This window comes from bacterium, assembly GCA_021372615.1.
Taxonomy (GTDB): domain Bacteria; phylum Armatimonadota; class Zipacnadia; order Zipacnadales; family UBA11051; genus JAJFUB01.
Genome location: JAJFUB010000092.1, coordinates 56003 through 113673, shown reverse-complemented (window position 1 = coordinate 113673; position 57671 = coordinate 56003). Strand labels below are relative to the sequence as shown.

Genomic DNA, 57671 nt, shown 5'->3' with positions numbered 1-57671 from the left:
TTCCCGTGGGACCAGATCAGCAAGGCCGGGCTCGATCTGGGCGACAAGCGCGTCGAGAGAGCGCTGTACGACGGCCAGATCAACCTGGCGCGTCTGGGCTTCATCTACTGCGACCTCATCAACGCTGTCAGCAAGGGTTACGCCAGGGAGATCCGGACCCCCGAGTTCGGGGCCGGGGTGGATGATCTGGCCCGGGCGCGGGTCGAGGACCTCAAGGGCATCGTCAACGGGATTGACTACGACGTATGGAACCCGGCGGGCGACGCCTCGCTGCCGGCGAACTTCTCGGCCGCGGACCTCGCCGGCAAGGCCGTGTGCAAGGCCGCGGCGCAGCAGGAGTTCGGCTTGCCCGTGAATCCCGACGTGCCGTTGATCACGATGGTGACGCGCCTGGACGCCCAGAAGGGCCTCGACCTGCTGGAGAACGTCGCTTCCGGGCTGGAGGGTGTCCAGTTGGCGATCCTGGGCACCGGTGATCCGCACTATGAGCAGTTCTTCAGCGATCTGGCTGCCCGGAACAGCAATGTGGGCGTCAAGCTGATGTTCTCGGCCCAGCTCGCCAAGCTGCTGTACGCCGGGGGTGACATGTTCCTGATGCCCTCGCGGTACGAGCCGTGCGGCCTCGGGCAGATGATCGCGCTGGCGTACGGCAACCTCCCGATTGTCAGGGTGACCGGGGGCCTGGCCGACACCATCAAGGAGAAGGGCCGTGCGCCGAACGGCTTCCGGTTCGAGGAGTACGATGCCGCGCAGATGATGGCAGCTATCGGGCGGGCCCTGGAGGCGTATCGCGATCGGGAGCGCTGGAGCGGGCTGGTGCAGAACGCCTTCGCCTCGGACTTCTCGTGGGATGCTTCGGCGAAGCAGTACCTGTCGCTGTACAAGCAAGCCGCCGCGCGTGCGACAGCGCGGTAGATGTCGGTTGCGCAGTCGCACTCACCAACATAAGGAACCGCATCCACCCTTGATCCAACTACACCACCACGCGGTAGGCGGAGACGCCCCCATCCTGATCGTCGCCGAGTGCGGCATCAACCACAACGGCTCCCTGGACATGGCGCTGCGGATGATCGAGGCGGCGTCGGCGGCCGGGGCCGGGGCGATGAAGTTCCAGCTCTTCCGCGCCGAGGGGATGTACACGCCGCGTGCCGGCATGTACCCCACGGCCACGGGCGATCTCGTGCCCATCTACGAGCTGATGCGGGAGGTGGAGCTGCCGCTGGACTGGCTGCCGCACCTGTCGCGGGCCTGCCGCGACCACGGCGTGGACTTCATCATGACCATCTGCGACGAGTGGTGTGTCGCACAGATGGATGAGGTGGACTTCGACGTCTACAAGATCGCCTCGTACGAGATCGAGCACGTGCCGATGCTGGCCGAGATCGCGCGGCGCGGCAAGCCGATCTTCCTGTCCACCGGCGCGGCCACGATGGCCGAGGTGGAGGAAGCCATGGCCGTGTTGTCTCCCGACGGGACGCGGCCCATCGGCCTGTTCCAGTGCACCGCGAAGTACCCCGCGCCCGAAGAGAGCCTCAATCTGGCGGTCATGCGGACTTTCGCGCAGACCTTCCCCAACGCGATCCCGGGCTTCTCGGACCATTCACGCGACCCGCTCAAGGCCCCCGTGCAGGCGGTCGTCCACGGGGCGCGGGTGATAGAGAAGCACTTCACACTCGACCGTAACCTCCCCGGCGCCGACCACAGCTTCGCCGTGGAGCCGGAGGACATGCGCAACCTGGTCGCCGCCGTACGCGAGGCCGAGGCCCGCCTGGAACGCGGTTCTCCAGAGCCGGAAGTCGCCGTGGATCCCCTCCTCGCCGGTGACGGCGTCAAGCGCGTGGAGCCGGTCGAGGGCGGCCTGCGCGGTTTCGCGACCCGTGGTGTCTTCAGCATCGCGGACATCGAGCCGGGCGAGCGCTTCAGCCCCCGGAACCTGCGGGTCCTGCGCCCGGGCGAGCTGCCGCAGGGGCTGCATCCGCGACACTACGCCGAGCTGGTCGCCGGGGGCGTCGCCGCCCGGGACCTTCCCGCCTGGACCGGCCTGCAGTGGGACGACGTACAGGGCTGACCACCCGCAGGGAACGGGCACTCTGCGGACGAGGGACCCCTCGGAGTACATCACCGGAGGCTTCCATGGATAGGGTACGCATCGCCGTCATCGGCTGCGGCGGCATCAGCGCCGCCCACATCAACGGCATCCTGGCCGAGCCGCGCGCGGAACTGGTCTACTGCGTGGACGTGGACGAGGCCCTGGCGCAGGCCAAGGCGGAGAAGGCCGGCTGCAAGTATGCGACCGACTGGCTGAGCGTTCTCGACGACGTGGACGCGGTGGACATCTGCACCCCGCCGCACCTGCACGCCGAGATGACCATCACCGCGGCGCGCGCTGGCAAGCACGTGCTATGCGAGAAGATCATGGCTATCAGCCTCGACCAGGCCGAGGCGATGGTCGCCGCGGTGGACGAAGCCGGCATCGTGTTCATGGTTGGCTTTGTGCTGCGCTACCGGCGCGAGTTCATGATCCTCAACGAGCTATGCCGCAGCGGCAAGCTCGGGCAGATACACCAGGCCTATGCCCAGACCTCGATGCAGCTCGGCGTGCCGCCCAAGGAATGGCGCCGCAGCGTGCAGACCCACCCCTTCGGCTGTTTCATGTCCCACGGCTGCCACTACGTGGACCAACTCATCTGGCATGTCGGGGAGATCGTCGAGACCGCCTCGGTGGGCAATGCCTTCACCTTCGGCGACTGGATCCCCGGGGGCGATGACACCACCTGCGCGGTCTTCAAGCACGAGAACGGCGCCGTCAGCGCCTACGTCGAGAGCTGGGCCACGCCATACCCGATGACCCCGCTGAAGATAGACATCTATGGCAAGGCGGGCTCGGCGCGTGTGGAGTACCTGCGCGACGGCCACCGCATCGTCGACCTGCACAACGCCGACGGCTGGCAGCGCGTCTGGGAGTTCGACCCGAGCAACCAGGAGATGATGGATGTCTTCGGCGGCGCCAAGGACATGCACGGGCAGATCAGCCATTTCGTCGAGTGTATCATCGAGGGCAAACAGCCCATGACCCACGGGCGCGAGGGGATCAAGGCGATGCAGGTGATCTCTGCTTCCATGGAAGCAGAGCGCACGGGCCGGATCGTGAGCGTGCCGGACTTCATGGCCGCGCGCGAGTAGCGGGACGTTCCGCCGTCGTGGGAGCGGTCACCGACCGCGACCGGTCGCAGTGACATGCCTACCGGAAAGACAGGAAGCCATGATAGACCGCATCCACAAGGCCTTTGCCGCCGCCAAAGCTGAGCAGCGCGGGGCCCTCATGCCCTATGTCACGGCCGGCGACCCCGACCTGACAGCCTCACGGGCCATTCTGGAGGCCATCGAGCGCGCCGGCGCCGACCTGGTCGAGTTCGGCATTCCGTACTCCGACCCGCTGGCCGACGGGCCTGTCATCCAGGCCGCGGCCCAGCGTGCGCTCAAGTCGGGCGCGACACTGGCGGGGGTGCTGGAGCTGGTCCGTGGCTTCCGCGCCGACGGCCACGAACTGCCGCTGGTCATCATGACCTGCTACAACCCGATCCTGCAGTACGGGCCGGAGCGCTTTGCGGCGGACCTGGCAGCGGCCGGGGGCGATGGCGTGCTGATCACCGACCTGCCGCCCGCGGAGAGCGAGGAGTGGGTGCGCCTCGCGGGGGAGAACAGGCTGGGGACGGTCTTCCTGGTCGCGCCGACGACCCCACCGGAGCGGGTATATCTGGCTACGGAGCGCGCCACGGCCTTCGTGTATGCCGTGGCACGGGCGGGCGTGACGGGGACACGCGATGAGCTGCCGGCCGATCTGGCGCAGCTCATCGCCAACATCCGCGCGCAGACCGACCTGCCGGTGGCGGTGGGCTTCGGGATCAGCAAGCCCGAGCACGTGCGGCAGGTGTGGGAGCTCGCGGACGGCGCCATCGTGGGCAGCGCACTGGTGAAAGTCATCGCCGAGCATGTGGGGCAGGCGGGGCTGACGGCGGCCGTGGAGGAGTTCGTGCTGGGGCTGCGGGGTCCCTAGGTCTTGCGAAAACCGCACAAAAAGAGCACAATACGCGCAAGTGAGCAACTACAACTCAGCGCGAGGTGCCCCTCCCATGCGACGCGGTTTCACGCTCATTGAGTTGCTGGTCGTGATCGCGATCATCGCGATCCTTGCCGCGATTCTCTTCCCCGTCTTCGCCAAGGCCAGAGAGAAGGCCAGGGCGGCAAGCTGCCAGAGCAACCTCAAGCAGATGGGCGTTGCTCTGATCATGTACAACAATGACTACGACGAGACGAACTTGAAGCGCCGGGTCAGCAGCACGGCTCCCACCAGCATGTTCTGGTACAACGTCATCCAGCCCTACGTGAAGAACACCCAGCTCAACCTGTGCCCGAGCTACCCGTGGAATGGCGGCTGGTGCACGAGCTGCGACCCGTGTCGCCCGAACAGCACGCGCTCGTACGACATGGCTTGCGAGGGGAGCCTGCGCTCCATGGCAAACGGGCCCCGCGAGTCCGAGATACAGGCGGCGGCGACCACCATGTGGGTGTTCGACTGCTACTGCGAGTACTCGGCCAACCCCATTGCCACCAGGTATTCTGTGGGTTGGTTTCTCACCAACCAGACGGGTGTCGCGGCATGGCGTCACAATCAGGGCATGAACGTCTGTTTTGTGGACGGTCATGTGAAGTGGGTGAAGTGGATCAAGGCCAGCGACTTGAGCATTGATCCGACTGACGACATCATGTAGACGCCGTCCCCCCAAAGGAGCGGCAGGGCCCGCCAACCTGGCGGGCCCTGGCTATCCTGCGCTTTGGCTCTCGACTACAGCGACAGTGGCCGTGAAGCGTTGTTGTGGCGCACCGCCTCCAGTTCCTCCTCCGTCAGCCCCGCCTCCACCAGCTTCAGGTGCGCCGCGCCCATGTAGAAGTAGGGCGCGTGGCTGCCCAGCACGACGTGCTCTAGCCCCACCGTCTCGATGAGTAGCCGCACCGCTTCCACCCCCTCCAGTCGCGAGATGTCCAGCCACACGCGCCCCTGGCGGATGGTCCCCGCCAGCGCCTGCGCGTGGGGCATTCCGCAGCCGCAAAGCAAGAACGCCTGCTGCGGGAACGCCTGCAGGAGCGGCTTCATCGTCATCGCCACCGGAGGCACGAGGCACGTCCAGTGGTGCAGCCGTTCATCCACGAACTTGTGGTAGATGGCGACCGGCACCGGCTGCGTGGGGCCGGACGTCCCGGACGGCCCCAGCGCCGTCAGTAGCTCCGGGACACACGCGTCATCGAGCGCATACCCGTGGTAGTTCGGATACAGCCGCACCCCTGCCATTCCCGCGGCCAGCGCCTCCTGCAGGTCACTCTCCCACGCCGGGAAGGCGGGGTTGATCGTGGCCCACGGGCGCAGGCGGTCCTCGTGGCCGGCTAGGCCCGCCAGGAGGTCGCGATTGGCCTGCCCGCAGTCGCGGTAGAAGACGCCCTCGAAGGCGCCGACCCAGGCCTGGTCCACGCCGTGGCGGTCCATGAGCCGCAGCAGTCCCTCAGCGTCGGCGTGCTCGAGTTTGCGGAAGGGCCAGTGGCCCAGGTGGCAGTTGGTGTCAATGGTCATGATGGCATCAGTCCCAACAGGTTCCCCCCGAGAATGAGGCGCTTGTCGGCCTCCGGGATGTCGGCGCCGACGACCTTGCCCAGTTGTGAGGCGAAGCTGCGCCCGGTGGCATCGGAGCCGAACACGAGCCGCTCGGCCCCCAAGAGCCTCACCGCAAGCTCGGTGAAGCCCGCCTCGGGGTCGTTGCCGCAAGTGTCGGGAATGATGTTGGGCTGGCCCTGCACCAGGCGCAGGCCGCGCTCCCAGTCGCCGCCGGCGTGAGCCATGATGAAGTTGACGCGCGGGTGGCGCCGCGCGAGGGCCAGCAGGTGCCTCGGCTCGGACTCGGTCGGCATGTTGCCGGTGGCCTTGAACCAGGTGTGCTGCAGCACCGGCAGGCCGAGCTCGGCCGCCAACTCGCAGATCGGGTCATTGCCGGCGTGGTCGCAGAGCTGGCAGACCCACAGCTTGATCCCCCGGAAGCCCCGCTCGCGGTACTCGCGGATCAGCTCCAGCGACAGGTCGGGGTAGTTGGGGCTGGCGTAGACGAAGCCGATGAAGCGGTCGGGGGCCAGGGCCACGGTGCTGGCGGCCCACTCGTTCTGCCGGCGCAGCTCGTCGGCGTCGGGCTGGACGACCAGGCAGTCTCCCAGGCAGATGCAGGCCTGGTGTATGCCGAGGCGATCCATGCAGCGCAGCGTACGCGCCACGGCCTCGGTCTGGGTCTCGCCAGGCCGGCACATCAGGTGGACATGACAGTCAATGACCAAGGGCGGTCACCTCGGTGTGCATGATGGGGCGCCACTTCGTCACCGGGGAGGGTTAGGCCTGCCTTGGGCAGGCCAGGCGCAGCAGCATGGCGAACACGGCCGCGACAGGAGGCGCCCATGCAAGCCGTGAAGCTCGCCGGAACGTCGGTTCAGGCCCTGCGCATCCGCCAGGGCCGCGTTCACTTCGCCGCCCCGAAGCATGATTCGCCGCAGTCCATGTGGTGGCAGTTCGCGCTGGACGACACAGCCGGTCCGCACGTGGATTGCGTGTGGGAACACACGGAGGAGGTGCTGGGCGGGGGCAGTCTGGGGGCTGCCGTGCCTGTCTACCGGCAGGACGGGCCCTGGCGGCGCGTGCCGGTACGCGGGTGTCACTTCGATGCTGAGCGCCACGAGTTGCACTTCCGCGTGCCTACCGCCGGCGGTCGCGTCGAGGTCGCGTACTGCTATCCGTACGGCCCCGACCGCGTCGCCGACCTGCTCGCGCGGCTGGCGCAGACGCGCGAGGGGCGCGTGCGGACCATCGGCCAGTCCGAGCAGGGCCGTCCCTTCCCACTGCTGGAGGTGGGGCACGGCCCGCGTCACGTCTGGCTCACGGCGCGGCATCATGCGGGGGAGGTGTCGGGCGCGTATGTGCTCGAGGGGCTGCTGCGCCGGGCTGTGCGCTGGCCGGAGTTGTTGGACCGCCTCACGATCCATGCGGCCCCGGCCATGGACGTGGACGGCGTGGCCGGGGGCATGTATGGCAAGGACCGGACGCCACGGGACTACAACCGTGACTACGTGGCCCAGCCCTGTCGCCCCGAGGTGGCGGCGCTAATGCGGGCCGCCGAGGCGGTCGGGGAGGCGCACATCTTTGTGGACCTGCACGCCCCGGCCCCGGGCGATCGCAGTTTCTTCATCCCCGTCGAGGAACCCCTGGCGGGGCTGGATCACTGGCAGGCCGCGTGGGAGTTGGCCCGCCTGGTGGAAGCGCTGGCGCCGGCCGGCTGTCCCTGTCGCGTGGCCGACATCAGCCGGCACTCGCTCCGCTGGTATGGCGACCTGATGCGCCAGGTCTCGACGAACTACTTCTACCACCGCTTCGGCGGCCTCTCGATGACCCTGGAGACGACCTATCATCGCTCGTGGAACGGCCGTCTGGTGACACCAGGCGCCTGGCAGGGCCTCGGGCGGGCGCTGCTGGAGGCCATCGCCGTCCGGGAGGGCCTGCTGCCCGCCCCGGAGGTGTCAGGCATTGAGCTGCCCGAGTCCACAGTCCCGCGCCTGGCGAAGTGGTGGTGCCTGTTTGTGCCGGAGGGTATCGAGCTGCAGGAGCAGGCGCGCTCGCTGGCCCTGACCGGGGCGGGGGAGAGCACGGCCGCCGCGGTGATGGCCCGCCCGTTGCGCCAGGAGGGGCCCCAAACGACGTTCGCGTACCGCCTGGAGGGGACCCTCAGGGAACTCGCGGTGGTCGCCAAGGGCTTCGACAGCGCGTCGGGGCTGGCTGCGGGGACCCACGACCGCGTTGTCGTGCCGCTGACGCCGTCGCGCACGTGGCAGACGGCCTCGGTACCGCACAGCCAGGCGGCGTACCGGCTGATCTTCCGGGCGGAGGGGCTGGCGGGGAAACTGGAGTTGCGTACCTGACGACCCCGGCTTGACACCCCTCGCCATCTCCGGTATCCTCCTAGTTCGGAGGGGAACTGCACTCACCTGTGAGTGCAGTTTGCTGTGCCGGTTAGGCACTTTGCGGAGGCAGTTCTGATGATCGAGCCCCATGGCGGCAAGCTGGTCAACCGAGTTCTGGAGGGCGAGGCGCTGGCAGATGCGCAGGCTCGCGCGGCCTCGCTGCCGAAGTTGGTTGTGAGCTACGACACCGCGCGCGATGCCCAGAACATCGCCCGTGGCGTCTTTTCCCCCTGTGAAGGGTTCATTGGCAAGGACGATCTAGACAGCATCCTCGACGGCTTCCGTCTGAGCAACGGCGTGCCGTGGACGATTCCCATCATGCTTGACGTCTCGGCCGCCGACCGCGTCCCCGTGGGCGATGTGGCGCTCGTTCAGGACGGGCACGACGAGCCCCTGGCGATCTACCACGTGACCGAAGTGTACCCGTGGGACAAGGAGAAGACGGCGCAGGTCGTGTTCGGCACCACCGAGACCGAGCACCCGGGCGTGCGCGGGCTGTTCGAGCGCGGCGACTACCTCGTCGGCGGGACGCTCGACCTGCTCGACAACGACCGGGGGCCCTATGCGGCATGGAACCTCTTTCCTGCCGAGACTCGTCAGGTCTTTGGTGACAAGGGGTGGCGGACGACCGTGGCCTTCCAGACCCGGAACGTGCCCCACGTCGGCCATGAGGACCTGCAGAAGACGGTGCTGGGGCTGTGCGACGGGCTGCTGATCCAGCCGCTCATCGGCAAGAAGAAGCCGGGCGACTTCAGGGATGAGGTCATCCTCGAAGCGTACAAGGCGCTCATTCACGAGTACTTCTCGCCCGACCACGTCTTCCTGAACATCCTGCCGACCGAGATGCGCTACGGTGGCCCCAAGGAAGCCATCCTGCATGCCATCATGCGCAAGAACTACGGCTGCACGCACATCGTCATCGGGCGTGACCACGCCGGCGTGTCGCGCAAGGACAAGACCCCGTACTACGGCGAGGAAGAGGCCATCGAGTTTTTCGCGAGCTTCGACGACCTGGGCATCCAGCCGATCATGATCCGCGGGGACTTCTGGTGGTGCAAGAAGTGCGGTCGGGTCGCGAGCAACCGCAACTGTCCGCACGGCGAGGATCTGCAGATACAGTTCTCGGGCACCATCATCCGCAAGGGCATTCTCGACGGCGCTCCGGTGCCCGAGGAAGTCATGCGGCCGGAAGTGCTGGAGGTCATCCGGCGGTTCGAGCAGCCCTTCGTGGAGTAGCCTGCAGCGGGATCCGGGCTCGCGGTTCCGGGGTCCGTGAACGGCAGCGGCGTGACGGCCGATCCAGTTGGGGGAGCGCGATGCTGGACTTCAGGGAATTGGACGTCTGGAGGGTGGGGATGGAACCCGCCGAGGCTGGTCTCCCGGTGTCACCAACTGCTGAATGGGTTGATAAGAGCTCTGAGTAATGACTAACGAAGCTGCCCCACACGGACCCCGGACCCCGGACCCCGGTTCCCGCCGTGTCATGGTCATCGGCTGGGACTGCGCCTCACCGGAGCATGTGCTCCGCCAGTGGCGCGACCAGTTGCCCAACATCAGCCGCCTGATGGCGACCGGCCTGTCCGGGCCACTGCGCAGCACCGACCCGCCCATCACGGTGCCTGCGTGGACCGCGATGATGTCCTCGCGTAACCCCGGCGTGCTGGGCTTCTACGGCTTCCGCAACCGCAGGACAGGCACCTATGACGGCAAGTGGATCGCCACGGCCGGGGCCGTCAAGGTCCCGCGCGCCTGGGAGATCGCCTCGGCGGCCGGCAAGCGCGTGTGTGTCCTCGGTGTGCCGCAGACGTACCCCATCAAGCCCGTCAACGGTGTCTGCGTCTCCTGCTTCCTGACCCCGAGCACCGACAGCGCCTTCGTCTACCCACCCGAGCTGAAGGAGCAGGTACAGCGGGTGGCGGACGGCTACATGATTGACATAGACAACTTCCGCACCGAAGACAAGCAGTGGCTGCTGAATGAGATCTACCGCATGACCGACAAGCAGTTCGCGGTGGCCCGGCACTTCCTGCAGCAGGAGCGGTGGGACTTCTTCATGCAGGTGACGATGGGCCCCGACCGCCTCGGCCACGGGTTCTGGAAGTACTGCGACCCCGCCCATCCGAAGTACGAGGCCGGCAACTGCTTCGAGACCGCCATGCTCGATTACTACAAGCACCTGGATGCCCAGTTGGGCGAGTTAGTGGCCCTCGGCGGGGATGACGTGACCGTGCTGGTGGTGTCCGACCATGGCGGGAAGGCCATGCGGGGCTCGCTCAATCTCAACGAGTGGCTGATGAACGAGGGCTACCTGGTGCTCAAGGAGCCGGTGAACGGGGTCACTCGCTTCACCGAAGACTTGGTGGACTGGTCGCGGACGAAGGCCTGGGGCTGGGGCGGGTACTATGCGCGCGTGTTCATGAACGTGCAGGGGCGCGAGCCCCAGGGGACCATCGCGCCGGAGGACTACGAGCGCGAGCGCGAGGTCCTGGCCCGCAGGCTGGAGGCCATCCCCGACGACCAGGGGCGGACCATGGCGACCCGGGCGCTACGCCCCGAAGAGCTGTACCCGTGCGGCGACATGGCGGACGCGCCGGACCTGTTCGTCTACTTCGACGATCTGCACTGGCGCTCGAGCCAGGACATCGGCCACGGGACGCTGTGGAGCTTCGACACCGAGATCGGGCCGGATGACTCGGTCCATGACTACTATGGCATGTTCGTGATGAGCCCGGCGCCGGGGCGCGAGGGCCAGGAAGCCGCTGATCTGGACCTCCTGGATGTCGGCCCGACGGTGCTCAAGCTCATGGGCCTGCCAGTGCCGCCGAAGATGGAAGGGACGGCGATCCTGTAGCGGCGGGAACGGAGAGGCGGAAACGGTACAGCGGCAACGGTGAGGCGGCAACATCGCCGCTGGCGCCGTGAGTACTGCCGTCGTTGCCGCCGTTCGGTTCCCGCCCCACCGTTCCCGCCGTTCTGCTCCCGTCGTTCCACCGAAGAAGGAGACACACCATGGAGAAGACAGGCGCCGTTATCTGGTTCACCGGTCTGGCCGGGTCGGGCAAGTCCACCATCGCCAGCGTAGTCGCGGCGATGCTGGCCGAGCGTGGCCTGCCCGTAGAGAACCTGGACGCCGATGAGGTGCGCCAGAACCTGTCGCCGAACCTCGGCTTCAGCCTGGAAGCGCGCGACGAGAACACCAAGCGTCTGGCGTGGATGGGCAAGATGCTGTCCAAGCACGGCGTGAATGTCGTCATTGCCGCGGTGGCGACGCTGCGCCGGTTCCGCGACCGCGCGCGGGAGATGTGCCCGCACTTCGTCGAGGTGTACGTCAGGTGCCCGTTGGAGGTCTGCCAGGAGCGCGACGCCAAGGGCCTGTATGCCCGCCGGGCGCGCGGGGAGATCAACGACGTGGACGGCATTGACATCCCCTACGAGGAAGCGCTGAACCCCGAAGTGGTCATTGACACCAGCACCACCGACGTGGAAGCCTGCGCGCAGGCCGTGGTGGCGAAGCTGGCGGAGTTGGGGTACATCTAGGCGCCGGGGCAGGAATGGGGGGCGAGGTTGTCCAAAAGACGGGGACAGGCCCGGCGGTCGGCAATGCCGAACGCGGTGGCAGTCCCCGTTTTGCCTGTGAGGTACGGCATGGAAACGTTTGTGCAGATCGGCGCCGGGAACATCGGGCGCTCGTTCATCGGCCAGCTCTTCTCCCGGGCCGGCTTTGAGGTCATCTTCCTCGATGTGGTCGAGGACGTCATCGCCGCCCTGAACCGGGAGCGGCGCTACCGCGTCGAGATCAAGGACCGTGTGCCCGAGACCATCTGGGTCGAGCACGTGCGGGGTGTCAACAGCAGGGACGTGGCCGCGGCAGCGCGGGCGCTGGCGGATTGCCGCTGCTGCGGCACGGCCGTGGGGCCCAAGGCCCTGCCCTTCGTCATCCCGACCCTGGCTGAGGGGCTGCGGCTCCGCCACGCCGAGGGGAAGCCCCCGCTGGATGTCATCATCTGTGAGAACATGCGCGAGGCTGCGGCCGCGGTGCGCGCGGGGCTCGTGCAGCATCTTCCGCCCGGCTTCCCGCTGGACGACGTGGTGGGCCTGGTCGAGACCAGCATCGGCAAGATGGTGCCGATCATGAGCGCCGAGGATCGCGCCGCCGACCCGCTGCTCGTGTTCGCCGAGGCCTACAACACGCTCATCTGCGATGCGGCCGCCTTCAAGAACCCCGTGCCCGACGTGCGCGGTCTGGACCCCAAGCAGAACATGAAGGCCTATGTGGACCGCAAGTCCTTCATCCATAACTTCGGCCATGCCCTGTGCGCGTATCTGGGCTATCTCCAGGACCCGAGCCTGACGACCACCTGGCAGGCGGTCGAGCATCCGGTGGTGGGGCCAGCGGTGCGGGCAGGGATGTGGGAGTCCGGCCGCGCGCTCATGGAGGTGTACCCGGAGGAGTTCAACGAGCAGAACCAGGGCGCGCACATCGAGGACCTGATCTCACGCTTTGCCAATAGGGCGCTGGGCGACACGCTGCACCGCGTCGGGCGGGACCTGCAGCGGAAGCTGTCGCGCGAGGATCGCGTGATCGGGCCGCTGCTGATGGACCTGCGTGAGGGCGTCGAGCCGGAATACACGGCATTGTGCGCCGCGGCCGGGATGCACTTCCGGGCCCCGGACGAGCAGGGCGAGCTGTTCCCGGCGGACCGGGAGTTCCTCGACACGATGGCCCCGCGCGGTGTGGAATGGGTGCTGAGCCACGTGTGTGGACTGGACGCAGCGGAGCCGCTGGACGCGCAGGCGAGGGCGCTCATCACCGCGGCGGAAAAGCGCATCCGACAGGCGCAGGCTGACGGGAGGGCCGTGCTTGACTAACGTCACCATCCGGACCATCTGCGAGCCGCCGGTGCCGAACCAGTTGGTGTGCGACACGACACTGCGGGAGTTGCCGGACGGCTCGTGGGCCATGGTCATGCTGGGCGGGGGGCCTACCGAACCGCACCCCGACAACCGCGTCTTCCTGACCCGCAGCCTCGACCGGGGCGAGACCTGGGCGGAGTTCGAGCGGCTCGACTTCGGCCTGGGTGAGGCAGCCCAGACTGTCTCGCACCTGATGGTCGTGGACGGACGCTGCACGCTGTTCGTGCAGAGCCACAACGGCGGCTTCGGGCAGTGGCGGTCGTGGATGATCCGCAGTGACGACCTGTGCCACACATGGGCGGAGCCGGAGCCGATGCCCGGCTTCCTGGCTGAACGCACCTTCATCCGGCCGCATATCGCGGTAGGCGAGGGGCGTATCCTGCTGCCCTGGCAGCACTACCTGCGGTGGGACGTGCAGTCCACGGACCTGCGGGATGGTCGTTTCTTCCACGTCGTGCGCGATTCGCGCAATGGCGTGCTCGTCAGCGACGACGGCGGGAGAACTTGGGCTCTCCACGGCGGCGTCCGCCTCAGCGACGATCCCGAGTACCACGCCTGGGCTGAGCCGACCATCGTCGGGCTGAGCGACGGCCGCATCGCGATGCTGATCCGCGCCGACGGGAAGGGCTGCCTGTACCGGGCCGACTCAGTGGACGGCGGGGTCACATGGCCGGAGTTTGCGGCTCCGACGGACATCCCGAACCCCGGCTCGAAGGCGACGCTCCTGGCCTTCCCGGACCACCGGATCGCGCTGCTGCACAATCCCAGCGTGCAGGGCCGACGCCCGCTGGCACTGTGGATCAGCGATGACGACATGGCGAGCTGGGGCCATCAGCAGGTGCTGGTGCCCGAGTCGCTGGATGGGCCGGTACCGGGGCCGGGGCTGTCGTATCCCGACGGCTTCGTCAGCGGCGATGGCCGCAGGTTGCACTTCGTGTTCGACGACAACCGCCACCGGGCGGTCTATGTCGGTGTAGACGTGCCATAGGAGCACCTGTCACTCATCGCGCACAAGGGAGATGTGAGGCAATGTCTGATACGCTGAAGATCGGGCTCATCGGCTGTGGCGGTCTCGGGCGGGCTCAGGCCAAGATCGCGGCCTCGGAGCCGGGCGTGGAGTTGGCCGCCGTGTCTGATGTGAACCTGCAGAGCGCCCAGGAAGTGGCCGCCGAGCATCACGTCCCCGTGGCCGTGGATGACCACCGGAAGCTGCTGGAGCTGGGCCTGGACGGCGTGCTCGTCGTGACACCCACCTTCACCCACAAGGACATCTGTCTCGACGCCGCGCGCGCCGGGGTGAACATCTTCTGCGAAAAGCCCATGGCGACGTCCGTCGCGGACTGCCAGGAGATGATCGAGGCGGCGCAGGCGACCAAGGTGCAGCTCATGATCGGCTTTGTGATGCGCTTCTACCCGGCCTATGTCGAGATGAAGCGTCGCATAGACGCCGGGGACATCGGGGATGTCCGCCTGACCTGGACCGTGCGCATGGGCGGGCGCCCGCCGGCCGGGATCGGCGAATGGCGCCGTGAAGCCAGCAAGGTGGGCGGGCTGTATTCCGCCGCGATCCACCAGATGGACCTGCTGCTGTGGATGGGCGGTCCGGTGGAGATGGTGGAGGGGCTGTGCAACTGGGGCACCTTCTCCGACACCGATACCGAAGACAGCATCATTATCTCGTGGCGTCACACGAATGGCGCCATCGGCTCGCTGCACAGCAGCCAGTTGTACCCGGTCGGCGGCAGCGCCTACGGCGTAGGCGGCACTCGGGGCGCCCTGAAGATCGAGGGCAACACGCTCTTCTTCGCCGACCACACGGGCCACAGCGAGACCGTCGAGGTGCCCGTCGGCGAGCCCGCCCTGACGCTGGAGTTGCGGCACTTCTTCGACTGCGTGCGCAGCGGGGAGCCCAATCGCATCCCCGGTGAAGCCGGTCGCGACGCGCAGGCGGTCTTCGAGGCGGCGTACCGGTCGTCGGACCGGAACGCCCCGGTGGTCCTGCCGCTGTAGGTGCGGAGCGGTCCCGCGCCGGACAGGTCGGCGTCATGCTCTGTATCACGGTATGGAATGAAGGTGCTTGCCGGTGGGGAATGTCTGGCGGTTCTGTGTGATGGCAGTCGTGACAGTGGCGGTCGGGGCCGCCCCCTCGGCGGGGGTGGCCGGGGAGGCGCGCGGGGTGTGGATGAGCGCGTCGCAGACGGCGAAGACCGGTGAGACGGCCGAACAGACCGCTGAGCGGCTGGCGAACTGTGGGTTCACCATGGTGCTGCCGCGCTACGAGGCGAATAGCGAGGCCCTGCGCAACCTGATCGCCGCCTGCCATCGGCACCACCTGCAGGTCCATGTGTGGCTGTTCCGCCCGCCGGTCGAGACGAAGGAGGCCTGGCGCTGTCTCTCCTACGCCGAGGCGAAGCAGGAGATGGTGCCGGGCCAGGCGTGCCTGTGTGAGGAGGAGTACCTGGCCGCCTGCGAGGAGAAGGTCCGGCAGATCGTCCGCGAGTATGACGTGGACGGCATCCACTTTGACGAGGTGGGCTTCTCGCGGCCCTGGCAGAGCCTGTGCGACCGGTGCCGGCGCCAGTTCGTGGCCGACACCGGCCTCGCCGCGGCCGACTGGCCCAATGACGTCTTCCGCCTCAGCAAGATCACGCGCGACAACATGCTGAACACCGCCGCCTGGGGAGGGCCGAACGTGCAGGGCTTCATCCAGTGGCGCTGCAAGCGGCTGGCGCTGTATCTGCGCCGCTTGTGTGACGCCGCGCGCTCGGTGCGGCCCATGCCGGTGTCGTATGCCGTGATGCCCGAGCTGAGCGCGGATGAGGCCTTCTACGGCGAGGACCTGGCGGAGTTGGGCAAGGTGTTTGACTTCATGGTGCCGATGAGCTACTACACCGAGTACGCTGGCATGAGCAAGGGGCGGCCGGAGTGGACCGGCGAGACCTGCCGGGCGCTGGCCGAATGGATCCACCGCGGCAACCCGAAGTGCCAGGTGTATGGGGGCATCTCGGCCTACGGAGCTGACGGCGGTTGGCGCGAGCCGATCCGCGACCTGTACCAGAAGCTGGTGGCTGCAGGCACCATCACCGCCGACGAGCAGCGCGAGCACATGAAGTACCTTTCGTGCCGGCAGGGCCTCGAGAGCGTGGAGTGGCTGCACACGGCGGGGAAGATCACCCCGGAGGAGTACGAGCGGGTGAAGGGCATCGTGGAAGCTCGCACGCCGACCTCCGAGGAGATGGTGCGGGCCGTCCAGTCGGTGCGCCAGGCCGGGCTACCGGGGTTCGTGTTCTTCCGCTATGAGTGCATGTTCGAGGACCGCGGGCAGGGCGTGATTGGCCAGGATCTGTGGCCGCGCCTGCAGGCGACCTTCGCCGAGGCCCCGGCGGCTCCGTAGACGGGTACGTGGGGGGCTAGAAGGACGTTAGGCCGAGGCTTCCGGTGTTGACAATGTTGCTCCGGGCCTCGACGGTGCCGTCGCTCCACGCCCGGTAGACCACCCAGTTGGTGCCATCAGCCGTGCAGGTTGCCGCGACCCCTACGCATGTCCGGCCGGGCTGCGCCTGGGCCGGCGCCGCGCCGTACACGCCGAGCATCACCACGAGATTGGCGGCCAGCAGCACCACCGCCGCGATCAGAAGCCCCTGCGCTGACATCTTCATGTCTCACGACCTCCCCGAGAGTTCGGCCATCTGCGGTAGTATATGTCCTGAAATACTATTGTCAATAGTATGTTCGCTCTGCTCCATACCCCAGCTCTAGCAGGTCGCCGTTGGAGCGCGGCTCTCCAGAGCCGCAGCCGTTGCGGCCCACGATGCGGCTCTGGAGAGCCGTGCTCCGACGGCAATCGTGCCCTCCGCATTGCCACCACCTGCGCCGCCCTGCTATAATGGTGTGCCCATTTGGCAAGGCGGTTGTTGTCTTCATGTCTGACGATCTAATCCGCATCTACGGCGCACGGGAGCACAACCTGTGCGACCTGAGCCTCGAGTTGCCCCGCGACAAGCTCGTGGTGTTCTGTGGCGTCAGCGGCTCGGGGAAGTCGTCGCTGGCCTTCGACACGATCTACGCCGAGGGGCAGCGCCGCTACGTCGAGTCGCTGTCGGCCCATGCCCGGCAGTTCCTCGGCACGATGACGCGCCCCGCCGTGGACCACATCGAGGGCCTGTCCCCGGCCATCGCGATTGACCAGAAGAGCGCCAGCGGCAACCCCCGCTCGACGGTTGCGACCATCACCGAGATCTATGACTACCTGCGCGTGCTGTTCGCCCGGGCGGGGGAGCCGCACTGCTACCGGTGCGGCCGGCCCATCACGGCCTCGACGCCGCAGATGATCGTGGACCAGATTGCGGCGCTGGGCGAGGGGACCCGCGTACTCATCATGGCCCCGGCGCAGCGCGAGCCGGGGGAGACGTGGGTGCAGGCGCTGCGCGAGATTCGCCGGGGGGGCTTCGCCCGCATCCTCCTGGACGGCGAGATCATCCCGCTGGACCAGCCCATAGACCTGGGGGACGACGACCACCGGCTGGATGTCATCGTGGACCGGCTGACGATCCACGAGCGCAGCCTGGCCCGCCTGGCCGACTCGGTCGAGACCGCTCTGGCCTTCAGCAATGGCACCGTGTTGGCGTCCATTGTAGACGGCGAAGAGCTGCGCTTCTCCACTAGTTACGCCTGCCACGAGTGCGGGACCCCCGTGGGCGACCTCACGCCTCAGCTCTTCTCCTTCAACAGCCCGCAGGGCATGTGCCCCGGCTGTGACGGCCTGGGCTTCATCCGCGACATTGACCCGAACCTGTTCGTGGCCGACCCGACCCGCTCGGTCCTCGGTGGGGCCCTGCAGCCATTCGGGGACGTCAAGAGCGGCCATCTGCTGCAGACGCTTACCGACCTGGCACGGCACTACGACTTCGACCTGAACGCCCCCTGGCGGGAGCTGCCGCGGCAGGTGCGCGAGGTCATCCTGTACGGGTCCGAGGGCGAGGACATCACCTTCACGTACGAGACCGTCAAGGGGCGCAAGATCACGTACAAGAAGCCCTTCCACGGCTTGGTGACCTCCAGCAAGCGGCGGTATGAGAACAGCGAGTCCAATGGCGAGCGGCAGTACCTGGAGCGCTACGTGGCCGAGCTGCCGTGCCCGGAGTGCCACGGCGCACGACTGCGGCCCGAGGCGCTGGCCGTGACCTTCGCCGGACGCAACATCGCCGAACTGGCGCATCTCGACGTCATCGAGGCGCTCCGGTTCTTCGACGACGTCACGCTTTCGCCACGCCAGGGCATTATCGCCCGGGAAGTGCTCAAGGAGATCACGGCGCGGCTGCAGTTCATGCGCGATGTGGGTGTCGGCTACCTGGGGCTCGACCGGGCGGCGCCGACCCTGTCGGGCGGAGAGGCCCAGCGCATCCGCCTCGCGACACAGATCGGCTCGGGCCTGGCGGGGGTCATGTATATCCTGGACGAGCCCAGCATCGGGCTGCATCCGCGCGACCAGGAGAAGCTGCTGCAGACGCTCTTCCGCCTGCGGGACCTGGGCAACACGCTCATTGTCGTGGAGCATGACGAGACGACGATCCGGCGCGCGGACCATGTCGTCGAGTTCGGCCCCGGCGCCGGTGTACGTGGGGGGCATGTGACCTATGCCGGCGATGTCGCCGGGATGCTGACGGCCCCGGACTGCCTGACCGGCAAGTACCTCAGCGGCACGCGCCGCATTCCTGTGCCGCAGTACCGGCGCAAGCCCAACGGGAATTACCTGCGCCTCAAGGGCGCGCACGAGCACAATCTGCAGCACCTCGATGTCGTGATCCCGCTGGGGCTGCTCGTGTGCGTAACCGGGGTGTCGGGTAGCGGCAAGAGCACGCTGGTCCACGATGTCATCTACCGCGCGCTGCGGCGCCGCCTGCACCGGAGCCAGGATCCGCCGGCCAAGTGTGAGGGGATCAGCGGGCTGGAGCACCTGGACAAGATCATCAACATTGACCAGGGGCCCATTGGTCGGACACCGCGCTCGAACCCGGCCACCTATGCGCATGTCTTCGGTCCCCTGCGCGACCTGTTCGCCGCCACGCCCGAGGCCCAGGTGCGGGGCTACAAGTCCGGGCGCTTCAGCTTCAACGTGCGCGGCGGGCGCTGCGAGCTGTGCCAGGGCGACGGCACCACCCGGGTCGAGATGCACTTCCTGCCCCCGGTCTACGTGCCGTGCGAGCAGTGCGGCGGCAGCCGCTACAACCGCGAGACGCTCCAAGTGCGCTACAAGGGCAAGAACATCGCCGAAGTGCTCGACATGACCGTGGCCGAGGCCCTCGAGCACTTCGAGAGCGTGCCGCAGATCGCCCGCATCCTGCGGATGCTCAACGACGTGGGCCTGGACTACGTGCGGCTCGGCCAGTCGGGCACGACGCTGTCAGGTGGAGAAGCCCAGCGCCTCAAGCTCGCCCGCGAGTTGGCCAAGATCGGCACGGGCAACACGCTCTATGTGCTCGATGAGCCTACGACCGGGCTGCACTTCGCCGATGTGGAGCGGCTGCTGCAGGTGCTGGAGCGCCTGGTGGACGCCGGCAACACCGTCGTGGTCATCGAGCACAACCTCGATGTCATCAAGGCGGCCGACCACGTGATTGACCTGGGGCCCGAAGGTGGGGCAGAGGGGGGCCTGATCATCGCCCAGGGCTCTCCGGAGCAGGTGGCGAAGATCGAGGCGTCGCATACGGGGAGATACCTGCGGGACGTGCTTGGGTAACCGGCGTGCAACTGTGGGAGCGGTCACCGACCGCGACCGGAGTGCGCGCAAGTCGCGGTCGGTGACCGCTCCCACAGCCGACACACATCATGACCGATCTCACCGTTACTGCCATCATTCCCAGCTACGGTCGCCCGGACAGCCTCGCGCGGTGCCTGGACGGTTTGCTCCACGGTGAGCGCCTGCCGGATGAGGTCGTCGTGGTCGTCCGTGAGACCGATGCAGCCACGCGTGAGGCCGCAGAGGCCTATCCGACAGTCCGGATCGCGACGGTGACTGAGCCGGGACAGATCGCGGCCATGAACGCCGGGCTGGCGGTGGCGACGGGGGAGATCGTCTGCTTCCCGGACGATGACTGCGTGCCACGGACGGATTGGCTGCGGCGACTGATGGCGCACTATGACGACCCGCAGGTGGGCGGCGTGGGCGGGCGGGATGTCGTGGGCGGGCCGGAGGGCCCGGAGCCGCCGCTCGTGGGTCGCGTGGGCGTCGTCACCTGGTATGGGCGGATCATCGGCAGCCACCACTGCCGCACCACGCCCGAGCCACGCCCCGTGGACCACCTCAAGGGGGTCAACATGTCCTTTCGCCGGGTGCTCCTCCCTGCGTTCGACGGGCGCATTCGTGGACCGCACCTGAACGATACCGACATCTCGCTCGGGGTGCGCCGCCGGGGCTACCGGCTGATCTTCGACCCCGATGCGAAGGTGGACCACTATCCGGCAGTCCGTCCGGATACGCCCGGCGGCCGGGACCTGCTGGACCCGCAGCTTGCCTACCTCGATGCCCATGACAGGATGTACGTGCTGCTGAAGCACACGTCGGCGCTGCGCAAGCCGCTGGTGGTGGCGTATCAGTTACTGCTGGGCACGAGGGTGCAGCCGGGGGTGCTCACGGCGTTGGCGGTGGGGCGCTGGCGGGTCGTGGGGGCGTGTGTGGCGGGAGGGCTGGCGGGGATCGGGACGGCACTGCGGGCGGGATGCCCGCGGTCCCAGTAACGGCTCGCCGGCTGGAAGCCGGCGGTCCTACGGCAACGGCATGCGGCTTCGGAGAGCCACGCCCCACATGAAGATCGCCATCATCATCGAGGATGTCAATCGCGTGGCCGGTCAGGAGCGGGTCGTGGCCGAACTGCTCCATCGCCTGTCGCCGCGCCATGAGATCCACCTGTTCTGCTACGAGGCGAGTGACATCCCCGAGGGGACCATTGTCCACCGACTCCGCCAGCCGCGCGTGCGGTCATTCATGGTGCGAGCCCTGTGGATCGTGCTGGCCTCCTGGTTCGTGGTGAGAGTCCGCCGGTATGATGCCGTGCTGTCGCAGGGCGGCAATGCGCTGAACCAGACTCACACACTGGTGCACAACTGCCTGGCCCGGCGATGGGAGCTGACGCGGCAGGTCTACTGGAAGCTCCGCCGGCCGTCGTTGGTCGAGCGGCTGGTTCGCACGTTCTGGTACACGACAGTGGTGCGGCTCGAGCGGCGGGCCGTGCGGCGATGCCGCCAGGGGCGGACACTGGCCGTGTCGCATGAGCTGGCTGACCTACTCAGCCACTACCACGGCGTCCCGCGCGAGGAGATCACGGTGTGCGAGAACGGCGTGGACCACGAGGTGTTCTTCCCCGATCCAGCCGACCCCGCCCGTCCGCGCCTGCGGGCCGAGATGGGGCTGGCCGAGGACGACGTGCTGGCGATCTTCCTGGGCGGATTGTGGCTGGAGAAGGGGGCGACGTACTCCCTGGAGGCCCTGGCGCGGACAGACGCCAGGCTGCACCTGTGCCTGGCCGGGCGCGACGATCCTGAGCCCTTCCGCAAGCTGGCCGAACAGCTCGGGGTGGCGCAGCGGCTGCACTTCCTGCCGGGCACGGACCGGCCCTGGGAGTACTTCCGCGCGGCCGACCTGCTGCTGTTCCCGGGCCACGCCGAGGGCTTCGGGCTGGTGGCCGCGGAGGCGGCGGCATGCGGGCTGCCGGTGCTGATGACCCCCGTGGGCGTGGGGGAGCGGCTCGTTCAGGACGGTGTGTCGGGGTACCTGATATCGCAGGAATCCGATGAGATAGCCGGGCGTCTGAACACACTGGTGTGCAGACCTGAACAGCGGCGCCGCATGGGCGAGGGAGCCTACGCGGCGTCGCTGCAGTTCTCCTGGGACCGTCAGGCGACGGAGGTCGAGCAGGCGCTCGCGACGCCTGTGGTGCGGAACTCATGAGACCCCTGAACCTGACTGTCATCAGCCACTCCTGCGTGCTACCGGCCAACCAGAGGGTCTGGGCGAAGGTGATTGCCCTGGACCCGGGGATCAGCCTGCGGCTGATTGCGCCGCTGCGGTGGAAGTCGTCGCTGCACGGGCCGCTGCAGTTCGCGCCGCTGCCTGCGCTGGCCGGCCAGGCGACCGGCATCCGCGTGTACTGGTCCGGCAACCTGCACCTGCACACCTACAGCGACCTGGGGCCGGCGCTGACGCAGGAAGTGCCGGACATTCTCTTCCTCGATGAGGACCCACACAGCCTGGTGGGCTGGCAGATCCTGGGCATCCAGGCCATCATGAGCTTCCAGACGATCATCACGCTCAAGCAGAACGTGCCCAAGCGCTACCCGTTCCCCTTCTCGCTGATCGAGCGCGCCCTGTTCCGCTCGACCTCGGCTGCCGCGGCTACCTCGGAGGAGTGCCTGGCTGTGGCCCGGCAGAAGAAGTACCACCAGCCGGGCATGGTCGTCCATTACCCGATAGACACCCGGACCTTCCGCCCGGCCGAGCCCGAGCCATCGGGTGCTGACCGGCCCTTCCGCATCGGATACGCGGGGCGTCTGGTGCCCGAGAAGGGCGTCGCCGATCTGATCCGTGCGGTGGGGCAGGCGCAGGCGCGCCATCCGGTCGAGTTGCACATTACCGGCACTGGGCCGGAGGAGAGGCACCTGCGGGCCCTGGCGGCCGAGCAGCCGGGGCTGGCCGATCGCGTCCACTGGACGCAGACGCCGCATGACAAGATGGCCCCATGGTACCAGTCCCTCGATGCTCTCGTCCTGCCTTCGCACACGACTCCACGTTGGAAGGAGCAGTTCGGGCGCGCGCTGGGCGAGGCGATGGCCTGCGGGAAGCCGGTCATCGGCTCGGACTCGGGGTTCATCCGGGAGATGATTGAGAGCACGGCGGGGGGGCTGCTGTTCCCGGAGGGCGATGTGGGGGCCCTGGCGCGGGCCATTGGGCGGCTGGCCGATGATGCCAACCTGTGCCGGGAACTGGGGGAACGCGGGCGGCAACGGGTGCTCGAGCTCTACTCGGTGGACGCGGTCGCGGGCAAGCTCATCGAGCTGATCCGCAGCGTGCCGGTGTGACGGACCCCGCCTACACTTCCCGCATCTGGATCTTGTTCAGTTCCGCCTCGCCCAGGCCCGCCGCGGCTGCCATCGCGAGGTGGGGGATGCTCAGCGGGTCGTGCCCCAGCAGCCTGGCCCCATAGGCGTCCACCGCCACGATGTTCGGACTGACACAGATCGTGTCCAGTTGCTCCACCACGCCCGGCCCCTTGGGGCCGCCGGTCTTCAGGGCCCGGGTGGCGTCGAGGATGTTGAGCGTGGGCCGCAGGGCAGTGGCCAGGTCCACCACGTTACGGTGCAGGTTGTTCGCCCCCGCCGCCCCCCTCTCCGAGTGATACCTCCCCCGGTCCTGGACGCAGCCCATCTGGTTCTTCAGCGCGAGGGTCACCGTGCTGGCGCTGTGGTGCTTGAGTGTGGGCAGGTTGATGTAGACATCACAGTCGAGGAGGTCGGTGGCGATCTGGTCTGCCTTGAGCGTCTGTCCCTGCGCCAGGGCCTGCTCGCGGTAGAGCTGGGGACTGGACCAGTCTACCAACTCGATCCCGGCCTGCGCGCAGACGGCCCTGGCCCCGGACAGGTCGAAGACCACGGCCGCAACGTCGCAGGCATGTTCCCCGACGATGAGGTCGCGTGCCCCGGCGTCGCGACAGGCGGCGATGACGGCCGCGAGCACCTCAGGGCTGGTGCAGGCCGCCTGCTCGGGGGTCCGGCTCCAGGCCAGGTTGGGCTTGATGACAACCCGGTCGCCGGGCTGGATGAAGGCCTTCATGCCGCCGAAGACGCCCAGGGCGGCCTTCAGCGTTTCCTGCGCCGATGTGCCGCGGGCGACGGCCAGGTCCACGCCGTTGACAGGCCCTGGGCGCCAGCGATTGCGGCCGACCTTGCCGGGCACGGCGCCGTCGGCCGAGGCTGCCGGCGTCGCGTTGGAGCGGCAGCCGGTGACCCCCGGCCCCAGACTGGCCAGCAGAGATGCCAACAGGAAATCGCGTCGGTCCATGCCCGGCCTCCGCAACGAAGTGCAGTCATTATACTACGCCAGGCAGCAACCCTCGAAAAAGATGATGGCGTGGAGGAACGCTGTCCGGTCGCGTCGAAAGGCTGGGCAACTGCCTCACCAGCGTCGGAGGGATGAAATGCGCACCACACTGCCTGTCGCCGTCATGCTCCTGGCCGTCCTCCTCATGCCCGCCGTGACGTACGCCTCAACCACCGCCGAGGAGGTCGACGAGGACCTCTCGTTGCAAAGCAAGTTCGTGACGCCCCATGTGGACTGGGGGCAGCCGGGCAGCACCGGGAAGCTGCGCGGGCTCTTCTTCGTGTACGGCGGCGGCTACGGCCCCGACTGGACCGAGTGCGGCACACGGTACCGCGAAGTCGTCGAGCTGTGCCAGCGCTTCGACATCGAGGCTGAAGGGGCCCTCGTAGACAGCGGCGGCGGCAAGTGGTGCTTCCATGGCGGGAAGTTCGGCGAGGACCGCGCCGAGAAGCTGCTGGCCAAGCCCCATGACCTCATTGTCATCGCGGGCTTCAGCCTGGGCAAGCTGCCGGCGAAGATGCAGTACGAGATCCTGCAGCAGGTCGCCAACGGGACCGGGATCGTCTGCATCGGCGAGGGCAACGAGTTCATGGTCGCCAAGCGCCAGATCAAGCCGACCCCCGAGTTCCTGACCCAGACCGTGCCCGTCCTGCCCGGCGCTGAGCCCGGCAAGTGGATGAAGCCGGAGGACTACATCGCCGCCTACAAGCTGCGCGAGGGGCGCGCCGTGTGGCTCAACTACCCGGCCCACGCGCTGTCTCCGTCACGTCCGTTCACGTGGCGACACCTGGCCGAATATGACTACCGCATGCTGCCGATCGGCCGGGCGGCCCTGTGGGCGGCCGGCAAGGACGGGGCAGTGGCGGTCAAGACGATCCTGTCCGACGAGCCGGTGCTGATCGGCCGCGAGGACAAGGCGCTGCCCGGTGATGTCGTGATCTCTGGCACGCAGGCGATGTCGGGTACGGTGCTGCTGAGCCTACGCCGCGCCGATGACGGCCTGGACGTGGACCTGGGCAAGCAGCCCGTCGAGCTGAAGGCCAACGGCACGGCCGTCGTGCCGGTCATCCTGCCGCGGCTACGGGCCGGCGACTACTACCTGTCCGCCATCGTGAAGAGCAAGCAAGGCGTGGAAGCCGCCGGGGCCAAGCTGCTGACCATCGAGAGCCCCTTTGGCGTGAGCGGCGTCAGCCTGCAGGGCACGGCGACGCCCGTTACCGAGAACGCGGAGATCGAGCGGCTGAAGGACCCGACCCCATACGTTGAGCGCGGAGACAAGATCAGCGGGCTGGTCAGCGTTCGCGGCGTCCTGCCCAAGAGCGCGCGCCTCGTGGTGCGCTTCCGCGACTCGTACAACCGCATCCTGAGCCAGCAGGAGATCATGCCCCAGCCGAACCAGAGCGACTACCCCTTCAGCACCACCGCCGGCGCGTTCGACACGATCGTCATGCGCGCTGAGGCTGTCGTGCTGGACGGGGCCGGGGAAGTGGAGAGCAGGTGCGCGGAGTTCACGGTGCCCAAGCGACGGCAGGGCCAGTTCAACTTCGTCATGTGGGACGGCCCGCAGGACGTGCTGGGCTACTACGCCTGGCGGCACCTGCAGGACGTGGGGTACAACACCTGCCTGCTGGGCAGCTTCGGCCTGAGCAAGCAGCCGTCGGTGATGCGGGCCTGTGACGCCTCGCTGGTGCCCTACAGCACGCGCATCCTCGACGACAAGAACGCTGATGGCAGCATGAAGCCGGTGTGCTGGAACCACGAGCCGGCCGTCAGCGAATATGTCCAGAAGATCGTGGACAACCAGATCAACCTGCGCAAGCAGGGAGTGTTCGTCTACTCACTGGGCGATGAGGGCGTCACGAAGGGGTGCTGTGTGCACCCGTCCTGCATCGCCGCATACCGCAAGTGGCTGCAGAGCCAGTATGGCACGATCGACAAGCTGAACGCCTCGTGGAACGAGAAGTACACCTCCTTCGACCAGGTCAACCTGCTGTCGGACAAGGACAACATGGAGCTGCAGGCCCGCAAGACCTCCCCGCCGCGCTGGTTTGACCGTGAGGCGTTCGCGCGGCACAACCTCGCGCAGTTCTCCGGCCGGTTCGGCGAGCGCTACAAGGTGCTGGACCCGCAGGGCATCACGGGGTTTGAGGGGACCGGCGGCTTCGGGGATGACTACGACCAGATCCTGGCCTACAACGGCTTCTACGGCCCGTATCCGAGCATCGGGGACGACCTCGTGCGGTCGGCGGCCCGGCGCGATCAGATCCGCTCGAACTGGATGGGCTACTCCAAGACCGGCGACGCGCTGTCGGACGCGGCGTGGCGCATGGTGATGAAGGGCCTCGATAGCTGCTGGTACTGGATGTGGGACGGGATCGGCTCATGGAAGGGCGTGCTGTCGCCGACCATTGACTACTTCGAGTGCACGGCGGACTTCCTCAACGAGATGAAGCCGGTGCGCGAGGGGCTGGGCGACCTGCTGCTCAACTCCGAGTGGGCACACAGCGGCATCGGCATCTTCTACTCGCTGCCCTCGGCCATTGGGGGCGGCATCGAGGACGGCGGCACGTACCTGCAGCCGCAGCAGGACCACGAGACCTGGCTGCAGATGACCTACGACCTGGGCCAGGACGCGCGCTATGTCACCAGCGGGATGCTGGCCAAGGGCGTGCTGACCAACAGTGAGTTCAAGGTGCTCTGCCTGCCGATGACACAGGCCATGAGCCCCGAGGAAGCACAGATCATCCGGCAGTTTGTCCAGAGCGGCGGCACGGTGATCGCCGATGTGCGGCCGGGGATCTTCGACGGGCACCTGAGGGCCGTCCCGGCGGGGCTGCTCGATGATGTCTTCGGCATCAAGCGCCAGGGCCGCGGCAAGGCACAGCAGACCGAAGTGGCGCTCAAGGGCGTCGTGGGTGCCACCCCGTTGGACATGAAGCTGCAGACGCGGATTGACCCGGACATCCGCGCCAACGGGGCCAAGGCCCTGGGTACCGTGGGCGACGTGCCGGTCGGCCTCGTCAACCAGTTCGGCAAGGGCCAGGCCGTGCTGCTGAACTTCCAGTTGGTCACGGCCAAGGAAGATGACCAGCAGGCCGCCGACATGCGCCAGTTGCTGGCCGCGCTCTATCGCTTCGGGAGGACGCAGCCGCCGGTGGGCGTGGCCTCGCCCGACGGCGCGCCCCTCCCGGCCACCGAGACGCGGGTCTGGCGTGATGGCGAGGCGCTGGTGTTCGGGATGTGGCGGCAGATGCGCAACGCCTGGTTCTCGCCCAAGGCCGGCACGACCGCCGGCGAGCCGGTGGCGGCGCGTGTGACGCTGCCCGGGCAGTACCACGTCTACGACCTGCGCAACGGCAAGTACCTGGGCACCCCGCGCTCGTTCGACACGAAGCTGCGCTGGGGCCGGGCCAGCTTCTTCCTGGCCTCGCCATACCCGCTGAAGGGGATGAAGGTGGCGCTGAATTCGTCCACCCCCAAGCGCGGCCAGACGATCACGGCCACGGTGAGCCTGCCGCTGCCGGCGCAGGCCAAGGAGAAGCAGACCGTGTACGTGCAAGTCTTCACGCCGGCGGGCGACCAGCCGCTGTGGGGACGCAGCGTCGCGGTGCTCAAGAACGGTCGGGCGCAGGTGCAGGTGCCGGTGGCCTACAACGACGCGGCCGGCCAGTGGCGCCTGAAGGCCACCGAGCCCTTCAGCCGCATGAGTGCCGAAGCGACCTGGAAGGTGCAGTAGGCTGCGGCGAGTCCAAACGGGCAGCCTTCGTGTGCCGTAGTGCGGGCTTCCAGCCCGCCGGAGGACGCTTGGGGCGGGCTGGAAGCCCGCACTACCTGCCGCGGGTGCGACGGCTGGAAGCTGGCACTACGGTCTGGCTAGAGGAGACCACCATGAGAATGGCGCTACGGGTTCTGCCGCTTCTCCTGCTGGGCGTGCCCCTGGTGGCATGGGGGCAGCCGGCGGCGCAAGAGCAAGTGGGCGCCCATGACGATGGCGGGCGGACCGGCCCCTCGACGCACCAGTGTCCGGGACACCAGATACTGACGCGCAACATCTGGCTCGAGAACACGCGGCAGAAGTACAGCTTCCAGTACAGCGGCTGTATTGACCCGTCACACAACGGAGAGCATCCCTCGGCGGAGGGCAACTTCGGGATGCCTTCACCGTGCGCGTGCAACTGGTACCACAGTGGCTTCCTGACCATGGACGTCAATGGCAAGGACGTGGTGCGGCAGGACCTCACGCAGATGCAGGTCATCGAGAGCGGTGCGCGGGGTGAGTTCCAGGTGGTCTGGGGGCATCCCGACGCCGAGGTGGCGCTGCGCACCGTCCTCCTGCCCGGCGCGAACCACGTGCTGTGCCTGCTCAAGTGGCAGCCCCGCGAGGGGCACACGCTCAAGAACGTCACGGTCAGGCTGCGGTGCTACCCGAGCTTCTTCACGTCGGCCATGCACCGGCGCGGCGAGCGCCACGTGAAGACGCCGCGAACGGACCAGCAGGAGCCGTCCACGCTGACAGTGGCCCCGGGACAGGACCCGTGGCTGCTGTACTACGACACCGTGTTCGACGTGGCGAAGGGCGAGGGCGAGGGGCCGTGCGCCGCGATCGTGGAGCAGGCCCCGCTGCTGGGCGGCAAGGTCAGCATCGGGGACTATGCGGTGATGACCGAGTTCAGCGTCAAGCCCGAGGCCGGCAGTCTGCGCCTGGGCCTATATGACCTGTGCAAGAGCACCAACGCCGAGGCCATCGCGTACCTGCAGGCGCGCGGCAACGAGGACCTGGTGGAGTTGCTGAACTTGGACTTCCGCCCTGGCACTGTGCGCGGGCTGGATGTGGCGAAGCTGAAGTCCGAGGCGGGCCAGCTCATCGCGGACGCGGCGGACGACGGGGCGGCGCTCAAGCCCAAGGTGGAGGGGGTCCTCAAGCAGGTGGAGGACTTGAGCACGCGAGGCCAGGCCGGTGACTGGCAGGCCGAGGCACAACTCGCCGGACTGATCCAGTCCTCGCAGGACCTGTTCTGGCGGCTGAAGACCTTCGCGGTGCTGAACCGGAAGTAGGGGAGAGGGCGGGGCACCGCCGCCGGCTATTCCGGCTCGTGCGCCTTCTTGCCGTACACCCGCTCATACGCCTTGCAGTACGGGCACAGGTTGCCCTCGATCTTCTTGACGAACCAGAACGCCAATCCCCTCTGCTTCTGTCGGGCGCGCTTGCACACCGGGCAGGTCAGGCACTGCGCCGCCATCTGCCGGTCCTTCTCCGAGACCTCGTGCTCGCTCATGTGTCCCTCCGGTCCCCATGTGCTCCCCCCGGGAGTGACAATTGGCCGCCGGTGCCCGCAAATCCTCCCGCAGGGGCGCCGGGGCCGAGGGGCGAATATGAGTGCACCCCTGCGGATGACATGAGGTGGACCATGGACGAAGACCTCAACGCGCGCATCGAGCGCCTGCGCGCCGACCTCAGCGAAGCGAACTACCGGTACTACATCCTCGATCAGCCGACCCTCAGCGATGCCGAGTATGACCGGCTGATGCAGGAGTTGCAGGAGCTGGAGGCGGCCCACCCGGAGCTGGTGACAGCCGATTCGCCGACACAGCGTGTGGGGGCGGCGATCCGGACAGAGCTGGGCGCCGTCACCCATTCCCAACCCATGATGAGCCTGCAGAGCATCTTCGAGGAGGCGGAACTCCGCAACTTCGCCGACACATGCGCCAGGGCGAGTGAGACGCCGGTCGTCTACTGGGCGGAGCCGAAGTTCGATGGGCTGGCGGTGGAGCTGGTGTACGTGAACGGCGCGCTCGAGGTCGCCGCGACGCGCGGGGACGGTGTCGTCGGGGAGAATGTCACCGACAACGTGCGCACCATCCGACAGGCGCCGTTGCGGCTGCGCCTCTCGGGGGACGCAGGGCTGGCGCCGTCGGAGGGGCCGGCTATCAGCCGGCCCACCGTCACTGGCGCGCGCCAGCTACCTGGCCTGGAAGTGCCACCCGCTCCGAACGACGGGCCGGCTGATAGCCGGCCCCTCCAGCGGCGCGTCCCGTCTCGTCTGGAGGTGCGGGGGGAGGTCTACATGCGTGTCGCGGACTTCGAGGACCTCAACCGCCGCCGGGAGGAGGCGGGGGAGCCGGCCTTCGCCAACCCGCGCAACGCCGCCGCCGGCTCGTTGCGTCAGCTTGACTCGGGGATCACGGCCTCCCGCCCGCTGGCCCTGTTCTGCTACGACATCGGGGAGGCCGAGGGTCTGGCAGCCGGCACGCAGGAGGAGCTGGTGGCCGCCCTGCGGGCATGGGGGCTGCCGATCAACGATCTGGGACGCCGGTGCGCGGATGTGGACGAAGTGCTGGCGTACCACGCCGACATGCTGGAGCGGCGCGACGACCTGCCGTACGAGATAGATGGTGTGGTCATCAAGGTGGATGACCGGCGGCTGCAGGACGAACTGGGGGCGCGCAGCCGCAGCCCGCGCTGGGCCGTGGCCTTCAAGTTCCCCCCGCGCCAGGAGACGACGGTCATACGCTCGATCATGGCCAGCGTCGGCCGCACCGGGGCGATCACGCCCATTGCCGTGCTCGAGCCCGTGCACATCGGCGGCGTGACCGTCAGCCGCGCAAGCCTGCACAACCAGGACGAGATCGAGCGTAAGGACATCCGCGAGGGCGACACCGTGCTCGTCCAGCGGGCAGGAGACGTGATCCCACAGGTCGTGGTGGTCATCAAGGAGCGGCGCCCGGAGGGCACGGCGCCGTACCATCTGCCCGACGCCTGTCCCGTGTGCGGCACGGCGGTGGTGCGGGAGGAGGGGGAAGCGGTGACGCGCTGCCCGTCGGCGGACTGCCCGGCACAGCTTGAGGGGCGCATTGAGCACTACGCCTCGCGCGGCGCGCTGGACATCGAGGGCTTGGGCGAGCGCTGGGCGGGCATCCTCACCTCGCAAGGGCTCGTGCGCCACCTGTACGACCTGTACGCCCTGCGGAAGGAGCAGCTTGTCAGCCTGGAGCGAATGGGGGACAAGTCGTCTGACAATCTCCTGGCCGCCATCGAGGGCAGCAAGGTCACCAGTCTGGGGCGCTTCATTTTCGGGCTGGGCATCACGCACGTGGGGAGTGCCGTGGCTGACCTGCTCGCTGCCCACTTCCGGGACATTCGCGCGCTGATGGCGGCCAGCCGTGAGGACCTGGAGGCGGTGCCCGGCATCGGCCCGGAGATCGCCGGGCAGGTGCGCGATTTCTTCGCTGCGGAACGGAACCGCGAGGTGGTCGAGCGGCTGCTGGCGGCCGGGGTGAACCCGCAAGCACCGGCGGCCGCTCCGGCGGGCGAGGCGACGCTGGCGGGCAAGACGTTCGTGCTGACGGGCACGCTGGAGGGCTTCACCCGTGAGGCTGCCACCGACGCCATCCGACAGCGGGGCGGCAAGGTGACCGGCAGCGTGAGCAAGAAGACGGACTACGTGGTGGCGGGGGCCGACCCGGGCTCCAAGCTCACCCGGGCCCAGGAACTGGGCGTGACCGTGCTGGACGAGGACGAGTTCACCCGCCTGCTGGCCGGGGGATAGCTTCCTCAGGAGACCGCGACGCGCAGCCCCTCCTTGGCGACGGTGTGGGCGTAGACCTGGCCGGGCAGGTCGGCGTGGGCCAGGTGCTGGCGAAGGGCCTCGGCAGCGTCAGGATCCTCGGTCAGCATGATGAGGAAGCCGCCGCCGCCAGCGCCGGCGGGCTTGGCGCCCAGCAGGAAGGGCCGGGTGGCGTGCAGGATGGCGTTGACCGGGGCGTTGGCCATGCGCCGGCCCATCTGCACGTTGAGCTGCCAGTGCCGGTCGAGCAGGTCCCCCAGGTGCCTCCAGTCCCCCTCCTGCATGGCGAAGCGCATCTCCTCAGCCAGCGTCTTGATGCTGTGCAGAACCTGCACGGTGTGGGTCTCGCGGGCCAGGTAGCTGCCAACGACCTGGGCCAGCAGATCCTTGGCGACCCGCTGGAAGCCGGTGTAGTACAGCACGAGGCGCTGCGAGAACTCCTCTTCGCGCTCGGGGGTCCATGCCAGGGGTTCGACGCGGAGGCGCTGGCGCACGCCGGGGCCGGTCCGGACGAGTTTGGCTCCCGGGAAGATGCCGCCAGCCTGGTCTTGCCAGCCACCACCGGTCGTCATCTGCTGCTCCAGGCACATCACCTGGTCGCTCAGATCGTGGTCCGACAGCGGCATGCCCAGCATCTCGGTCATGGCGCGGAGGGCGGTGGCGCCCAGGATGCTACTCGTGCCCAGGCCCGAGCCCATGGGGAGGCACACGTTCGTGCGGATCTCCAGGCCTCCGCCCAGACGGGTGAGTGTGTCCTCGAGGGCTTCGTCGGCCGAAGCGACGCCGAGCATCTGTAGGACGGCCCGGGGGATGCTGAACGGGCAGCCGGGCCCCAGGGGAGCAAGGACTTCCTCGGTCGAGTCAAACACTGCCACTCGGCTGTCTTCCGCCGCGACGCAGCGGATGATCGGGTCCTCGAGACGCTCGACGGAGGTGACGATCGGGTAGGCGTCATTGAGGGCCAGCGCGACGTTGAGAACCGTCCCGCCCCAGTCAATGCAGAACGGAGGTGTATCGGACCAGCCGCCACCCAGGTCTATGCGGGCCGGGGCGGAGACCTCCACCCGGTCGTGCTGCCAGCAGGCGTCCCCCTGTACGCAAAGCGTCGTGCTCACACCGGCAGCCACGGCCCGCTGCACGTACGCGAAGGCGTCCGTACGCGCCTGTTCGGCCTCGGTGGCGAGGCCGGCACCGGCGAGGAAGCAACTGGCCTGGTAGATCGTGCTCGCGGCGCCGGTGGGCGCCTCCGCGCCGATCGCCTCCCCGCGCTCCAGCAGCAGCCGGCCAACGGCGGCCAGGGCCGCCGGGCTCGGGGCGCTGACGATCAGCGGGCGCAGGTCGTTGCCTGACTCCACCAGAGCCAGCGTGCTGTACTGCCACTGCAGTTGGCGACGGCGCGCCAGCAGGGCGGACAGCTCGGAATCATCCGCATGGGCGGTGCTCGAAGCCAGGGACATGCGCTCCAGGCCCGCCCACAGCGCCGCCGGTTCGTCATCGGTCTGTCCGAGCATCCAGGCAGCGCACAGCCCCGCTTCGGCCGGCGTCCCCACCGGGAAGAGGCGGGCATTCCACAGCGAACGCTCGGGCAGGGGAACGCCCGGCCAGACCATTTCGGGGTCCATGCCGAGTGTGGCGAGAGACTCGAGAAGGGGGCGGCCGAACCAGGTGGCGCGGCCGCTGACCAGACTGACCTTCGGGTCGTCCGGGACGCCGTAGACGCGGACCACGGTACCCTTGGCGCCGTCGGAACCGATGACGGGCACCTGGTGCACCACGCTGTCCTCGGGCACCTCGACCAGGCCGATGTCGGCTGTGACCCCGTGCAGGATAGCCCCGGGGCCGACGCGCAGGGGACGGTCCAACTCGCACTCGATGGCCAGCGAGCGCGGGCCCAGATCGGTCTCAGGGGCGAGCACGGAGTCCACGATCACCCCGGCCGAGCGGACACCCGCGGGAGCCACGGCCCCAAGCCGCTGCTTGGTGTCGTAGAGCTGCGACAGCCCGCTCTCCTCGGTCATCAGGCGCCGGAACAGTTCGGTCGTGCCGATGTGGGTGAACTCACCATCCACGATGTCACACCAGAAGGGCACATCGGTGAGCGTCTCAGCCAATTGGTGCAGAATACGGGGCGCGTGGGCAGGGGGGACCCATTCCCCGGTCAGGGCGCCCGCGAAGTGCTGGTAGATGTCAATCTCCCAGCGCGACGGGGGCGCGGCGGGCGGGGCATCCCCCGCGGCCGGCTGGTCCCTGCGCCACGCCTCCGACAGCGTGGACAGGCACGACGCAGTCGCCGCGTCGAAGCGGAACAGGCCGGTGTCGAGGGCGACACGGTCCCCCGCCAAGAGGCCGCCCGCAGCCTGGACCTGGTCGGCGGTCGGCTTCTGCAGGAAGCTGTAGACGCGGTGCGTGTCGTCGGTCACGAAGACGCCGTGGGCGCTGCCGCGGGCCACCGTCTCGCGCATGGCCACGCCGCAGACGCCCGGTCGGCTCCAGTCAAGCTGAGTGGGGTCGAAGGACAGTACGACGTCGCCGGAGGCCACCAGCAACCCGGAAGACAGTCGTGAGGCCCAGGCCGTCGAGAAGGCAAGCATCTCATCGAAGACGGTGCTGACATCGCCCCAGGGGGTCCGTACCGGCAGGGCGCTGAAGAGCTTGCCCGACAGGGAGTACTCCGGGAGGCGTCGAGAGTCGCCCCCGGAGTGGACGATGAGAATGCGCTGGGTGCGCCACCAATCCTGGAGGGCCGCCGGGTCGGTGGGCATGAACCCGCTCTGAGCCATGGCGGTCAGGGCGTTCAGAGTGGCGCCGCCGCTGCCGATGCGGACGCCGCCGGGGTCGGGCACGGTCAGGTAGTGCACGCCCTCGGGCACCCGCCCGCTCTCGAGACGTCGCTGCACCTCGGCCTCGTAGCGCTCAGCCTGACGGGCCGAACCGGCCGTGATGATCACAGCCGTCCACCACGGGCGGCTCTGCCCTTCACCGTTGACTCGTCGCGCATAGTCGGACCGAGAACGCGTGGCGACGGGCGCTAACTCACGTCGAACACTGAGGCGACCTGCTTCGCCCATGGTGAATCCTCCCACCAAAGCTGCACGGCATGCTACGCTGTCTGCCCCCGCACTACGGCCGCATCACAGAGTCAAAGCCAAAGCGGCGGCTGTAGCGAGGCCGCGCAACACGCTCTCCCACGTGCTCTGCGTCCTACGAGTCTGCACGATGTACTGCGAAGGAACCAGTATCACATCACCGGGCTGGATGATCGTCTTCTTCGTGGTGGGGCGCACGCTGCCATTGGGCGCCAGCACGAGGAGCCGCTTGTCGGCGGCGTCGTTCGCGAGACCGCCGGCCCTCGCCACGTAGTCACGGATGCGGAGATGAGCCTCATACGGCACGGCACCGGGGCGGACAACCGCCCCGACCACTGCCACGGTGTCGCGCCGTCGCGGCACCATGATCACGTCGCCAGTGCTGAGCTGTACGTCGCCCTCCTTGCCGTGGCTCTCCAGCAGACGCTTTCCGTCAACCGGGATCGCCTGGAGGGACTGTTCCACTTGCAGGGCGCGCGGCGGGATCACCACCGAGACCGCGGCATCGCTGGAGAATATCTGCGCCAACTGGGTGTTGACCTGCTTGCTCATGGCTTGCTCAATGGCGGCTGCGGCGTTCTCCAGTTGCTCGGCGGCGGCCACGGTCTCCCGGTTGTAGTTGCGCATCATCTGGCCCAACTCGCGCGTCTGGCTGAAGATCTCACCCAGACCACGGTAGACGACGATGCCGCTCGGGTCGGCGTCAGGAAGGGGTCCGCCGGCGCGCTGGAGCACGGACCAGACGGTATCGCCCTCGTCGGACTGTTGGTGGAGCAGGGCATACGCCCCCTGGGTGGTCACCTGGCCTCTGACCAGCACGACGCTGGGAGCGCTGACGAACCGGCCGTGGCCTTGCACGCTCACCCGGACATCCGGCTCCAGCACCAGGTCGGGCTCAACGCGGAACGCCTCCGGGGGACCGGTGAGGGTCAGACGCTGCGGCTCGATGCTGTCGGTGGTGCGGCCGCGGACGTACTCGATGCTGCTCGCCTGCGGCAGGGGGCAGCCGGCCGCATAGATCAGGTCACTGACCTTCATGCCTGGGTAGTAGGGGTAAGAGCCGGGCGTCTGGACGCAGCCATCAATGTGGACCTTGGCGACGGCCACCGCCACGTCGCGCGCCTTGACCTCCAGAACATCCAGACGCTGCAGCGGGGTGTTGGCCTGGTCGTTGCCCGCCAGCGCCGCCTGCAGGTCCACCGCCACGACTGTCAGTTCCTGGGTCGTGTCCAGCCAGCGCATCAGGTTCGCCCGCCTGGCGAACGCCTGGGACGTCAGGCCACCGGCCAGGCTGATCAGGTCACGCACGCGCATGCCCTGGCCGAAGGGGTACGATCCCGGGCGGAGTACCTCGCCCTGGACCGTGACCATCGCCTCCTCCTGGTACATGAGATAGACCACGTCGCGCGGCTGCAGGGGAATGTCGGCCCCAGCCTTGCCCTTGAGCGCGTCCGTCAGCGAGACGCGCTCAACGTTGTAGGCCATGTCGGAGTCCAGGCGCCACAGCAGGGCCTGCCGGAGGTTGGCACCGTCGGCGGGTCCCTCGGCCAGCTTGAGGAGCCCACTGACAGTCAGGCCGGCGGAGAACGCGTAGCTGTCAGGACGGTTCACCGCACCGCGAATGGTCACGGTCTGCTGGGTGATCGGGAGCAGCGGCTTGACCACGATGAGGTCGCCGTCCTGCACGGACAGGCGGGTCTTGTCAGTGGCATCGAGGTTGACCAGTTGCCAACCGCGGTGATCGCCGGTGCGCCACACCTCGATGGCCGGGGCATAGCCCTGTGGCCCGATCCCGCCAGCCATCTCGAGGGCATCAGCGAGGGTAATGGGCTCGGTCAGCTCGTACCGCGCCGGCCGCCGCACCTCCCCTGCGACCCCGATCTCCAGCTTGGCCGGTGTCACGAACAGCATGTCGCCGTTCTGCAGCAGAACATCGCCCCTGCGTTCGCCGCGGAGGAGGTAGTCGTACAGGTCAATGAGCTGTGGCTTCTCGCCCAGGCGCTCAAGACGGACTTGTCGGTATGAGCCGCTCTCGGAGGGGCCACACGCTGCGTACAGGGCAGAGAACACGGTCGCCATGCCCGAGAGCGTGTACTTCCCCGGCTGGGACACGTCACCCAGCACGTACACGTCCACGGCGCGCTGGGTGGCCACGAGGAGGGTCACTTCGGGACGGTCATAGATGCGTGCGTACGCGGCCGCGACGAGTTCACGGGCCTGCTGGACTGTCTGGCCCGCCACGCTGAGCTTGCCGGCCGTCGGCAGGAACACAAAGCCCTCAGGGCTGACCGTCACGGTGGTGGATGCTTGCTCCCGGTTGCGGCTCCAGACGCGCAGCTCCAGCATGTCGCCGCCACCCAGGATGTAGTTGGGGGGGACAGGCCCGCCGAAGATGGGCGTGCCGGGTGGGGCATACGTCGGTCCGGCTGTGACCGGGAAGCGTGCAGCGGAGCCTGCGGGTGCGTTCTGCACCCCCCACGTTCCGCCCATCGCAGCGCCGCCCATCCCGTCTGTCGGCATGCCGGCAGTACCCGGGGCAGTCGACGCTGTGGCAGTCGTAGCGTAGGGCCCGGGCTGCGGCGTCGCTGGGGCGGGAGTGGGGCCTGCTGGGGCCGGGTACGTGGGTGCGGGTCCTGTGGGCGCCCAGTAACGACCGGGCGCGCTCCCGGCGAGCCCCTGGGGCACGCCTCCGGGCGCCGGACCCCAGGGCCCAGGGGCAGGCGCAAGCGTGTCCGTGGGCGCGCCGACCTGTCGGTCCGCCGCTTGCACCTGGGTATCAGCGGGTTGCCGCGAGAACACCGCAGCGCCGAAACGGGCCAGGGATGTGAACAGACGTCCCGCGTCAACGTGCTCGCGGACCGGCGCGAGGCCGTGGGGCGGGAGATAGGTCACAGGCGGCGGCTCAGCTACCTGGGTTTCAACGACGGTGGCCGTACCGTTGGCGCGACCCGTTGCCGGTGTGCTTGAGCCCGGGGAAACCCGGGCGGGGGGGGTGCGCTCGGCGTCGGGGCCGGTGGTGGGCGCAGGCTTCGCGGCGGCAGTGCCCGTCGTCTGGGCGGACGCCATGGCCACGACCGCGACCAGAAGCAGCACAAGGGCGATCAAACGGGTAGACGAGCCACTCACGGGCACTGACACCACTTCGCTTTCTGCGGCGGTCCTGGCCATAGATCCTCCCCGGCGCGAGTGCGGGGGGCCAACACACCAGCTTGCAACCTATTCACCGTCGGGCCTGGAAGGACCTTGTTCGCCCGGAACAAGACGCGCCAACAGCACCGACGATGCTCCCCGGGTCTTTCCCTGTCTAGGGCAACTTGCGCGCCCCCACGGAGGACTCCTGGTGATACCTCTGTCACACAAGATTGTAGCCGGTGTTACCACCGCCGTCAACCATACGGCGACGCCGGGCGGCGGCAGCAGGAGCCCGCCTGCACACGAGGAACGTATACCCAACACCTGTTGGGGGTTACACCATGCGATGTCTCCTTGCGATCGCCGCTGTGTCATGTCTCGTGGGTTCGGCCCACGCTGAGTACTGGCCCCAGGACGATGCACGCAGCGGGGGGACGCGCGATCTGATGCTGTTGTACATCGGCGACAGCTTCTGCACGCGGTTCCACTACAGGACGGCCGACCTGCTGCCCTATGTGGCCTATCTGGACAAGCGGGCCGGCGGGCGGCCCCGCGACTGGTTCTACGACTCCTACCTGTTCCTGACCATCTTCGGGGCCCCGTCGAAGGCCAAGTACGACGACGGCCCCACGAACCTGGCGGACTGGCGCTACTACCTCGACGTGCTCTTCGACCCGGAGCTGAACCTGCACGCCCTCGACGACGCCATCGGGCAAGTGGCGCAGACGCTCGGGCCGCCGCCGCGTCCCACCCCGGTGATATTGATGATGCCGTACATGTCCCCCGAGCAGCGTGACTTCGGCGCAGTGGATGGCAACGGGCGCAGCCTCGACCTGAGCAAGACCGAGGACGCCGTGCGCTGCACCGAGTGGTTTGCCGGGGACGTGGTGCGGCGCTTCGCCGAGGGGCACTTCAAGCACCTCTCGCTGTGGGGCCTCTACTGGATGAAGGAGGGCATTCCTCCGGCGGATGAGGAGCGGGTCAAGGCCGCCGCGCGCGTCATCCACGAGCACCACCTGGGGCTGCACTGGATCCCCTACGCGCGGGCGCCGGGCGTGGAGAAGTGGCGCGAGTTGGGCCTGGACTTCGCCATCCTGCAGCCCAACTACGCCTGCGCCGAGGACCACTATCGCCGCCGCGACGAGCAGATGTTCACCGATACGGCCGCGCGAGCGTGGCAGAGCGGGCTGGGCATCGAGATCGAGGTGCCGTACCGCACCATCTATGGCAGTGGGGATCGCGAGGGTCTGTACGACTACCTCAACCACGGCCTGCCCGCCTACGAGGGCTACATGAGCGCCGTGCACGGGTACTACCAGACCATCGTGGACATCGGCCGCATGTACAGCAGCGACGTGCCCGCCGACAACCGTCTCTACGACGCGCTCTACGCCTTCCACAAGCGGACCTACCGGGAGCACCCGGCGTGCGTGTCACAGGGCGCGCCCTGTGTGCTGCGCCTGCCGGGCCTGATGCCCGAGGCTACACTGGCCCTGACGGGAGAGCTGCCGGCGGCGGAGGCCCAGGCGGTCACCATCCCCGGCAGCGGCGGCCTTCTGACTGTGACCTTCCCGACCTCCCGGCGCGTCCGCAAGGTGTTGGTGCATGTACGCTGCGAGGGTGCTGGTGCCGACGCCATTGCGTTCGCGACCGCGAGCATGGCCGACGACAGCGGCGACCCGCCCCGGCTGATCGGCTCGATCGCCAGCCCCGCGACGGCCGGCGATGGCGGCTGGCACTGGTGGCGGATCATCGGCGCCCCGCAGGTGGGCCAGTCACTGACCGTGCAGCTCTCCGGGCCGCAGGGCGGGCGGCTGCGGGTGGATCAAGTGCGCGCGATTCCCGTGGCTGAGCCGGGCCTGGACGCCGCCTGCACTACCGACGGGGTGGGCGATGGACAAGCTTTGACCGACCGCGAGTACGCCAGCGGGTCCCAGGAGGCTGCGAAGCTGGTCACGTGGGCGACAGGGGGGGGCACGCTGACCCTCGGCATGCCCGATGACCGCCATGCCGGCACGCTCTGGCTGCACGCCGTGAAGCCCCCGGGTGGGCAGTGGCCGGCGCACGTGGAGGTGACGTACGGAGCCAGAACGTCCGCCGTGGACCTCGAGGCGCCCGAAGGGCAGTGGGCGGCCTACTTCCAGGTGCCACTGCCCCTGGCGCTGTCGAGCCGCCTTGAACTCAAGCTGACCGGGGAGGAGGCCAACCGACCGATCGCCCTGGACGAGGTCGAGATGGAGCTGGCCGCCGGCCTGGCTCTGGGGAAGCCCTACACGTTCGAGCCGGCGCCGCCCCCGGCCCCAACGACCTGGAACTACCCCGACGACGGCAAGAAGCTGACCGATGGGGACTTTGCGGCGGTGTTCCTGGATCACAAGCTGGCGGGATGGTTGGGGACGCAGCCGCGCATCATCCTGGACCTGGGGCGGCCCCAGACAATCTCGCGCGTGCGCATCCACGCGTGGGGCGGGGGCGTTGCCGATACCTACTTCCCGTCGGCTATAACGGTCTGGGTCTCGGCGGACGGCAGGCAGTGGCAGCCGTTGCTGCGCCGCATCACGCCGCCCGCGGAGCCTCCGGGGGCGACGGCGGTGGCGAAGGCGTGGCTCGAAGCCACTCTCAACGCGCCGGGGACTCGCTACCTCCGGCTGGACCTCGTGCCCCACTCGTTCCTGCTGCTCGATGAGATCGAGATCATCGCCAGTGGCGTGAACGTGGCGCGGGGACGGCTCTACCGCGTGGAGGGCCCGCTGACACGCCCGCCGGTGGGGCAGTATCCCGACGATAGCCGTCGCCTGACCGATGGCGAGGTCTCGTCGGGCTTCTGGGACCGCACGAAGGTCGCCGGCTCGGCAGCGGCTGACCCCATCGTCACCGTAGATCTGGAGCGCCCGCAGGAGGTCACACTGGCCGCGGCGCACGTCGCCGGGGGTGGTGATGCCGACGTCCACTATCCCGCGGAGGTCAGCGTACAGACCTCGCTCGACGGCATGGCGTGGTCCGCGCCGGTCACGACCACGGAGCACCCCGCGGAGCCGGCCCAGCTCCTGGGCATCCCGTTCGCCTCGCCCGAGTCGCGTGAGCGGACCGTGGGCCTGATGGAGACGCCGCTGCAGGCTACCGCACGCTATGTCCGGTGGCACTTCAAGCGCCACGGCTTCTGCATGGTGGACGAGGTGGAGGTGTATGGCCCGTAGCGAAGGAGACTGGGCCCTGCCCGCCGAACTGTTGTCCATCGACCCGCCGAAGGAGAGTTCGTCTTGAAACAGTGGAAAGTCGTCATCACCGACTACATTGAGAACGATCTGGACTGGGAGGTCCAAGAGTTCGCGAAGATGCCCGACGTCACATTTGAGCACCACCAGCTCAAGCAGGCGCCCAAGGCCGACCTGATCGCCAAGGTCAAGGATGCCGACATCGTGGTCGTGAACATGGCCGCCTTCGACCCGGAGGTCATCGGCAGCCTGGATAAGTGCCAACTGCTCATCCGCCACGGCATCGGCTACGACAATGTCAACGTCCCCGCCTGCACCGAGAAGCTGATCCGCTTTGCGTACCAGCCCGACTACTGCGCCACCGAGGTCGCCGAGCAGGCCGTGGCGCTCATCATGGCCTGTGCGCGCAAGCTGTTCGCCAGCCTGGAGGTGCTCAAGGACGCCGCGGAGACGCAGATATGGAACTTCGCCCCGATGGGGGACGTGCACCGGTTGTTCGGGCAGACGCTGGGAGTTGTCGGCTGCGGCCGCATCGGTGGGCGCGTGGTGCGCATCATGAAGGCCCTCGGCATGAAGGTCATGGTCTGCGACCCGTTCATTGACGAGCGGCAGAAGGGCGCCCTGGGGCTCGATGACATCTACGACGTGGAGACCGTCCTGCGCGAAGCGGACATCATCACGCTGCACACGCCGCTAACTGACGAGACGCGCCACATGATTGACGAGCCGCAGCTCAAGATGATGAAGCAGACTGCCATCCTCATCAACACCGCGCGGGGCGGGCTGGTGAACACCGAGGCACTGGCCAAGGCGCTGCACGAGGGCTGGATCGCCGGGGCGGGGATTGACGTCTACGAGAAGGAGCCCCCGCCGCCGGACATGCCGCTGTTCACCGCCCCGAACGCCACGCTGTCGGCGCACATCGGCTGGATGTCTGTGGAAGCCGGCTGGGACATCCGCTACAAGATCATGGACGACGTCAAGGCCTGCATGGCCGGCCGGGCCCCGCGCAACACCGTCAACAAGGAGATTGACGGGCTGCTGGGCGGGAAGGTGTACCGGGAGGTCTAGCTCCGACTGCCGCGTGGGCCGGGACGGCGACTGCCGCGTGGGCCGGGACATCCTGGACCGGCCAGTGGGCAGGGGGGGGCCGCCCCACGCGAGGGACCACCATGGAACACGCCGCGATCGAGAACCGCGCCGTCCGGCTGCATCTGCTCGCAGCCGGACTGCTGCTTACGGCGCTGCTGTGCTGGGACCTGGGCGGGCGCGAGCTGTGGACGGATGAGGAGTTCTCGCTCGCCGCACAGGCCCCGCTGCATCATGCCGCCTTCGGGGACGCCTCGCACCCGCCGCTGTACCCGGCGCTGCTGCACTTCTGGCTGCAGTGGGGCACCTCGGACGGGTGGCTCCGAGCGTTCTCGATCCCGTGGGCGCTGTTGGCCTGGTGGCTCGGGTGGCTGGTCGCGGTGCGGCTGGGTCTCAAGCGCGAGGGGCTTCTCGCCGCGTGGCTCATGGCGCTGTCGCCGCTGGTGCTCACGTACTTCCGTATGGGGCGGTACTTCTCGTTCACGGCCGCAGTCACGATGCTGGCGATCTACGTGCTGGTGCGCCTGTGGCAGCGGCGCGGTTGGGCCATGGCCCTGACGCTGGGGATCGTGGCGGCAGCAACAGCGTACACGGACTACGTCGCCTTCCTGGTGGTCATGGCGCTGGTCGGGCTGACTGTGCTGGCGGCGCTGGTGCGGCGGGACGGGCGGCTGGCCGGGCAGTGTGCGGTGGCAGCGGTGGTGGCGCTCTGCCTGATCGTGCCGATCATCAGCATGACGTTGCAGCGCGCCGGGATGGTGGGGCTCATCAACCCCGACCCGCTGGCCGGGTCGCTATGGGGCCTCGCGGTGAAGCTGGCGCTGCCGGTGTTCGCGCTGGCGACGGGGGAGTGCGTAGACCCGTGGCGCTGGTGGCTGACAGGGCCGGCGCTGCTGGTGACGGTTGGCGGGTTGATCGTGGGGCTATGGCGGATGATCGGGCGGCGGGGTCCCTGTCCGCCTGCGGCTATGGCGGACACCCCGCCCTGCGAGGCGACGGCCGAGCCTGGCGTGCCGGAGTGGCTCATCGCCCTGGCGTGGCCCCTCAACATCGCCATCGGCGCTGCCATGATGTCCACGGTCGCGGCGAACGTCCCCCCGAACCGCATCGTCAGCTTCGCGATGTTCACAGCGCCGCTGGCCTACCTCACGCTGGCGCGGGGCCTGTGTCGTAGGAGCGCCGGCATCCTGCCGGCAGTCGTCCTGGTGGCCGTCTACGGCTACGGCCTACACAACTACTTCGCCCGCGAGCAGCTCCTGAACCCCGGCTTCGCCCCGCCGTGGCGGCAGGTCAACACGATCCTCCAGCAGCACGAGCAGCCGGGCGACCGTGTGCTGGCCATCGAGGATGCCTTCTGGCGGTACTATGATGGCCACGCCCTCACCGGCCGGGAGCCGCAGGTCCACGAGATGATCGCCGGCAGCCTGACCTTCGACCGGCGCACCTGGCTGATCACGCGCGACCGGGGCTCGCAGGAGATGATGGGCTACGGGCTGGAGCTGCGCGGCAAGCTGCTCGCGCAGGGGGCGGCCGAGCAGGTGTGGAACATCATGCCACGTAGCGTGCAGGAGCAGCGCATGTTGTCGCTGGTGCTCCGCCGTCCCGCGTGGGATGCGTACGTGAAGCTATACCTCTTCACGCCGCGACCGGCCGGACCAGCCGGCGCGACCGACCATCCATCGCCGTAACAGGAACTCGACATGCCCAAGTGTGAACTCATCGGACAGCCACTCGCCGCCGTGGACACCCCCGCGCTCATCGTGGATGCGGATATCTTGACACGCAACATCCTCAGTCTACAGAGGGCCTCGGAAGCGGCGGGGCTAGAGGTCCGGCCACACATCAAGGCCCACAAGACGCCGCAGATCGCGCAGATGCAGGTGCGCGCCGGGGCCGTGGGCGTAACGGCCGCGAAGATCGGCGAGGCCGAGGTCATGGCCGACGCCGGCATCGAGGACATCTTCATCGCCAACATCCTCATCGGCGCGGCGAAGATGCGCCGGCTGGTGGCGCTGGCGCGGCGCGTGCCGAAGCTGTCGGTGGCCGTGGACAGCGTCGAGGGGGCGCGGCAACTGTCGGAGGCCTTCGGCGCGGCCGGCATGGCGCTGGACGTGATGATCGAGATTGACGCGGGTGCGGGGCGCTGTGGCGTGCTGCCGGAGCGTGCCGTGGCCTTCGCGGGTGAGATTACCGCCCTGCCCGCGCTGAACATCGTCGGCCTCATGGCGTATGCCGCCCGGTCGTACTCGTGCCGCACCGAGCAGGAGCGCCGCGCCTACTGCGCCGAAGAGGGCGCGGGCCTGGCCGCCATCGCTGAGGAGCTGCGGCAGGCGGGCTTCGACATCGAGCGGATCAGTGGCGGCTCGACGCCGACGGCCGGGCGCTACCCGGCCCACTGCGGCCTGACGGAGATTCGGTCCGGCACGTATTGCCTCAACGACCACAACCAGATGGACCTCGGGACCTGCGCCGTGGGGGACGTGGCTGCGACGGTCCTGGCGACGGTCGTGAGCCATCCCGCGCCCGATCGCTTCATCATTGACGCGGGCACGAAGTCGCTGGACCAACAGGTCTCGCAGCTCACCGAGGGCTACGGGGTGCTGCTCGACCCGCCGGGCGCGCGGGTGGTGAAGATCAACGACGAGCACGGCTATCTCGACCGCGCGGCCGGGGACCTGCACATCGGCGACAAGGTGCGCATCATCCCGCCGCGCATCTGCACGTGCCTGAACCTGTACGATGAGATGGTGATCGTCCAGGACGGAATCGTGCGCGACGTGTGGCGCATCGCCGCGCGGGGGAAGAATGTATAGGGGCGCACCTGTCCTGCGACGGGCCCGCGGCCGCTGAGGCGGGGGAGGGGAACGCGCCGGGGTGGAGGAGTGAACACAACCATGTCGTCCGAACCGCTCATTACCGACAACCTGGACCTGCTCCTGCCGATCCTGCCCCCACGCATCCAGGAACGCCTGCGCGACCACCCCAGCCTCGGGGACCTGATCGAGGTCGTGATTGACCTCGGCCGGCCCATCGAGGCGCGCTTTGCCTCGCACTATGAGTTTCTGAGCGACCAGCTTGCCGACATGACCGACATTGACTTCGTCGTGTCACGCATCGGACAGTTCGATCGCGACAACCGCGCGGGGATCGAGCGCACGCTGCACCGCATCAGCGCCATGCGCAACCGCCTGGGGGACGTCGTAGGCCTGACCGCGCGGGTGGGTCGCGCCGTGTTTGGCACCATTGACATCATCAGCGATGTCATCGAGACCGGTGCCAACATCCTGCTGCTGGGGCGGCCGGGTGTCGGCAAAACGACGAAGCTGCGCGAGACCGCGCGCGTGCTGGCCGATGACTTCGGCAAGCGCGTGATCGTCGTGGACACCAACAACGAGATCGCCGGCGATGGGGACGTGCCGCACCCGGCCATCGGCCGCGCCCGGCGGATGCAGGTGCCCAACACCGAAGAGCAGCACGATGTGATGATCGAGGCCGTCGAGAATCACATGCCCGAGGTCATTGTCATCGATGAGATCGGGACGGCCGACGACGCCTTCGCCGCGCGGACCATCGCCGAGCGCGGCGTGCAGCTCATCGGCACGGCGCACGGGAATAACCTCGACAACCTCATGTCCAACCCCACGCTGGCGGACCTGGTGGGCGGCATCCAGCCGGTGACGCTCAGCGACGAGGAAGCCCGCAAGCGCGGCACGCAGAAGACCGTGCTGGAGCGCAAGGCCCCGCCGACCTTCGACACCGTGATCGAGATCCGCGACCTGGACGTGCTGGCCATACATCACGACGTGGCCGACACGGTGGACGCGCTCCTGCTGGGGCGTATGGTTCAGTCCGAAGTCCGCGAGCGGCGCCCGAAGGGCGGCTTCGAGGTGGTGCAGGAGGAGATCGTCGAGCACGCGCCGGCGCTCAGCGAGGCCGACGACTTCGAGCGCCTGCAGCGCGAGATCTCCGACCGCCAGGTGCGGCGCTCCGTCTCGCGCCTGCACATCCGCGGCCTCACGCGCCGCAAGGTCGAGAAGGCTCTGCAGGAGCTGCGCGTGCCGGCGGCCATCGTCAAGGAGCCCGCGCAGGCCGACGCGATCCTGGCACTGGAGCCGAACGCGCGTGGCATCAGCGACGAAGGGGCGCCGGGCGTCCCCGTCGAAATCGTCCATGGCAACACGTACGCCCAGATCTTCGAGGCGGCTCGCAAGCTCTTCACCACGGCCGACTCCGCGCGTGAGGAGTTCGCGTTGCGCGAGGTCGAGGAGGCGTTGCAGCGGGTCGCCGAGGGCAATCGCTCGGTGGAACTGTTGCCGCAGAACTCGTACATCCGGCGCCTGCAGCACGAACTCGTGGCGCGGCACAACCTGCGCTCCACCAGTGTGGGCAAGGAGCCGCGCCGCCGCGTGATGATCCTTCCGAGCTGAAGCGTCGGTGCGCCGGCGTCCTGCCGGCGGGCTTGCCATCAAGGGGGACCAGGGGTTCCATGTCCGACATCCACCGCCGTTTCATCGTGTTCGATGGCGTCGAGGGTTGCGGGAAGAGCACCCAGGCGCGTCTGCTGGCCGAGGCCCTCGAAGCGGAGGGGTATCAGACGGTGTTGACGCTCGAGCCCGGCGGGACGGCCGTGGGCGAAGCCGTCCGCCACTGCCTGCTCAACCCCGCCTTCGAGGAGATGCACGAGCTGACCGAGGCCTTCCTGTTCTGCGCCGACCGCGCCCAGCATGTGCTGGAGGTCATTCGCCCGGCGCTGGAGGCGGGGAAGGTCGTCATCAGCGACCGCTACGCCTCCTCGACCATGGTCTACCAGGGCTACGCCGGCGGGGTGGGGGCTGAGGCCATCGAGGTGCTGAACTGGTACGCCACGCGGGGCCTGCAGCCTGACCTGCTGATCGTGCTCGACCTCGACCCGCTGGTGGGGCTGCGCCGCAAGCGCGGGGACCTCGCCGACCGGATCGAGCGCAAGTCGGTGGACTTCCACCGGCGGGTACGCGAGGGGTTTGTGGAGTATGCCCAGTCGCTCGGGCCGCGCGCCGTCGTCCTGGACGCCGATCGGGACCCGGTGGCCGTGGCGCAGGACGTGCTGGCATTGGTGCTGCAGTCACCATCGGAGTAGCGGACACAGTTGGGAGGCTTCCCACAGTCACAGCCATGGCCACGACGACACTGGACACCATCACCATCCCCCTGACCGGCGAGACGGTCTCACTGAAGTTGCCCCCGCGCCTGCAGGCCCTGCGCGGGCGAGCCCTCGCGGCACAACGGATGCCCCAGCCGCCGGCGCCGGAGACCTCCGTCATCAGCCGCCTGCAGGTTGCGTATGAGCTTGCCGATGCGCGCGCGTGGGCGGCGCACACCGACGAGGAGGACTGGCTGATCTGGCGAGCGCGCCGGTGCGCCGGACGACTGGCGGCGATGCCCTTTGACCTGGAGCCGGGTGAGTTGCTGCCCGGGAAGCCGTCCTTCCGCCAGTCCCCCGGCGACGAGCAGGGAGCGCTGGGGGCCGCCCGGGAGGTGCTGGCGACGATACCGCCGTACCCCGGGGGCGACTCGGGACACTTCCACCCCGACTATGAGAAGCTGCTGCGGGTGGGCGTACGGGGGCTGTTGCACGAGATCGGCGAGCGCAGCCGCCGCCCCGACCTGACCGAGGAGCAGGGCCACTTCTACGCGGCCTGCCGCATCGTCATGCAGGCGCTGTCGGAGTTCATCGCCCGGTGCGGCGACGAGTGCGCCGCGATGGCCGACACCGACCCCGAGGGGGCCGAGGACTGGCGCGAGGTCGCCGAGGCCTGTCGTCACATCGCCACCGAACCCCCGCGGACGTTCCGCGAAGCCATCCAGCTCATGTTCCTGGCCGAGATCGCGCTGTGGTTCGCCGAGGATCACGGCCTGACGAGCCCGGGGCGGCTGGATCAGACGCTATGGCCCTTCTACCAGGCGGACCGCGCCGCCGGGCGCCTCACGCCCCAGCGTGCCCTGGAGTTGCTCTCCTGCCTGTTCATCCAGATGAACCGCATCCTGTGGCCCGGATCGGCCGTCGCGGCGATGGTCGGCGGGCGCGACCGCGAGGGCCGCAATGTCACGAACGAGCTGACCTACCTCACGCTCGCGGCGCGCATGGCCACGCGGCTGGTGTACCCGACCGTCGGCCTGGCCTGGCATGAGGGCACCCCCGGCGAACTGACCGACTTCGCGGTGGAAATGCTCGCTACTGGCGTCGGCGACCCGGCGTTCTTCAATGACGAGCTGATTCCGCTGGGCTTGCGCGACCACGGCGTGAGCGAGCCGGACAGCTTCAACTACATGAACTCCACGTGCGTGGAGATCAAGGTCTGCGGCGCCTCGAACATGTGGGTGACGGCGCCGTACTTCAACTGTCCGCAGGGCCTGCTGGACGTGCTGGGCGACATTGCCGCCGGGCGCGTTCCCGCGCCGGGGACGTTCGACGAACTGCAGGAGGGCGTGCGCGCGAATCTGGCGGCGAAGGTCGCTCAGGCGGCGGCCAACCTGGATGCCGTCTGGCAGCGCCGAGCCGTCCACGCCTGCTTCCCGCTGGCCAGTTGCCTGATCTCCGACTGCCTGGAGAAGGGCCAGGACTTCGACCGCGGTGGCGCGCGCTACAACTGGGTAGAGAACTCCTTCGTCGGCCTGGCGAACCTTGTGGACAGCCTTATCACCGTGCGCGAGTTGGTGTACGGGAGCGGAGAGCTGACCCTCACCGACCTGTGGGCCGCCCTGCAGGCCGACTTCGCGGGCTATGAGGACCTCCGCCAGCGCCTCCAACACCGCCTGCCGCACTACGGCAACAACCTGGAGGAGGCCGACGCCCTGGCCGCCGAGTGGGCCTGCTTCCTGATGGACACGACGGAGGCCAACACGGTCGGCCCCCATCGCTACGTGCCGGGGTTCTTCTGCTGGGTCATGCACGAGCGGATGGGGTCGGAGACGGGGGCGACGCCGGACGGGCGACATGCGGGCTGGCCGCTGGCGGACGGCGCCGGCGGGGCACAGGGGCGCGAAGTCTCCGGACCGACAGCCGCGGTGCTGTCCACCACCTGCTGGCCCCATCGGCGCGTGCTGGGCGGCCTCGTCCACAATGCGAAGTTCCCGAGCACCATATTCCGCACCGCCGAGGACCGCCAGGCGCTGCGGGCCATCATCGAGACCTACCTACGGCGCGGTGGCTTCGAGATGCAGGTCAACGTCGTAGGCCAGGAGACACTTCTCGCCGCGCGCGAGCACCCCGAGCAGTATGAGGACCTACTGGTGCGGGTCGCCGGTTACTCGGACTACTTCGTCCACCTGTGCGACAAGATGCAGCAGGAGGTCATCGCGCGCGCCGAACATCGCCTGTAAGCCGGCGGGGGGCGCGTCGTGTGCGCCGGGCCCCGCCGGCGATGGGGCCCGCCGCACACGACGCGGCACCCATCGCCTTGACCATTGGTAACGCCATGTTTGCAGACATCATCGGCCACGAAGGCCCCATACGCATACTCAAGCGCGCTGCGTTCAGTGGGCGCGTCCCGAACGCCTACCTGTTCGTCGGCCAGCCGCACGTCGGGCGGCGGACGGTCGCCCTGCAGCTCGCCAAGGCGCTCAACTGCGAGCGCCGGACGCAGTTCGCCAGTGCGGACGAACTGGACTGTTGCGACGAGTGTGACAACTGCCGCGCCTTCGATCGCGAGCGGCACCCCGACCTGATGGTGGTGCGGCCCACGCTGTCGCTCAAGGGCGACGATGACCTGATGCAGGAGGCGGAGGAGAACGGGGAGGGCGAGCAGGCGCCGGACTTCATCGAGATCGAGGGTGCGATGATCCGCACGGGGCAGATCGAGGCCCTGATCGAGCACACCTACCTCAAGCGCGTGCAGGCCCGCCACAAGATCTACCTGGTCATCTCCGCCGAGACGATGAACGAGGCGGCCCAGAACCGGCTGCTCAAGACGCTGGAGGAACCCCCGCCCAACACGCTGCTGATCCTGACCAGCGCCAACCTCGGGGCGCTCCTGCCCACCACCATCTCCCGCTGCAGTGTCGTCAACTTCGAGGGCGTGCCGTCCGCCGAGGGCGAGGCGCGCCTGCAGGAGCGCCGCCCCGACATGGCGCCCGAGCAACTCCATTCGCTGGTGGCGCTGTCGGGCGGGCGCGTGGGGTGGGCGATCTCGATGCTCCAGCACCCCGAGGTGCTGCAGATCCGCGGCGACCTGCTCGACCTCTGCGTGGCGCTGCCGCAGACATCGATGCTGGAGTGCCTGCGCCGCGGCGAGCAGCTCATGGACGCGGCGGAGCGCTGGTGGGTGGCGACGGTGGAGGGGGAGGTGGGGGAGAGAGCGCTCAAGGCGCGGCGCGACCGGGTCTTGCGCACGCGGATGCGCGAGGTTCTGGATGTGCTGGTCTCGTGGTTCCGGGACCTGATCGTGGCGCACGGAGACCCGGACTCGCCGCACCTCATCAACCGCGACCGGCGGGACGATCTGCGGCGCCTGGCCCCCGGCTACCAGGTGGAGAAGTGCCGGCGGGTCTGCGCGTACCTCGAGGACATGAAGGCCCAGCTCCGCCAGAACGCCAACCTGCGCCTGGCCACAGAGATCATGGCCCTGCGCCTTATCTCAGCCACGTAGCAGAAGGGATAGGGGTCTGTCCCCGAAGCTGTGCGCAGCACAGCGCAGGGGGCTGACCCCGTTGTGCAGTATCCGTGGCGGTCAGCCTCGCGCAGAGACCGACCCCGCTGATCAGAACCCGTCGGGGTCAGCCCCCTGCGGGGACAGACCCCTGGTTGCTACCTTACGAGTATGTCCGGCCGCGCCAGCGTCTGCCCCTTGTACTCCACCTGCAGCATCGGCCAGTCCACCGCCGCCGTCAGCACCTCCGGCCCGGCCGCCGTCACCAGGACCGTGTCCTCGGACTTCGTCCCGGTGATTGACGGGTTCCACGCAAAGGCCTGGTTCTCCAGCACAACCTCGTCCATGTCGGGTGTGGCCTTGTAGTCGCGTCCGGCATAGCCGCAGGCGCCGCCCTGGTGGTGCAGCCGCCATTCGTCGGCGAAGCCGGTCTCGGCATACGTGCGCACCGCCCGGTCGAAGACCGTGGACACGCGAGCGCCGGGCCTGGTCTCCAGGTTGAAGCAGGCATCCACCAGCGTGCAGGCGTCGTGCTTGCGGCGCAACTCCGCCGGCAGCTCCCCGAAGTGCACCAGCCGCGTCGCCGAGGCCTGCAGCCCGAAGCGCCGCACCGAGGCGACGAGCATGGCATAGCGCTCCACTTGCTTCGCCTTGGGCAGCGGGTGACGGTACTTCTCGATGCGCTCGTCGCTGGCGATCAGGATGACATTGGGGGCGATGTCGAGGGCCTTCAGCTTCGCGGTCAGCAGCGCGCCGACCTCGATCTCGCTCTGGCCGACCTGCACCTCGCGGGCTGTCTCGGTCAGGCAGCGCGAGACGTCCTGGCCAAGCGCCCGGAAGCGCTCGACCTCGGGCGGCAACAGGCTCCAGCGCAGCCGGGCGATCTCGCTGCCATAGTCCGCCGCGCCGGGCAGCCAGTTGCCATCGGCGCCGACATCGCCGCTGACGAGGCTGTCCAGCAGCGTGACGAAGCTCTCCTTGTGCCACTCGTCCTGGACGATGGTGAAGTCCAGCCCGGCCAGCTCCTCGTCGGCCAACCGCCCGGCCTCGATGTTGTCGGTGATGACATACTGCCCGTCGGGGGTGATGACGACAGAGCCTGCGCCCTGCTCGGCGGCGAGCACGATCACATTATCGCCGCCGGCGGTGATCCAGGAGAAGTTGGTGGCCCCCCCGAGCACGACGGCCCCCAGTTCCTCCTCGGCCATGAGGTTGCGCACGCGTTCCAGCTTGACGGCGACTTCTTCGAGTCTGTCCATGGCGATCACCTGTCGGGTGTTGTGAGCGGGGCACAAGTCCCCGCCCTACAGGCACGGCTAGCGGGTCAGCTTCCACGGCTGCCGGATGCGGAACGGACGGTGGAACTTGTTGCTCAGCTTGCCCTGCTGCTCCAGGTGGATGAAGCAGGCCCGCTGGCAGCCGCGCGCCCCGCAGACGGTACCGGGGTGGTGGTAGCTCTCCCACGTGTTCTTGCTGTACGCCGTGCTCCGCCCCAGACCCCACGGGCCGCCGGAGTACGCGATCATCTCGCTGCGCTCCTGGCCGGGCGGCATGTCAATGAACTCCTGCACCTTCGCGGCTGTCTCGTCATCCATGAAGGGGCCATACTCCGGGCTGCCGGTCTGGTACACGCACGCGCACTTGTCCTCGTCGAGCTTGCCCCACGCGATCTGCTTGCCGGCCACCTCGATCTCGATGGCCTCGTCCTTGCTGATGGCCCCGCCGGGGCAGTCCTTCACGCACAGCTTGCACCGGTCGCACAGTGTGCCGGGCTCCATCACGGGGTCGGGCTTGAGCGGCGCGTCCGTCAGGATGAACGCGAAGCGCTGGCGCGGGCCAAACTGCGGGGTGAGGAACACCTTACTCCACCCGATCTCGCCCATGCCGCAGATGTACGCGGCGATGCGGAAATGGATGAACACGTCGGGCTTGGGCAGCCCCTCGGCCACGGCCCGCCCGGCGCCGGTCCCCAGGCGCACGCTGGTGTTCTGGTAAGGGATGGCCTCGTATCCGGCGTCCTCGATGAGGCTGGACAGGTTGCGCAGCGCCATGGGTGCGAAGATGTCATTGATGTTGGCATAGCCCATCGAGGGCAGGCCGGCGAACCACGTGCCCTCCTCGATGCCCCGGTACAGGCCCCGATGCACGCGGAAGGCCAAGCCGATGATCGTCTCGGCCTCGGGGAAGATCGTGCGAGGGTCGAACTGCAACGGTGCGCCCTCGAAGCGCTCCATGGCGCCAATCCCCACCGCGTCGGCCCCGCAGCGCAGGGCCCAGTCCTTGACCATCTGTGTCGTAAGCATTCAGGCAGACCTCAGTGTGGCAGAATGGCGGCGCCCCCGGCCGCCTGGACCGCGAAGAGGCGCGGCTGTAGACCCGTTCTTGGCTGATAGGCTGCGCCGACTGTCTCGGCAAAGCCCGACACGGCCTCGCGTCGCACGGCGGCCATGGCACAGCCGCCGAAGCCCGCGCCGACCATGCGCGCGCCCAGGCAGCCGTCGTGCTCCATCGCCAACTCGCACATGATGTTCAGCTCGTCACAGCTCACTTCATAGTCATCGCGCAGACTGGCGTGGGAGGCCTGTAGCAGCTCGCCGAAGCGCTCCCAGGCGCCGCACCCCATCACCGCGATGGCCTCGTGCACCCGCGCGTTCTCGCTCAGCACATGGCGGCAGCGCCGGTAGACGTGTTCGGGCAACTCGCCCTTCCCGGCTTCAAGCTGCTCGGGCGTGACGTGCCGCAGCGACTCGTGCCCGAAGTGCCGCGCCGCCGACTCGCACTCAGCCCGGCGCTGATTGTACGCCGAGGCCGCCAGCGTCCGCTCCTTGGCGGTGTCACACACGAAGAACACGGGGGCGTCACCGGCCAGCGCCACGTTCTGCGTCTCCAGCGACAGGCAGTCGAGCAGCAACGCATGGCCCGCCTCGCACAGCGCCACCGCGAACTGATCCATGATCCCGCACTGCACGCCCACGAACTGGTTCTCGGCGCGCTGACACATCAGGGCGACATCACGGAGGGGCATCTCGCGCTGCGCCACACCGAGGAACGCCAGGGCGGCGCCGACCTCCAGCGAGGCCGACGACGAGACGCCCGAGCCCAGGGGCAGATCGCCGGTGATGAGTACATCGGCCCCCGGCACCGGACCGAACTGCTCCTCGAGCGCCCACGCCACGGCGCGCACGTAGTTCGCCCACAGGCGCCCCTCGTCGCGGTGGATCTGGCCGGGGGTGAAGACATCCAGCTCCCCCCGGGCCTCGGACCACACGCGCACCTGCCCCTCGGCCGGGGCCGCGACGACCCACGTGCTGCGGTCTATGGCGATGGGCAGCACGAAGCCGCCGTTATAGTCGGTGTGCTCGCCCAGCAGGTTCATGCGCCCGGGGGAGCGGACCACCACGGCCTCATCGAGGGTGCGGTCGAAGTGGTCGCTGAACAGGCGGGAGAGGTTGTCCGGGAGTTGTGTCGGGTCGCGCATGGCCTGGCAGGGCCCTGCCTTTCGTGGTAATGCGGTTCACGCGTCGCGTGCGGCCCAGAGTATCCGGTAGCCGCCGGAGATGGCCTTCGTGGCCGTGCGTGGGAAGAGCTGCGCCATGTGTTGCAGGAACGTCTTGGCCCCCTTGTTCGTCGGGATGACCAACCACAGCTCGCCGCCGGGGCGCAGATGCTGCGCGGCGTAGGCAACGACCGCCTCGACGGCCTCCTTGCCGGCCCGTAGCGGCGGGTTGGAGATGATGGCATCGAAGTCGCGCCCGTCGAGGGCCTCCGGCGCAGGACCGGTGATGACCTCGGCATTCGTCAGGCCCAGTGTGCGGGCATTCTCGGCCGCCAGTTGGGCGGCCCGCTCGTTCAGCTCCACCAGTGTGACGCGGGAGGTGGGGGAGAGGCTGGCTGCAACCAGGCCCAGCGGCCCGTACCCCGCGCCCCAGTCGAGCACCTCCGCCCCCGGCCGCAGGTCCATCGTCTCGGCCAGCAGCTTCGTGCCCTTGTCCAGACCACCGTGGGAGAAGACGCCGCGATCGCTCTGCAGGTGGAGAACCAGCCCGCGGACGCGGATGGCGATCTCTCTCGGGTGCGAGGCCACCTGCGGTTGGCGCGAGAAGTAGTGCTGTGCGGGCGGGTCCGGCTGGTCGTGCATGGCCGGCAGTTCGCGGGGGGCGCCCCGCGAACCTCCCCCGGACGTCACTGTCGCCGCACCGGGCGGCCCTTGAGCACCGCGAGCCCCGATTTGAGCTCAATCTGTTCCACGTACAGCCCCGTCTTCTCCGGGGTGAACCACGCACCCCGCTTGCCGATCTCCTCCTGGACCTTCTGCGCGATGGCCGGGGGCGCGGCGACCTGCCCGACGAAGACCTGCTGGACATCGAACCGTACCGCGCCGCTGGTGATCGTGGGCGCCAGGACCATCGTCAGGTTCAGCTCGTGCCCTTTGGCGTCCACGCGCGCCGTCAGGTAGGCCTTGCCGTCCTCGAAGTAGGCGCGGGCCTCCTTGACCTCCTGGTGCTTGGTGATCTCACCGGCGATCTGGGCAGTCAGGTCAGCGTCGGTGAGGTAGAGCGTACGAGGGGCGATGTCGCCCGTCTGGGCGGCCTGTTGCACCTGCTGCACCTGCTGCGGAAAAGCGGGCGTACCCGCGGGGACGCCAGGGACGGCGGGGGCGAGAGCGGCCTGGGGGGCGCCCGGCGTCGCGGTCGGGGCGGATGGGGCGGGTCGGGAGGAGGGCTGGCCCGCTTGCTGTTGCGTCTGGCGGATACGCTGGCGCACTTCGCGCGGCAGCGCGGGGCCCCCGGTCAGGCGGACATAGAACACGATCGCCGCCAGCACGAGGAGTGCAACGACGGCGGCAACCCCGTAGAGAGCGAGGCGGCGCCGGCTGTGCCGCTGCTGCTCGGGATCGGGGCGACGACGAACGGTGCGGGCCATGGCGGGTCCTCCCGGGGCAGATGATTCAGAGCTGCTCAGCTATTGTACCGGTTCATCGCCACGTCAAGCCCCTCGCGCAGGACCGCCTCGACCGCGTCGGCGGCCTGGTCCACCATCTCCTGCGCGCGGTCCATCTCACTGCGCGCGAAGGGGGAGAGCACATAGTTGATGGCGCTGGCGCCCTCGGGCGGGCGGCCGATCCCCAGGCGCAGCCGCGCCACCTGGTCGGTGCGGAGGTAGTGCAACACCGACCGTACGCCCTTGTGGCCGCCGTCACTGCCCCCGCGTCGCAGGCGCATCACGCCCAGGTCCAGGGCGATGTCGTCGTAGACCAACAGCACATCGGCCGGCTCCAGGCGGTAGTACAGTAGCAGGCGCAGCACCGCGTCGCCGCTATCGTTCATGAACGTCTGCGGCTTGACGAGCAGGCAGTCATCCTCCGCGATGCGACCGCGTCCGAACAGCGCGCGATGGCGCCCGCGCGACACGCCTACCTGGTGCCGTTGCGCCAGCCGGTCAATGACGAGAAACCCGACGTTGTGCCGGGTTTCAGCGTACTGTGCGCCGGGATTGCCCAGACCCACCAGACAGCGCATGGTCTGCTCCAGAGAGCGCTACTCGCCCTTTTCCTCAGCCTTCTCGGCCTCGGCCTTCTCCTCGCCCACGACCTCAGCTTCGGCCTCTTCGGCGCGGACCTCGAGCTCTTCAGCGCGGACCGGGCGCGAGATGGTGACCACGGCATCGTCGGCAGGCGACCTGACCGTGACGCCATCTGGCGCCGCAAGGTCGCGGACATGCAGCGAGTGTCCCATCTCGAGGCTGCTGATGTCCGCCGCGATGTGCTCGGGGATGTCCGTGGGCAGACACGAGATGGCGACTTCGTGCATGACCTGGTCCAGGGACCCGCCGTCGCGAGTGACGCCCGGGGCCTCACCGACGAGTACCACCGGCACATGCACGTCCACGCTCTCAGTAAGCGAGACCCACTGCAGGTCTATGCTGAGTACCTGCCGCGAGACCGGATCGCGCTGGGTGTCCTGGAGCAGCGCGCCCAGGGCGGCGTTCTCGGCGTGGCCCTCGACCTTCAGGTTGATCAGTGTACCGTGGTGCCGCAGCAGAGCCTGGAACTGGCGGGCCGGGACGAGGATGGAAATCGGCTCCTCGCCATGCCCATAGACCACGCCCGGAATGAGCCCTTCACGACGGTACGCGCGTGCCGCGCCGCTGCCGTGCTTGTCGCGCTTGCGCGCCTCCATGACAAACTGTTCCATGCGTCTCCTCCAAGAGTGAGGGGGCTGTCCCCGTCGTATGCTGGTGTGCCAGGGCTGGGCCCTGGGTGCTACTGCAGCCGCGGCTGCCGGAAGTTGTTCTGCTGGAGCCGGCTGCTGACTGACCGGTCCTGGTGGATGCAGTCAATCGCATCCGCCAACAGCGGCGCCACCGACAGCACGGTCAGGTTCGGGAGCGCCTTCTCCGGCGGGACCGGCACTGTGTCGGTGATGACCACGCTCTTGAGGCACGAGTCGCGGATCCGGTCCACTGCCGGGCCGGACAGCACGCCATGCGTGGCGACGGCATGGACCTCGGACGCCCCGCGCTGCAGACAGGTCTCGGCCGCCTGGCACAGCGTGCCCGCCGTGTCGATCATATCATCCACGAGCAGCGCGCGGCGGCCGTCGAGATTGCCGATCGTCTCGAACTCCACCGTCACTTCGTTCGGGCGCGGCCGCCGCTTCACGATGATGGCCAGCGGCGCCTCGATGTCGTCGGCCAGCAGCTTGGCATTCTCCACGCCGCCCACATCGGGCGACACGACGACCGTATCCTGGCCGCTGAAGCCCTGCTGGTGGCAGTAGGCAGCGATGATCGGCCGACCGGGGAGCTGGTCCACCGGCAGGTCGAAGAAGCCCATGATCGGGTCGGCATGCAGGTCCATCGCCAGCACGCGGTCGGCCCCGGCGGTCGTGATGAGATTGGCGACGAGC

43 protein-coding genes (2 of these 43 running past the window's edge) are annotated in these 57671 nt (G+C 68.4%); 28 read left to right on the top strand and 15 right to left on the bottom strand.

All coding sequences use genetic code 11. From position 1 onward, the window contains the following. The 5 genes from LLH23_14240 to LLH23_14220 all read left to right on the top strand — a co-directional run. Nucleotides 1–915 carry the 3' portion of a glycogen synthase gene (locus tag LLH23_14240; GenBank protein ID MCE5239631.1) on the top strand. The gene continues 516 nt to the left of window position 1, outside the view, so only the last 915 of its 1431 coding nucleotides appear in the window; its start codon lies off the left edge, out of view; the stop codon is at nt 913–915. Nucleotides 916–964: 49 nt separating this feature from the next. Continuing rightward, a complete protein-coding gene (locus LLH23_14235) occupies nt 965–2068 on the top strand; it encodes an N-acetylneuraminate synthase family protein (protein MCE5239630.1) in 1104 nt (367 codons plus the stop codon). Between the two features lie 65 nt (nt 2069–2133). Next, the gene (locus LLH23_14230; GenBank protein MCE5239629.1) at nt 2134–3183 is read left to right on the top strand and encodes a Gfo/Idh/MocA family oxidoreductase; all 1050 of its coding nucleotides are present in this window, start codon (nt 2134–2136) and stop codon (nt 3181–3183) included. Between the two features lie 79 nt (nt 3184–3262). Next, nucleotides 3263–4057, top strand: coding sequence for a tryptophan synthase subunit alpha (trpA, locus tag LLH23_14225; GenBank protein ID MCE5239628.1), 795 nt, complete (start codon nt 3263–3265; stop codon nt 4055–4057). A gap of 76 nt (nt 4058–4133) precedes the next feature. Then, nucleotides 4134–4772, top strand: a complete 639-nt coding sequence (locus LLH23_14220) for a DUF1559 domain-containing protein (GenBank protein ID MCE5239627.1) — start codon at nt 4134–4136, stop codon at nt 4770–4772. A gap of 74 nt (nt 4773–4846) precedes the next feature. Here LLH23_14220 and LLH23_14215 read toward each other — a convergent pair whose 3' ends face one another. Both LLH23_14215 and LLH23_14210 read right to left on the bottom strand, forming a co-directional pair. After that, the gene (locus LLH23_14215) at nt 4847–5626 is read right to left on the bottom strand and encodes an amidohydrolase family protein (GenBank protein ID MCE5239626.1); all 780 of its coding nucleotides are present in this window, start codon (nt 5624–5626) and stop codon (nt 4847–4849) included. Beyond that, on the bottom strand, nt 5623–6375 hold the full coding sequence (locus LLH23_14210; GenBank protein MCE5239625.1) for an amidohydrolase family protein: 753 nt from the start codon (nt 6373–6375) through the stop codon (nt 5623–5625). The genes LLH23_14215 and LLH23_14210 overlap by 4 nt, the downstream gene beginning before the upstream one ends. Nucleotides 6376–6492: 117 nt before the next feature. On the opposite strand from LLH23_14210, the gene LLH23_14205 reads away from it, so the two are divergent. From LLH23_14205 to LLH23_14170, 8 genes are all read left to right on the top strand, one after another. Beyond that, complete coding sequence (locus LLH23_14205) at nt 6493–8004, top strand: hypothetical protein (GenBank protein ID MCE5239624.1); 1512 nt, start codon at nt 6493–6495, stop codon at nt 8002–8004. A 117-nt stretch (nt 8005–8121) separates the two neighbouring features. Next, nucleotides 8122–9282, top strand: coding sequence for a sulfate adenylyltransferase (gene sat, locus LLH23_14200; protein MCE5239623.1), 1161 nt, complete (start codon nt 8122–8124; stop codon nt 9280–9282). A 187-nt stretch (nt 9283–9469) separates the two neighbouring features. Next, a complete protein-coding gene (locus tag LLH23_14195; GenBank protein MCE5239622.1) occupies nt 9470–10897 on the top strand; it encodes an alkaline phosphatase family protein in 1428 nt (475 codons plus the stop codon). 158 nt (nt 10898–11055) lie between these two features. Next, nucleotides 11056–11583, top strand: coding sequence for an adenylyl-sulfate kinase (gene cysC / locus LLH23_14190; GenBank protein MCE5239621.1), 528 nt, complete (start codon nt 11056–11058; stop codon nt 11581–11583). A 108-nt stretch (nt 11584–11691) separates the two neighbouring features. Then, nucleotides 11692–12915 (top strand): mannitol-1-phosphate 5-dehydrogenase, encoded by a 1224-nt coding sequence (locus LLH23_14185; protein ID MCE5239620.1) that lies wholly within the window; start codon nt 11692–11694, stop codon nt 12913–12915. Next, the gene (locus tag LLH23_14180) at nt 12908–13948 is read left to right on the top strand and encodes a glycoside hydrolase (protein MCE5239619.1); all 1041 of its coding nucleotides are present in this window, start codon (nt 12908–12910) and stop codon (nt 13946–13948) included. Before LLH23_14185 ends, LLH23_14180 begins: the two co-directional genes overlap by 8 nt. A 41-nt stretch (nt 13949–13989) precedes the next feature. Further along, nucleotides 13990–14970, top strand: coding sequence for a Gfo/Idh/MocA family oxidoreductase (locus LLH23_14175; protein ID MCE5239618.1), 981 nt, complete (start codon nt 13990–13992; stop codon nt 14968–14970). Nucleotides 14971–15070: 100 nt separating this feature from the next. Further along, nucleotides 15071–16354: a hypothetical protein gene (locus tag LLH23_14170; GenBank protein ID MCE5239617.1), complete on the top strand. Its 1284-nt coding sequence runs from the start codon at nt 15071–15073 to the stop codon at nt 16352–16354. Between the two features lie 16 nt (nt 16355–16370). Here LLH23_14170 and LLH23_14165 read toward each other — a convergent pair whose 3' ends face one another. Then, nucleotides 16371–16619: a hypothetical protein gene (locus LLH23_14165; protein ID MCE5239616.1), complete on the bottom strand. Its 249-nt coding sequence runs from the start codon at nt 16617–16619 to the stop codon at nt 16371–16373. A 263-nt stretch (nt 16620–16882) separates the two neighbouring features. On the opposite strand from LLH23_14165, the gene uvrA reads away from it, so the two are divergent. The 4 genes from uvrA (at nt 16883) to LLH23_14145 (ending at nt 23034) form a co-directional block, all read left to right on the top strand. Next, the gene (gene uvrA / locus LLH23_14160; GenBank protein MCE5239615.1) at nt 16883–19699 is read left to right on the top strand and encodes an excinuclease ABC subunit UvrA; all 2817 of its coding nucleotides are present in this window, start codon (nt 16883–16885) and stop codon (nt 19697–19699) included. A gap of 89 nt (nt 19700–19788) precedes the next feature. Further along, a complete protein-coding gene (locus LLH23_14155; GenBank protein MCE5239614.1) occupies nt 19789–20697 on the top strand; it encodes a glycosyltransferase in 909 nt (302 codons plus the stop codon). A gap of 67 nt (nt 20698–20764) precedes the next feature. Continuing rightward, nucleotides 20765–21907, top strand: coding sequence for a glycosyltransferase family 4 protein (locus LLH23_14150; GenBank protein ID MCE5239613.1), 1143 nt, complete (start codon nt 20765–20767; stop codon nt 21905–21907). Beyond that, nucleotides 21904–23034 carry a glycosyltransferase family 4 protein gene (locus LLH23_14145; GenBank protein MCE5239612.1) on the top strand — a complete coding sequence of 377 codons (1131 nt, stop codon included), beginning with the start codon at nt 21904–21906 and terminating at the stop codon, nt 23032–23034. The genes LLH23_14150 and LLH23_14145 overlap by 4 nt, the downstream gene beginning before the upstream one ends. Nucleotides 23035–23044: 10 nt before the next feature. Here LLH23_14145 and LLH23_14140 read toward each other — a convergent pair whose 3' ends face one another. After that, entirely contained in the window at nt 23045–24013 is a 969-nt protein-coding gene (locus LLH23_14140) for a DUF362 domain-containing protein (protein ID MCE5239611.1), read from the bottom strand. Between the two features lie 136 nt (nt 24014–24149). On the opposite strand from LLH23_14140, the gene LLH23_14135 reads away from it, so the two are divergent. Next, nucleotides 24150–27788, top strand: a complete 3639-nt coding sequence (locus tag LLH23_14135) for a beta-galactosidase (protein MCE5239610.1) — start codon at nt 24150–24152, stop codon at nt 27786–27788. A gap of 152 nt (nt 27789–27940) precedes the next feature. Then, on the top strand, nt 27941–29107 hold the full coding sequence (locus LLH23_14130) for a hypothetical protein (protein MCE5239609.1): 1167 nt from the start codon (nt 27941–27943) through the stop codon (nt 29105–29107). Between the two features lie 26 nt (nt 29108–29133). Here LLH23_14130 and LLH23_14125 read toward each other — a convergent pair whose 3' ends face one another. Beyond that, nucleotides 29134–29328, bottom strand: coding sequence for a hypothetical protein (locus LLH23_14125; protein ID MCE5239608.1), 195 nt, complete (start codon nt 29326–29328; stop codon nt 29134–29136). Nucleotides 29329–29460: 132 nt separating this feature from the next. Here LLH23_14125 and ligA point away from each other — a divergent pair, with 132 nt between their 5' ends. Next, on the top strand, nt 29461–31599 hold the full coding sequence (ligA, locus tag LLH23_14120; GenBank protein ID MCE5239607.1) for an NAD-dependent DNA ligase LigA: 2139 nt from the start codon (nt 29461–29463) through the stop codon (nt 31597–31599). A 5-nt stretch (nt 31600–31604) separates the two neighbouring features. Here ligA and LLH23_14115 read toward each other — a convergent pair whose 3' ends face one another. Together LLH23_14115 and LLH23_14110 are read right to left on the bottom strand one after the other, a co-directional pair. Then, nucleotides 31605–34685: a hypothetical protein gene (locus LLH23_14115; protein ID MCE5239606.1), complete on the bottom strand. Its 3081-nt coding sequence runs from the start codon at nt 34683–34685 to the stop codon at nt 31605–31607. A gap of 63 nt (nt 34686–34748) precedes the next feature. Then, nucleotides 34749–37175, bottom strand: coding sequence for an SLBB domain-containing protein (locus tag LLH23_14110; protein ID MCE5239605.1), 2427 nt, complete (start codon nt 37173–37175; stop codon nt 34749–34751). 1001 nt (nt 37176–38176) lie between these two features. Here LLH23_14110 and LLH23_14105 point away from each other — a divergent pair. The 8 genes from LLH23_14105 to LLH23_14070 all read left to right on the top strand — a co-directional run bounded on the left by LLH23_14105 (nt 38177) and on the right by LLH23_14070 (nt 50763). Continuing rightward, entirely contained in the window at nt 38177–41032 is a 2856-nt protein-coding gene (locus LLH23_14105; protein ID MCE5239604.1) for a DUF4855 domain-containing protein, read from the top strand. Between the two features lie 63 nt (nt 41033–41095). Next, nucleotides 41096–42121 carry a C-terminal binding protein gene (locus LLH23_14100; GenBank protein MCE5239603.1) on the top strand — a complete coding sequence of 342 codons (1026 nt, stop codon included), beginning with the start codon at nt 41096–41098 and terminating at the stop codon, nt 42119–42121. A 101-nt stretch (nt 42122–42222) separates the two neighbouring features. Beyond that, on the top strand, nt 42223–43827 hold the full coding sequence (locus LLH23_14095) for a glycosyltransferase family 39 protein (protein ID MCE5239602.1): 1605 nt from the start codon (nt 42223–42225) through the stop codon (nt 43825–43827). Between the two features lie 12 nt (nt 43828–43839). After that, nucleotides 43840–44952: an alanine racemase gene (locus tag LLH23_14090; GenBank protein ID MCE5239601.1), complete on the top strand. Its 1113-nt coding sequence runs from the start codon at nt 43840–43842 to the stop codon at nt 44950–44952. 81 nt (nt 44953–45033) lie between these two features. Next, nucleotides 45034–46566 (top strand): single-stranded DNA-binding protein, encoded by a 1533-nt coding sequence (locus LLH23_14085; protein ID MCE5239600.1) that lies wholly within the window; start codon nt 45034–45036, stop codon nt 46564–46566. Between the two features lie 59 nt (nt 46567–46625). Beyond that, nucleotides 46626–47255, top strand: a complete 630-nt coding sequence (gene tmk, locus LLH23_14080; GenBank protein MCE5239599.1) for a dTMP kinase — start codon at nt 46626–46628, stop codon at nt 47253–47255. Nucleotides 47256–47290: 35 nt separating this feature from the next. Next, nucleotides 47291–49498 carry a hypothetical protein gene (locus LLH23_14075; protein ID MCE5239598.1) on the top strand — a complete coding sequence of 736 codons (2208 nt, stop codon included), beginning with the start codon at nt 47291–47293 and terminating at the stop codon, nt 49496–49498. Nucleotides 49499–49593: 95 nt separating this feature from the next. Beyond that, the gene (locus LLH23_14070; GenBank protein MCE5239597.1) at nt 49594–50763 is read left to right on the top strand and encodes a DNA polymerase III subunit; all 1170 of its coding nucleotides are present in this window, start codon (nt 49594–49596) and stop codon (nt 50761–50763) included. Nucleotides 50764–50921: 158 nt separating this feature from the next. On the opposite strand, the gene LLH23_14065 is transcribed toward LLH23_14070, so the two are convergent. From LLH23_14065 to LLH23_14030, 8 genes are all read right to left on the bottom strand, one after another. After that, on the bottom strand, nt 50922–52022 hold the full coding sequence (locus LLH23_14065; protein MCE5239596.1) for an aminopeptidase P family N-terminal domain-containing protein: 1101 nt from the start codon (nt 52020–52022) through the stop codon (nt 50922–50924). A 57-nt stretch (nt 52023–52079) separates the two neighbouring features. Next, a complete protein-coding gene (locus tag LLH23_14060) occupies nt 52080–53066 on the bottom strand; it encodes a (4Fe-4S)-binding protein (GenBank protein ID MCE5239595.1) in 987 nt (328 codons plus the stop codon). An 11-nt stretch (nt 53067–53077) separates the two neighbouring features. After that, the gene (gene galK, locus LLH23_14055; protein MCE5239594.1) at nt 53078–54241 is read right to left on the bottom strand and encodes a galactokinase; all 1164 of its coding nucleotides are present in this window, start codon (nt 54239–54241) and stop codon (nt 53078–53080) included. Nucleotides 54242–54277: 36 nt separating this feature from the next. Next, the gene (locus tag LLH23_14050) at nt 54278–54901 is read right to left on the bottom strand and encodes a methyltransferase (protein ID MCE5239593.1); all 624 of its coding nucleotides are present in this window, start codon (nt 54899–54901) and stop codon (nt 54278–54280) included. Nucleotides 54902–54945: 44 nt separating this feature from the next. Continuing rightward, nucleotides 54946–55686, bottom strand: a complete 741-nt coding sequence (locus LLH23_14045) for a hypothetical protein (protein MCE5239592.1) — start codon at nt 55684–55686, stop codon at nt 54946–54948. Between the two features lie 35 nt (nt 55687–55721). Then, nucleotides 55722–56282: an aminoacyl-tRNA hydrolase gene (gene pth, locus LLH23_14040; GenBank protein ID MCE5239591.1), complete on the bottom strand. Its 561-nt coding sequence runs from the start codon at nt 56280–56282 to the stop codon at nt 55722–55724. Between the two features lie 18 nt (nt 56283–56300). Further along, the gene (locus LLH23_14035; protein ID MCE5239590.1) at nt 56301–56957 is read right to left on the bottom strand and encodes a 50S ribosomal protein L25; all 657 of its coding nucleotides are present in this window, start codon (nt 56955–56957) and stop codon (nt 56301–56303) included. Between the two features lie 68 nt (nt 56958–57025). Then, nucleotides 57026–57671: the 3' portion of a ribose-phosphate pyrophosphokinase gene (locus tag LLH23_14030; protein ID MCE5239589.1), read on the bottom strand. It continues 335 nt past the right edge of the window; the window shows 646 of its 981 coding nt (coding positions 336–981); the start codon falls outside the window, past its right edge; the stop codon is at nt 57026–57028.

Excerpts from the sequence above, each read along its gene's own strand:
- LLH23_14205 (MCE5239624.1), top strand. The coding sequence starts at position 6,493 with ATGCAAGCCGTGAAGCTCGCCGGAACGTCGGTTCAGGCCCTGCGCATC.
- LLH23_14175 (MCE5239618.1), top strand. The coding sequence starts at position 13,990 with ATGTCTGATACGCTGAAGATCGGGCTCATCGGCTGTGGCGGTCTCGGG.
- LLH23_14045 (MCE5239592.1), bottom strand. The coding sequence starts at position 55,686 with ATGGCCCGCACCGTTCGTCGTCGCCCCGATCCCGAGCAGCAGCGGCAC.
- LLH23_14150 (MCE5239613.1), top strand. The coding sequence starts at position 20,765 with ATGAAGATCGCCATCATCATCGAGGATGTCAATCGCGTGGCCGGTCAG.
- ligA (MCE5239607.1), top strand. The coding sequence starts at position 29,461 with ATGGACGAAGACCTCAACGCGCGCATCGAGCGCCTGCGCGCCGACCTC.
- LLH23_14135 (MCE5239610.1), top strand. The coding sequence starts at position 24,150 with ATGCGCACCACACTGCCTGTCGCCGTCATGCTCCTGGCCGTCCTCCTC.
- LLH23_14070 (MCE5239597.1), top strand. The coding sequence starts at position 49,594 with ATGTTTGCAGACATCATCGGCCACGAAGGCCCCATACGCATACTCAAG.
- LLH23_14185 (MCE5239620.1), top strand. The coding sequence starts at position 11,692 with ATGGAAACGTTTGTGCAGATCGGCGCCGGGAACATCGGGCGCTCGTTC.
- LLH23_14165 (MCE5239616.1), bottom strand. The coding sequence starts at position 16,619 with ATGAAGATGTCAGCGCAGGGGCTTCTGATCGCGGCGGTGGTGCTGCTG.
- LLH23_14035 (MCE5239590.1), bottom strand. The coding sequence starts at position 56,957 with ATGGAACAGTTTGTCATGGAGGCGCGCAAGCGCGACAAGCACGGCAGC.
- tmk (MCE5239599.1), top strand. The coding sequence starts at position 46,626 with ATGTCCGACATCCACCGCCGTTTCATCGTGTTCGATGGCGTCGAGGGT.
- LLH23_14060 (MCE5239595.1), bottom strand. The coding sequence starts at position 53,066 with ATGCTTACGACACAGATGGTCAAGGACTGGGCCCTGCGCTGCGGGGCC.
- LLH23_14140 (MCE5239611.1), bottom strand. The coding sequence starts at position 24,013 with ATGGACCGACGCGATTTCCTGTTGGCATCTCTGCTGGCCAGTCTGGGG.
- trpA (MCE5239628.1), top strand. The coding sequence starts at position 3,263 with ATGATAGACCGCATCCACAAGGCCTTTGCCGCCGCCAAAGCTGAGCAG.
- galK (MCE5239594.1), bottom strand. The coding sequence starts at position 54,241 with ATGCGCGACCCGACACAACTCCCGGACAACCTCTCCCGCCTGTTCAGC.
- LLH23_14075 (MCE5239598.1), top strand. The coding sequence starts at position 47,291 with ATGGCCACGACGACACTGGACACCATCACCATCCCCCTGACCGGCGAG.
- LLH23_14125 (MCE5239608.1), bottom strand. The coding sequence starts at position 29,328 with ATGAGCGAGCACGAGGTCTCGGAGAAGGACCGGCAGATGGCGGCGCAG.
- LLH23_14130 (MCE5239609.1), top strand. The coding sequence starts at position 27,941 with ATGAGAATGGCGCTACGGGTTCTGCCGCTTCTCCTGCTGGGCGTGCCC.
- LLH23_14085 (MCE5239600.1), top strand. The coding sequence starts at position 45,034 with ATGTCGTCCGAACCGCTCATTACCGACAACCTGGACCTGCTCCTGCCG.
- LLH23_14065 (MCE5239596.1), bottom strand. The coding sequence starts at position 52,022 with ATGGACAGACTCGAAGAAGTCGCCGTCAAGCTGGAACGCGTGCGCAAC.
- LLH23_14155 (MCE5239614.1), top strand. The coding sequence starts at position 19,789 with ATGACCGATCTCACCGTTACTGCCATCATTCCCAGCTACGGTCGCCCG.
- LLH23_14095 (MCE5239602.1), top strand. The coding sequence starts at position 42,223 with ATGGAACACGCCGCGATCGAGAACCGCGCCGTCCGGCTGCATCTGCTC.
- LLH23_14050 (MCE5239593.1), bottom strand. The coding sequence starts at position 54,901 with ATGCACGACCAGCCGGACCCGCCCGCACAGCACTACTTCTCGCGCCAA.
- LLH23_14145 (MCE5239612.1), top strand. The coding sequence starts at position 21,904 with ATGAGACCCCTGAACCTGACTGTCATCAGCCACTCCTGCGTGCTACCG.
- pth (MCE5239591.1), bottom strand. The coding sequence starts at position 56,282 with ATGCGCTGTCTGGTGGGTCTGGGCAATCCCGGCGCACAGTACGCTGAA.
- LLH23_14090 (MCE5239601.1), top strand. The coding sequence starts at position 43,840 with ATGCCCAAGTGTGAACTCATCGGACAGCCACTCGCCGCCGTGGACACC.
- sat (MCE5239623.1), top strand. The coding sequence starts at position 8,122 with ATGATCGAGCCCCATGGCGGCAAGCTGGTCAACCGAGTTCTGGAGGGC.
- cysC (MCE5239621.1), top strand. The coding sequence starts at position 11,056 with ATGGAGAAGACAGGCGCCGTTATCTGGTTCACCGGTCTGGCCGGGTCG.
- LLH23_14105 (MCE5239604.1), top strand. The coding sequence starts at position 38,177 with ATGCGATGTCTCCTTGCGATCGCCGCTGTGTCATGTCTCGTGGGTTCG.
- LLH23_14195 (MCE5239622.1), top strand. The coding sequence starts at position 9,470 with ATGACTAACGAAGCTGCCCCACACGGACCCCGGACCCCGGACCCCGGT.
- LLH23_14215 (MCE5239626.1), bottom strand. The coding sequence starts at position 5,626 with ATGACCATTGACACCAACTGCCACCTGGGCCACTGGCCCTTCCGCAAA.
- uvrA (MCE5239615.1), top strand. The coding sequence starts at position 16,883 with ATGTCTGACGATCTAATCCGCATCTACGGCGCACGGGAGCACAACCTG.
- LLH23_14170 (MCE5239617.1), top strand. The coding sequence starts at position 15,071 with ATGGCAGTCGTGACAGTGGCGGTCGGGGCCGCCCCCTCGGCGGGGGTG.
- LLH23_14220 (MCE5239627.1), top strand. The coding sequence starts at position 4,134 with ATGCGACGCGGTTTCACGCTCATTGAGTTGCTGGTCGTGATCGCGATC.
- LLH23_14230 (MCE5239629.1), top strand. The coding sequence starts at position 2,134 with ATGGATAGGGTACGCATCGCCGTCATCGGCTGCGGCGGCATCAGCGCC.
- LLH23_14115 (MCE5239606.1), bottom strand. The coding sequence starts at position 34,685 with ATGGGCGAAGCAGGTCGCCTCAGTGTTCGACGTGAGTTAGCGCCCGTC.